A 55,583-nucleotide genomic window follows, 5' to 3' on the forward strand; every position below is an offset into this window, starting at 1 on the left:
GAGACCATCGGTCTCAATGGCTGTGGTGGTTATGCCCAGGCGCGTGCTTTCGTGAGCGTCGAGGTCGAAACCGACAATGTCATCACCTGGGTGACGCTGTGGGGAGCACCCTTCAGCCTCGGCTGAGCGCCGGATATCCACTCGCACAACGGAACGGGCCTGTCGCCGTGGACGGGCCCGTTTCCGCGTGGATGCCGCACGAGCCGCCGCCGAAGATTTCGCGAAACATGGTCGGCGGATCAGTGGAAGACGACGGTGAGCGCGGTGCGCAGCGACGCCCCCGCCACGGCGGTGGCGTGCTCGGCGTCCATCGCGACCAAGACCACGCGGTCCGTGGTTCCCCGTCCCGCACCCGCGCCGGAGACCAGGATGACGGCGGCATCGGTGGCGAGGGTGCGGGCAGGGCGGGTACCGGGCCCGTTCGCCTCTTCCGCGCCGATGACGTCGACGCGATCGCCCGCGCGCAGGATGTCGGCGACCGCCGTGTCGGCGAGGCGGATGGGCACGATGCGCGCTTCGCGCCCGCCGGTCGCCGCCGCGGCCAAGCGCGGACCGACGACCCGCAAGTCGGTGAACACCTCGCCCTGCCGCATGGCGCCGGTCAGCGTCGCGCCGACGAGCGCGGCGGGATCGGCGACGGCCCCCGCGGGCAACGTGCCCGCCTCGCGGGGTGCGGAGCGCAGGTCGCTCGCCTCGAGGAGTCGGCCCGGGGCCAAATCACGGCCCGCGACCACGACCGTCGTGGTCTCGGCGTCCGGGTCGCCACGCAGGAAGAGGAACGCCGCGAGCGCGGCGAGAGCGGCGGCGAGCAGCCGTCTGGCCAGCACGGCGTCGGCCCAGGGCGGTCGCTGCCACCCGGAAGGATTCCAGCCGCCGCGGCCGAGGTCGGCGAGTGCACGAGTCATGGCCGGATCCTATGGCCGGACTTACCCTCGCCCGGCCGGGATCGCGGTGCCCTGTGGATAGTTGACCGGCTGTGGAAAACCGATCGAATCAGCTGGCCACGGCCGTGCTGGTGGACGCGGTGGACCCGCTCGACGACCCGGAGTCCGAAGACGAACTCGAACTGCTATCGGACTTGGCGGGCTCGGTCGCGGTGGAGGAGCCACCGCGGCTGTCGGTGCGGTAGAAGCCGCTGCCCTTGAAGACGATGCCGACCGAGTTGAACAGCTTGCGCAGCTTTCCGGAGCACTCCGAGCACACGCTCAGCGCCTCGTCGGTAAAGGACTGAACGATGTCGAAGCGGTTGTCACACTGGGTGCACGCATACGAGTAAGTAGGCACAGGATCCTCCGCGGTGTTCGTCGATCTAGCACTCTACAGCCGACAGTGCCAACACCGCCAATCGCTGCTTCATTCCCCAGCGTAATGGTCGCCCAGCCGGCGCAGCCCGCCCCGTGGCGTGAGCGCCCAGCCCATCCGCAGGTCGTGCGGTTCCTCGGGGAGCCGGTCGAGGAGTTCGTCGTCCCGGACTACGGCGACCAGCCTGGCGTCCGGCCGTGCGGCGGGCAGCGTGCGGTCGTAATAGCCCGCGCCGCGGCCGAGTCGCACGCCGCGCAGGTCCACCGCCAGCGCGGGGACCAGAATCAGCTCCGCCCTGGTCACGGCGTCCGGAGGCAGCACGGCGCCGATGGGTTCCAGCAACCCGTAGCGGGCGCGGCGCAGCGCATCCGCGCCGGTGTACTCGGCCCAGCTCAGCGGCCCCGGCGGGCCGGTGACCGGCAGCAGCACGCGCGCGCCGCCGGCCAGCAGCGCGTCCAGCATCGCCGTCGATCCCGGTTCGCCCGCGATCGGCACATACGCGCAGACCCACCCGCGCGCTCCCACCGCGCCGACCGTCGTGGCCAGGGCGAACGCTTCGTTTTCCCGCTCCGTGGCGCTCATCACAGCCCGTTGGGCGAGGAGTTCGATGCGCCATGCATGTTTATCGCGCTCGCCGGGCATCTTCACAGTGATCACCATAGGCTCACCCCGGAACCGGGTCGGCGCGACGCCGATCCGGCGGCGTGATGGATGGATAGGGTATGCGTATGACAGCAAAGGCCGGACAGCCCGGTGACGCCGCGGTGGTGTCGTGCTTCCGTACGGCCGTGGTGCCCGCGGCCGGGCTCGGAACACGGTTTCTGCCCGCGACCAAGACGGTGCCCAAGGAACTTCTCCCGGTGGTGGACACCCCCGGCATCGAGCTGGTCGCCGCCGAGGCGGCCGGATCCGGCGCCGAACGGCTGGTGATCGTCACGTCCCCCGGCAAGGACGGCGTGGTCGCCCATTTCGTCGAGGACCTCGTGCTGGAGAGCACGCTGGCCGAGCGCGGCAAGTTCAAGCTGCTCGAGAAGGTGCGCAAGGCGCCGGGACTGCTCGACGTCACCTCGGTGGTGCAGGAGGAGCCGCTCGGGCTCGGGCACGCCGTGGCCCAGGCCGAACAGGCCCTCGACGACGACGAGGACGCCATCGCGGTCCTGCTGCCCGACGACCTCGTGCTGCCTCGCGGCGTGCTCGACGTGATGAGCCGGGTGCGCCGTAAGCGCGGCGGCACGGTGCTGTGCGCCATCGACGTGCCCAAGGACGAGGTCAGCGCGTACGGCGTGTTCGACGTGGCGCCGGTGCCGGACGCGGTCAATCCGAACGTCCTGCGTGTCAAGGGGATGGTGGAGAAACCCGCCCTCGCCGACGCGCCGTCGACCTTCGCTGCCGCGGGCCGATACCTGCTGGACCGCGCGATCTTCGACGCGTTGCGCCGCATCGAGCCCGGCGCGGGTGGCGAACTGCAACTCACCGACGCCATCGCCCTGCTGATCGCCGAGGGACACCCGGTTCATGTCGTGGTGCACCGTGGGTCGCGCCACGATTTGGGCAACCCGGGCGGTTATCTTCGTGCTGCGGTCGATTTCGCACTGGAACGAGAGGAATACGGCCCCGCCCTGCGGGAGTGGCTGCAGTACCGCCTCGGTCCGGACTGGGATCCGCAGCTGACGACCGACGACTGACGGACCCGGCCGGGGGTTTCGCCGAGCGTGAAGCGTCGGGTACGAATGATGGTTCACCGCGGTGCGCGCGAATGCGCTTGCGCCGCGGCTGGATCGCGCGCGCCCGCGCAGCGAAGTCGGTTGAAGTGCGGATCGGTTGAAGTGCGGAGAGGATCAGGAAGGGCTGGATGCGCTCGGTTGAGGATCAGCAGATCAAGGTGACCGCCGCGGCGGTCGCGCCCCGGCCGGTCCGGGTCGCGATTTCCGAGGCACAGGGCCTGCTGTGCGCCGAGGACGTCGTCACCGAGCGGCCGTTGCCCGGCTTCGACCAGGCCGCCATCGATGGCTACGCCGTGCGCAGCGTCGATGTCGCCTCGGCCGGTGCGGACATCCGCGACGAAGACGGCGAACTCGTCGACCTCACCCTCCCGGTGGTCGGCGAGGTGGTCGCCGGTTCCCGTCAGCCGATCCGCTTGCAGCCGCGCCAGACCGTCCGGGTGGATACCGGCGCACCGATGCCGACCCTCGCCGACGCGGTCCTCCCGTTGGATTTCACCGACGGGGGGCGGGCCAGGATAAAGGTGTACGAGCCGGTGCGCTCCGGCGATTACGTCCGGCGCGTCGGTGACGACGTCCAGCCGGGCGACGTCGCGGTACGTGCGGGAACCATCATCGGCGCCGCGCAAGTCGGTCTGCTCGCCGCGGTCGGTCACGACAAGGTGCTGGTGCACCCGCGCCCGCGACTATCGGTGATCTCGGTGGGCGAAGAGCTGATCGATATCGACCGCACGCCCGGCCCCGGCCAGGTGTACGACGTGAACTCCTACGCGCTGGCCGCGGCCGCACGCGATGCCGGCGCGGATGTGAACCGCGTCGGCATCGTCGGTTCCGATCCGCGCCGGTTGCGCGACGTGGTCGAGGGGCAACTGGTGCGCGCCGAGGTGGTCGTCATCGCGGGCGCGGTCGGCGGCTGGGCCTCCGAGCAGATCCGGGAGGCGCTCGAAGGGCTCGGTGAACTCGAGATCACCCGTGTGGCCATGCATCCGGGCTCGGTGCAGGGCTTCGGCCGCCTCGGCCGCGACGAGGTACCGACCTTCCTGCTGCCGTCCAATCCGGTGGGCGCGCTGGTGGTGTTCGAGGTGATGGTGCGCCCCTTGATCCGAATCGCGTTGGGGCGCAGGCATCCCATGCGCCGGATCATCAGCGCGCGGACCATCACGCCGATCAGTTCCATGGCAGGACGCAAGGGATACCTGCGCGCTCAGCTCATGCGGGACGAGGCGACCGGTGAATACCTGGTGCAACCGCTCGGCGGCGCGAACTCGTCCTCACACCTGCTCGCCACGCTCGCCGAGGCGAACAGCCTGATCGTGATCGACCCGGACGACACCGAGATCCGTACCGGTGACGAGGTCCAAGTCGCCTTCCTGGCGCAGCGTGGCTGAGACGTGGAAGCCATGAACGTCTTCCGGGCCACACAGCACCCGGGGTGGCCCGCGCGGTTGGGCCCGGTCCGCGTGGCCGCGGGACAGGTGACCTTGCGTCCGGTGCGGCTGCGTGACGCGGCGGCTTGGAGCCGGATCCGACTGCGGGACAGGGCGCATCTCGAGCCATGGGAGCCGACCGGTCGCGGGTCGTGGGAGGCGCGCAACCACGCCTCCAACTGGCCCTCGCTGTGGTCGAGCCTGAAGGCGGAGGCAAGGCGCGGGGCGATGATCCCCTTGGTCATCGAAGTCGACGGCGTGTTCAGCGGGCAGTTGACCGTCGGCAATATCGTGCGCGGCGCACTGCGCTCGGCCTGGATCGGCTACTGGGTGGCCAAGGATCTCAGCGGGCAAGGCGTCGCGACGGCCGCGCTGGCGCTCGGCTTGGATCACTGCTTCGGGCCGGTCGGCCTGCATCGGGTGGAGGCGACCGTGCGACCGGAGAATCTGGCCAGCCAGGCGGTGCTGCGCAATGTCGGTTTCCGGGAAGAGGGCCTGTTGCGGCGCTACCTCGACGTGGACGGCGACTGGCGGGATCACCTGCTGGTCGGCATGACCGTCGAGGAAGTGGTCGGAACGGTTCTGGACCGGCTGGTGCGAGAGGGGCGCGTCACCCTGCTGTAGAACCGGCCACCGGCCGCGGTGGCATGGTGGAAGTGTGACAGGTGTGGCGGATGTGCACGGCGCGCCTGCCGGAACTTGGTGCTACCCGGAATTAGCCTACGGACGTCGATGGTGCGTCTTGCGTCATCGGCAGGGAGCCTGCGAGGGGACCGGCGTCCGCGCCGCTGCGTCGGACGGGGGCCGGCCGAGCGCGGGGCGTCTGACGCACCGTTGGCGGGCCGAGCCGGACAAAACCCAGGCGGGACGGAGGTGCTGACGCGATGCCGAATTCGATCCTGTGGATCGGACTCGTCGTGCTCTGGGTCTTCGTCCTTTTCCCGATCCTCGCCGACCGCCACCCGAGAATCCGCCGGACCACCGACGCCGCGCTGGCGACCCGGGTCCTGCACCGCGGCGGAGGCAAACGACGTCTCAGGAAAGGCCCGGCCGCCGGGCACGAAACCGATCCGAACTGGCGGCCCCGCCGCGAACCGAGAAAGTACGCCCACAGCGATGATGCGGAGGACCGGATGACGACACCGGCCGACGAGCCCGTCACCGAGACCGACGAGGAGAACACGCCCGCGGCCGACGACGCCGCGGCGTCGGACATCGCTGCCGCGGCGTCGGACATCGCTGCCGCGGCATCCGGCATCGCTGCCGCCGAAACGGACGACACCGAGGTCGAGGACCTCGCGACCGCCGCACCGGACGAAGACGAGTCGGAAGACGACGACGAAGCCGCCGAAGTCGCTGCGAAGATCGACGCGGAAACCGATGATGACGGCGTGCGCGCACACCACCCCGAGCCGGTCGCGGCCAGAATCCCACCCGCGCGCTCCACCGTGCCCGCCCGCGTGGACTTCGACTACGAGGACTACGACGACGAGGACTACGACGACTACGACGGCTCGGGGGAACCGGAGTTCGTCCCCTCCCGCCGTGGCCGCGGCGGCTTCGACCCCGAGGCCGACGCCATCGCCCGCGCGGCCCGCTACACCTTCCGGCAGCGTGCCGTGCTCGGCCTGCTGCTGACTGCGGTCCTGTCCGGCGCGCTCGCGCTCGTGTTCACCCCCTTGCTGTGGTGGGTCTGCGGGCTCGCCGCCACCGTGCTGGTGACCTACCTGGCCTACCTGCGCAAGCAGGTGCGGATGGAGGAGGAGATCCGCCGCAGGCGCGCGGCGCGCCTCAACCGTGGCCAGGCGGACGAAGGCGATCCACGCGCGCGCCGAGCCCGCTCCCCGCACGGCGCCATGGACCGCGACACCGCCCGCACCCTCCGCCGCCGCTCCACACTGATCGAACTCGACGACGAAGACCCCATGTTCGCCCACCTCGATCCCTTCGACCCCGCCACCGCCCGCGCCCTGCGCACCCGCACCAGCGGCGACGTCCGCCGCGCCGCCGGCGCGTGATTCCGACCATTCGACCAGGTCAGGGCACCGATTCGGAGTCTGGCGGCCCGGCCTGATACAGTGTCACAGCGCGGTTCCCCGGAACCGCACGGGGCTATAGCGCAGTTGGTAGCGCGTCTCGTTCGCATCGAGAAGGTCAGGGGTTCGATTCCCCTTAGCTCCACTCCGTTCGTCGCAGGCCCACGCTCCTGGAGAGTGTGGGCCTTCTGCATTTCGCCTGGGTGTCTGCGGGCCACCCGGTGTTCGCGCAGGTGGGGGTTCGTAGCGGATGCCGTGTGTGCGTCGAGGCCGAGGATCCAGCTCTGGCAGCGGCTTCGAGCGTGACGTTGCTCAGGCGATGGCGGTGCGCAGGGCGAACCAGCCGGTGGTGGGGTCGGCGAAGCCGTGGTACATGAGGCGGGCGCGTTGGTCTACTTCGAAGAGGCGGTAGATCGCGAGCATGGCTCGGGCGGTCGCCTCCTGTTGGAAGTCGTCGATGCGGCGGTAGCCGATGGGGTGTTCGGGGAGTAGCGCCAGGCGTGTCAGTTCGGCGGGGTCGCTGACGTCCAAGCCCATCGGTGCGGCGTCGGTGATGTGGTGGTCGTACAGGATGTCGTGCACCTGGTGGGGGTTGGGGCGGGCGGATCGGAACTCCTGGAGTTCGGTGCGCAGGGGTGCGGAGGAAGCCGACTCGCTCTGCACCAGGTCGATCACGTCGGCGTCGGGGATCGGTGTGCCGGTGTCGTCGGAAAGCGGGGCCTGTTCGAGTAGGTGCAGCATGGTGCCGCCGGGGATCAAGGGCTCCGGGGCGAGGAACAGGGTGACCGTCGGGCAGACACAACCCTGGCCGAGTAGACAGACGCGCATATGGAACGGGTCGGGCATGCGGCCCTCCTCCATGGAAACCGGGCCGGAGATACCGAGCCCGTGCCGGATCGGGACTTCGAATTGTGCCGATCGTGGAGGTGCCGTAGCGCTTCGACGGTCGACCGTGCCGCGATTACCCAGTCTAGGACCCGGCCACTGCCCGCGCATCGCTATCGGCGGCCGCCCTCCGGGTCCGCCGAGCGTTTCGCAGGTCCCTTTCGTCCGGCCCGGGTGCGCCGTGCTGTGTGAAGCACCAGGGATCGGATCAGCTTCGCTCCGAAGCTGCTTTCTCGACTCCTGCCAGGGTCGCGAAGCTCAGCGGATCCGGATTTCGACGGTCGGCGCGGACACGTGGAGGTAGTCGGTGGTGACGTCGACCCGCACGCGGCCGGGGCCGGTGGGTAAGGCGGCGAAGATGGTTGCGGGTGTCTGGTTCCACGCGGTGTTGTCGGTGACCGGGACGGCGACGGTGCCCGCGGCCCCGCTGTCGAGGTTGCGCCAGTGGGCGAACGCCGTGAAGGAGCACGGCATGCCCATGGGGGTGTAGCTGACGAAGCTGATGCCGAAACGGGCGACGCCGGGGGTTCCGGTCGGTGAGGACACGCCTGCTCGGCCTTGGCCGTAGCAGGTGTCGCCGAAGGTGTGTATTACTCCGATGCTCACGAACGCGGGGTCATCCGCGGTGGCAGGGCCCGCGGATGCCGCGAACGCTCCTGTGCACAGCGCCGCGACCAGGGCGCTTCGTCCGGTCAGCTGCCTGCCTCGCACTGGGGATCACGCTCCTTCTCTCGAAATGAGCACGCTCGGACGGCCATTGTGCCTGTCCGGAACCGTTCTCCACCCGATTTCCGCCGAAGCCACGGATCGTGGGCGGCGGTGTTCGAAGGACACGCGCCCGGAGGGGCGAATGCATAGCATCGGGATGTGGAGCGAGGATCGTTGCTGAAGGCGCGGGCGGGCGGAAAACTGCACGGCGGCAACCACGGCATCGCGCCGGAAGAGGTGGTGGCCGCCCAGCGCGCCCGCATGCTCGTTGCGATGATCGAAGTCGCCGCGGACAAGGGTTACGCGGCGGCGACGGTGGCGGACGTCCTGAAACGAGCCGGGGTTTCGCGAATGACCTTCTATCAGCATTTCGCGAACAAGGAGGCGTGCTTCCTCGCCGCCTACGACATGGCCGTGGAGATCGTGATGACCCGGATCGGGGACGCGCTCGCGGCCGACGGCACCTCGCTCGAGCGGATGGATCGCGCCCTCGACGCGTACTTGTCCACTCTGGCGCAGGAGCCGCAGGTGGCGAAGGTGTTCCTGGTGGAGGTGTATGCGGCGGGACGGCCGGTGCTCCAGCGGCGGCTGGCGGCTCAGGCCGCTTTGGTGGACGGATTCGCGGCGGCGTTCGGCACGACCCGGCCGCATCAGCGGCTGATGGGCGAGGCGGTGATCGGCGCGGTGGTCTCCTTGGCCACCAACCGAGTCGTCGCGGGCGATTTCTCGGCGCTACCGGGACTGCGCGAGCCGCTGATGTCCGCGCTGATCAAGAACCTGGTGTGAGGCCCGACAGCCGTCCGGCGACCGCGGGCAGCCGATCGATCATCGCGACGGTGAAATCGGCGAGCAGGGCGATCAGTCCGTCACGGTCGACGTCGAGCCCGCCGTCCAGCCAGACCAGGACCAGTTCGGCCGCGCCGCCGGTGATCAGCTGGGATGTGGCGGCGATCGCGGTGTCCTGCCCTTCGGGCAGCTCGAGTACCAGGCGGGTCTGCTCGATGATGACGTCGGCCACCTGCCGCATGCCCGCGAAACGGCTGCGCATCAGCGCCTCGTCGCCGTAGGTCTGGGCGAACGCCACTCTCGCCCGCCGCGGATCGTCGGTGAGTTCGACGATGAGGGCGGCGACCCCGGCGCGGATCCGGTCGCCCGGGGTGCCCGTGGTCTCGGCGATCGCGGCCTTGGCCCGGTCGAGCGCCGCCTGCTGGATCTCGGCCAGCACGCCGGAGGCGAGCGCGTCGAGGTCGGGGAAGGCTTCGTAGAAGAAGCGCGGGCCGACCTTGGCCTGTTCACACACTCCACGCACGGTCAATGCCGACAGGCCTTGGGTGCCCATGATGTCCAGGGCGGCGTCGAGCAGCCTCCTGCGCCGGTCCTCCCGGCGCTCGGCCGTGGAGGTTCCGCGGTAGGTGCCGCTGACGGTACGGGTCACCACGCCAGCTTGACACAGTCAAAATTGGGAAACAAACGTTTACGGAAACGTGTGTTTCCTATATCGTCGGATCATCGCAGTGTCGCGAAGGGAAGACGGTCATGAGTCTGCTTGTGCCCCAGTCGATGGACGAGGTCAACGACACGGTCCGCCAGGCGCGGGCCACTTGGGCGTGGCGCGCGCAGCGTGGTGCCGCGCGGTTGGTCGCGCGGTATCCGGTGCGGGTGCGTCCGCTGGCCGATCCGCCGCCGGGCAGCGGACTGAAACCGGTGCTCGGCGACTTCGGGCTCCCCGGCATCGGCTACACCCTGCACGCGCTGGCCGATCCGATCCAGTTCGCGCGCGCGAGATTCGATCGCCTCGGCCCGGTGCAGTGGTTCGGCATGCTCGGTCGGCGGATGGTCACGATCGGCAGCCCGGAGGGCTACGAGGCGGTGATGCTGGACCGGAACAAGGTGCTGTCGGCGCAGCGGGCCTGGGAGTGGCTGATCGGCCCGTTCTTCCACGGCGGACTGTTGCTGCGCGACTTCGACGACCACCTCTACCATCGGCGCATCATGCAGCAGGCGTTCACGCGTCCGCGATTGATCGGCTACCTGGACATGACAACGCCGCGGATCACCCGCGGCATGGCGCGGTGGGAGCCCGCCGACGACTTCCGCGTCTACCGCGCGATCAAGAAACTGCTGCTCCAGCAGGCCACCGAAGTCTTCGCGGGCGCCGAACTCAGCGAGGACGCCGCACGGTTGGAGCGTGCCTTCGAGGACGCGGTGCGCGGTGGCGCCGCGCTGATCCGGGCGAACGTGCCCGGCGGGGTGTGGGCCCGCGGCGTGCGCGGGCGCCGGGTGCTCGAGAAGCACTTCCGCCGTGAGTTGCCCGCCAAGCGCGCGGGCGGCGGCAACGACCTGTTCAGCGTGCTCTGCCGGGCGAGCACCGCCGAAGGCGAGACCTTCACCGACAGCGAGGTGGTCGAGCACATGATCTTCGTGATGATGGCCGCCCACGACACCAGCACCATCGCCGCGTCCATGCTCGTCTACGAGCTCGGCAGGCATCCCGAATGGCAGGAGCGGCTGCGCGCCGAATCGCTCGCGCTGGGCAAGCCCACGCTGGACTACGACGATCTCGACCGCCTGCCCTCGCTCGACCTCGCGTTCAAGGAGGCGCTGCGGGTCTACTCGCCGGTGGCCCAGCAGGTCCGCCAGACCATCGCCGACACCGACATCCTCGGCTACTACTTGCCGAAGGGGACGTTCATCCTCTGCGGCACGTACGGCCTCATGCGCACCGAGCAGTACTGGCACGACGCCGACACCTTCGACCCGGAGCGTTTCGCCGACCACCGCCGTGAGGACAAATCGCACCGCTTCGCGTGGGCGCCCTTCGGCGGCGGCGCGCACAAGTGCATCGGCCTCTACTTCGGCGGCATGACGGTCAAAGCCGTTGTGCACCAGATGCTGTTGCGGTATCGCTGGAGCGTGCCGGACGGCTACCGGATGCCGCTGGTCGCCGGGACGGGTCCGGTGCCTGCCGATGGACTGCCCATCCGGCTGGAGCGGATCGACCGATGAGAATCGTCGCCGACCGCATCGTGTGCGCGGGGCACGGCATGTGTGAAGCACTGGCGCCCGACCTGTTCCGGGTCGGTGACGACGGAATCGTCGCGCCGCCGGAGACCGTCGAGCCGTCGGAGCGGGAACTTCTGGAGCTGGTCGTCGACAGTTGCCCGGTCGGTGCGCTGCGCCTGGCCTGAGGCCCCCGGGTCCGTTTTGCGTCCTCAGGCGTGGGTACCGCGAACTGCGACGCTCTTCCCATCGACGCGAGAGGACCGTGAACCTCATGGCCACCTGCGACACCTGCGGAAACGAGTACGACAAGACGTTCACCATCACCCGGGACGGCGAGTCCGCCACGTTCGACAGCTTCGAATGCGCGATCAACGCCATGGCTCCGACGTGCACGCACTGTTCCTGCCGCATCCTCGGCCATGGCGTCGAGGCGCGCGGCGACTACTTCTGCTGCGCGCACTGCGCCCACGAAGCGGGTCATCCCGCACTCGTCGACCACGTCTGACTCGCTGGATCGGCGCCGGTTGCGAGACCGATCACCCGCGCGGTGCGTGACTTCGCCGCACGTCGAGCCCGGCGGCCACCGCCGCTTCGGCGAGTACCTGCTCGAGCATGGCCGGTGTGAGGCGGCCGGTGAAGGTGTTCTGCTGACTCACGTGGTAGCAGCCGAACAGGTGCAGCGGGCTACGGTCGGCGTCGGTCGCGGCCAGTTCCACGTGCGCGCCGTGGCCGAACTTCGGTCGCGGGCGCGGGACGACCCATCCGGCGCGCGCCAGCACCGGGAGCAGGGCTTGCCAACCGAACGCGCCGAGCACCACCACCGAGCGCGCGGTGGGGGTCAGCAGGCCCAGTTCGGTCTCCAGCCAGTGGCTGCAACGATCGCGTTCCTCCGGCGTCGGTTTGTTGTCCGGCGGCGCGCAGTGCACGGGGGCGGTGATCCGCACGCCGTCGAGTCGCAGGCCGTCGTCGACACCGACCGCGGTCGGCTGGTTGGCCAGACCGACCGCGTGCAGCGCCGCGTAGAGCACGTCGCCGCTGCGGTCGCCGGTGAACATACGGCCGGTCCGGTTGCCGCCATGCGCGGCGGGCGCGAGTCCGACGATCAGCATCCGCGCGTCCCCCGGACCGAATCCGGGGACCGGGCGGCCCCAATAGGTCTGGTCGCGGAAGGCGGCCCGCTTCTGTTTCGCGACGAGTTCGCGCCAGGCGACCAAGCGTGGGCAGGCGAAGCAGTCGGCGACCGCCGCGTCGAGTTCTGCGATGGTCCGGCACACGTCAGTGCGGGGTGCTCGGGTCGGCGTCGTCACGCCCCATATGGCGCTCGCACCGGTGCCACGGCCCGGCTGCCGCGGCGGTACGGCGATGTCGGTCGAAGATCGGGGTCTCATTCATCAGCGCTCCGTTCGGCGGTGCCACGGGATCGGCGAACCGGACGATCATGCCCACTATGCATCAGCCGTGCGGGCCGATGCCGCCCCGTGACGATCCGCCTCGCGCGTGCCGGACCGCTTCGGACATCTGTCCAGTTCAGCGATGTGATCGGGCGTCCTTCGGGCCGGACATGTGATCGGTACCACCGGGTCCGGGTTGGTAGCATGGCGATTCCGACCGACCGGATGCGGTGGTTCACCTCCGGCTTCCATCGAAAGAGTCTTTTCATGCAGTTTGAAATCGTCGAGCGGGACGAGACGTGGGTTGCCGGGCTGCCGGTGCGCAGCCCCAAACGCGCGCTCGGGGAACTGCGTGACCGCGATCTGGAGGCCGCCTGGGCTGCGGTGTTGCACCAGGAACTCGGCGGGCCGCTGGCCAGCGCCTACACCGATTACACCGGGGAGCTGGGCACCTACAACACGCAGATCGTCGGCTACCAGTGCTCCTCCTTCGACGACGTCACCCGCGGTCACTTGGTCGCCCGGTTGCCGCGCGGCGCCTACGCCCGGTTCTCCTCGGTCGGTAACTTCCCGCAGGTGATGACCGACCTGTGGACGCAGATCGCCTACGCCGAGGAGCACAACCAGATCAAGCGCACCTATACCGGCGATTTCGAGTGTTATCCGCACGCCTACAAGATCGATCTGTACTTGGCGGTAGACGCGCGATGAGCTATGCGATCGTGGTGCGTGCCGAGGCGATCTACGGCGGGCTGGTGGTTCCGCGCGTGCGCCCGAGCTTCAAGGTCAGCAACAGCGACCTGATCGACTTCCTCAAGGACCGGCTGCGTGACCGGGCGGGCGAGGATCGTCCGATGTACACGGTGTACGTGCCGGACCCGGCCGGGAACTACAACGCGGTGGTCTGCTTCGAGTACCCCTCCCCGGACGTCGTGCCGGTGGGCGATGTCCTGGTGCGGGTGCCGAAAGGCGTTTATGCCCGCTTCGCGCCCAACGGCGACTATCACGATCCGGTGGAGGACGTCTGGGCCCAGGTCGATGACGCGACGGCGTCCGCCGAGATCACTCGCGCCTATCGGGAAGAAATCGAGATCTGGCACGGGCCGGAGTCGGTCGAGTTGTTCATTTCGATCCTCGTTTAGCTTGCTGAATAGTAACTATCTCCGAACCAACTGGTCTCCACGTTATTTTCGATACTGATTGCTTACCGGTTGACCTGGGGAAATAGTCGGTGTACCGGAGAGTTTTCGGAAGATTAGCCGGACGGCTGGTCAATTCCTGCCCGATGACGGATACTGCCCTGGGCAACTTCATCTCGGCTCAGGCCGTGGGGGCTGCATCGGGCTGGATCGGGCTGGACTATCGCGCAGGGCGGCGCGGCGATGGAGTAGGAACAACATGACTGTGGATCTGATTGCAGTCGTGCCGAGGAACTCCCGTGGGCGGGGAGTGCGGCGGTATTACGACGCGCAATCCGAGTGTGCGTTCTTTGTCTCCGAACCGGGTGTGTCACCGGAGCTCTGGCACCGGTATCTCGGCGGGGCACTGGATGTTTACCGGCGCTTCGGCGTCGAACACGCACTCGAATACGACACGGTCGCCGACGGCGAATCGACGTCGCTGTTCTTCGCCGCGCTCGACGCCGACGGCGACATGGTCGCCGGGGTGCGGATGCAGGGGCCCTACACCGACGCGGAGCAGGCGCACGCGCTGGTCGAGTGGGCCGGTCATCCGGGCGCCGAGGAGGTGCGCCGGATGATCGCCGATCGGATACCGCACGGGGTGGTCGAAGCCAAGGGGGCGTGGGTCGCGCGCGACGCGGCCAAGCGAGCCGAGTTGGGCGCCGCGATCTCGCGCACCGTGCTGCACGGCGCGCGCCTGCTCGGCGCGCGCTACGGCTTCGCGACGGTGGCATCGTTCACCGTGGCCCGTCATTCGGCCTGCGGGGCGGTGCCCGCCGAGCACATCCCTTCGGTGCCGTATCCGGACGAGCGCTACCAGACCGTTCCGCTGTGGTGGGACACCCGCGGTTACGCCGTGTTCGCCGAGGAAGCGCAGCGGTCGCTGACGCACGCCGAACAGGACGCGCTCGGCCTGCCTGCCGCACGTCCGCTCGACACGCGGTGCGCGATCGGCTGTGGGACGGAGGGCCGGCGCGGATATGGGCGATGACCCCAACCGAGTAGCGGACCACCGGCCGCTGATCCTCGACTCCACCGATCCGGAAGATGCCCGGATACTCGCCGGGTTGCGCGCGGACCCGCACATCGAATTCCTCGATCTACGTGCGTCGTTGCACGTGGAGTACGAAAGAATGGTCGCCGCGCCGGATATCGCGGAAGGCCCGGAGGCGGATCGCTGGATCTACTATCCGTGGCGCGCGACGGTGGTCGGATTGCCGGGGCCGCGTACTTTCCGGATGATTCGGCTGGACCGCAATCGGAACAAACTGACCAGAGCCGAGCAGGATCGCTTGGCCGGACAAACGATCGGGATCATCGGACAAAGCGCGGGGCACGCTATCGCGCATCTGCTCGCACTCGAGGGCGTTTGCGGTGAATTACGCTTGGCCGACTTGGACGAAATCGAGTTGTCCAATTTGAACCGGGTTGCGGGAACGCTGTTCGACGTCGGCGTCAACAAAGCGGTGGTAACCGCGCGCCGTATTGCCGAGTTGGATCCCTATCTGCCGGTACAGGTCTTCGAATCCGGCGTCGACGAGAATTCGGTGGACGAGTTCTTGGCGGGGCTCGCGATCGTGGTCGAGGAATGTGATTCGCTCGATATGAAACTGGTGGTTCGCGAGGCGGCGGCCCGGCACCGCGTTCCCGTCCTGATGGAGACCAGCGATCGGGGTTTGCTGGATGTCGAGCGTTTCGATCTGGAACCTCAGCGCCCGGCGTTTCACGGATTACTCGGCGACGTCCGCGCACAGGACTTGCGCGGGCTGACTTCGAGGGAGAAGGCCCCGTTCGTGGTGAAGCTGCTCGGCGCTGCCGGATTGTCACCGCGGCTGGGCGCGAGCCTGGTCGAGGTCGGCGAGACGGTGACCAGCTGGCCGCAGCTGGCCGAGGACGTCACGCTCGGCGCCGCGAGCGTGGTCGCCGCCGTCCGGCGCATCGGACTGGGGTGGAAGCTGGATTCCGGTCGCGTGCGGGTCGACGTGGAACAGCATCTCGACGAGTTGGCCGATCCGCCGCCGAACGACGAGCCGGTGTGGGCCGAAGCGACGCCGGAGGCCGTTGCGGGGCCCGTCGGCAGTGTCCTGGCCTGCGCGCAGCGGGCGCCGTCCGGCGGAAACATGCAGCCCTGGTCGCTGCGAGCCGCAGCGAGCGACATCTTCATCGAGCTGGCGCCGGAGCACAGCACCGCGATGGATATCGGCTATCGCGGCAGCGCCGTCGCGCTCGGCGCGGCCGTGTACAACGCGCGGGTCGCCGCGGCCGCGCACGGGATTCTCGGCCCGCACGAGTTCATCGAGGGTGCGCCGGGGTCCGGCCTGCTCGTCGCGCGCCTGCGGCTGGGAAATGACCGGAGCGCCGAAATGGCCACCGACTATCCCGCCGTATTGCGGCGCGAGACCAACCGCAGGGTCGGCACCGGGGCCAGACTGGCCGACGGGGTACTCGATGCCCTCGCCGAAACCGCCGAATCGGCCGGCGCGCATGTGCGTGCGGTAGTGGACCGGCGGGGCATCGAAGAAGCTGCGCATTTGCTGAGCGATTCCGATCGAATCCGCTATCTCACGCCCCGGTTATACGAGGAAATGCTCGCCGAAGTTCGTTGGCCGGACGACGACCCGGAGACCGGGATCGATGCCCGCAGCCTGGAACTGACCGACGACGAGTGGGCGGCATTCGAGATCACCACCCGCGCCGACGTCATGGCGCAGTTGCGATCCTGGTCGGGTGGTTCGGCGCTGGGGAAATACACCGGTGACCGGGTGCGGTCCAGCTCGGCCATTCTGGCGGTGACGTTCGAGGCGACCGACCCGCGATTGACCGACTACGCGGAGGGGGGCGCGGCGGTCGCGCGGGTTTGGGTGCAGGCCGAGCGCCTCGGATTGTGTGTGCAACCGATTTCGCCGGTATACCTCTACGCCCGACGCCCGGCGGAACTTGCTGCGATTTCCCCCGACTTCACGGATACACTAGCGTCACTTCAGGGCCGTTTCCTGGACCTGCTGGAAGTGCCTGAGCATGAGACCATGGCGTTGGTGCTTCGCCTGAGCTACGCCTCCGCCGCCACCGTACGCAGCAGGCGGCGTCCGGTGCTCGGTGTGGACACCAGTAGTTAGCGCGATCGGAGACAATGTGCCACGGCGGACACTCGACTCGTTGGTGACCCAGGTCGCCTCTGAGCTGATGGGTGTGGACGCCACGACGATGGTCGCCGCCACCGAACGCGTGCTCGCGCACTTGGTCGAGTACTTCGACGTGGACTTCAGCTACGTGCGCCACACCGACCGTGAACGTCGAGCAACCGTGCTCATCGCGGAGTGGCCGCACCGGCAGCACGTGCCGGATCCGGACCCGCTCGGCGTGATCTACTTCGACGGCGCCGACCCGGTGTTCCGTGCGCTGGAGAACGCGACCGAGCCGATGGTCGCCCGTCCGACCCCGGAGTTCGCCGATTACCAGGAGACCGTCCGCCGGGGGTCCGGCATCGCCGGAGTGACCTCGGCGGCCGTGCCACTGCTGTCGCGGGGCGAGCCGACCGGCGTGCTCGGGTTCGTCAAGTCGGGTGACCGGGAGTGGAGCACCCGCGAACTCAACGTGCTCAAAGCCATCGCGGCGCTCTTCGCGCAATTACAGGCGCGGGTGGTCGCGGAGGAACGTCTCCGATATATCGCGCTGCACGACGACCTGACCGGCCTGGCGAACCGGCGAGCGCTGCTCGAGCACATGGAAGAGCGATTACGTTCCGGTAGCCCCGGCCCGGTGGCGGCCTTCTTCCTCGACCTGGACCGCTTGAAAGCTCTCAACGACTTCCTCGGTCACACCGCCGGGGACAACTTCATCCGCACGTTGTCGACGCGATTGCGGGAGAACCTCGACCCGAACGACATGATCGCCCGACTAGGCGGCGACGAGTTCGTCATCGTGCCCGCCAAACCGATGGACGCGGTGGCCGCCGAATACGAGGCCAACCGGATCCAGCAGTTGATCGCCCGGCGCGTCACCGTCGGCGGCGAGTCCGTCAGCCGGGGAGCCAGCGTCGGAGTGGCGCTGGGCATCCCCGGTGAGACCACTGTCGCCGACGTGCTGCGACGCGCCGATCATGCGCTGTTGTCGGCGAAGTCGGGCGGCGGCAACGGCGTCGCGGTGTTCACCGACACCATGCGCGCCCAGTTCGAACTCCAGGACGACGTGGAGCTCAACCTCCGCGGCGCGGTGTCGGACGGCTCGCTGCTGCTGCACTATCAGCCCGAGGTGGACCTGCGCACGGGTCGCATCGTCGCGCTGGAGGCGCTGGTCCGCTGGCTGCACCCGACCAGGGGGCTGCTGCCGCCCGCCGCGTTCGTCACCGTCGCCGAAGCCACCAACCTGGCCGGTGAGCTCGGACGCTGGGTCATCCGGTCGGCGTGCGCGCAGTTCGCCGAATGGCGCAGGCGGGGTATGGCCGGCAACGTGGTGATGCGGATCAACGTGTCGCCGGTGCAGTTGGTCAGCCTCGATTTCGTCGAGCGCATCGAGGACATCCTTCGCCTGTTCGGCATCGACGGCAGCTCTGTGTGCCTGGAGATCACCGAGCACGTCGTGGTCCAGGATCTGGCCCGCACGCAGGTCACCCTGCGCGGATTGAAGCGGATGGGCGTGCAGATCGCCATCGACGACTTCGGTACCGGCTACAGCTCGCTGTCGCATCTGAAGGCGCTGCCGGTGGACGCGGTGAAGATCGATCGGGGGTTCGTGCAGCGGCTCGGCGCCAGCACCGACGATCTGGCCATCGTGAAGTCCATCATCGGCTTGGCCGGCTCGTTCGGGCTGGGCGTCGTCGGAGAGGGCGTCGAGACGGCGGTCGCCGCGCGGACGCTGGTCGGCCTCGGCTGCTACCGCGCGCAGGGCTTCCTGATCGCGCGGCCGATGCCCGCCGAGCAGGTCGAGGAGCATCTCGTGGCAGGCCGGATCCCGCTCGATCTGGATCTGCCCCGCGCCGGGCGCGGCTTGCCCGCGCACTGAGATCACGGCCGCATCCGCCGGTGGGCGGCTGGTTGTCCTTTTCTTTCACGGCCGTTCACCTACCGTTGGTCGCCGGTAACCCGATCCGCTGCAACATCGGCCACGTGCGCATAGTTCAGCTTGCGAACTTCTACGGTCCGCGTTCGGGTGGGCTGCGCACGGCGCTGCACCACCTCGGCGAGGGCTATGTCTCCGCAGGCCACGACGTGGTGCTGATCGTGCCGGGTCCGCGCCGATCGGAGGAGATCCTGCCCACGGGGGTCGTGCGGATCACGCTGCCCGCGCTGGCCATTCCGTGGACCGGGGGCTACCGTGCCGCGGATCCCCGCCGGGTGGCCGACGTCCTGGACGGATTGCGGCCCGACGTGCTCGAGGTGTCCGACCGGCTGACACTGCGCGGCTTCGGTCGCTGGGCGCGGCGTCGCGACGTGACCGGCGTGATGATCTCGCACGAGCGGCTCGACCGGCTGCTGGGGCAGGTGCTGCCCGGCCCGGTGGCGCGCCGGTGCGCCGACGTAGCCAACCGGCGCACCGCCACCGACTACGACATGGTGGTGTGCACCACCCGGTTCGCGCGCGAGGAGTTCCAGCGCATCGGCGCGGCGAACGTCGAATTGGTCCCGCTCGGTGTCGACCTCGAGCTGTTCCGCCCGGACCGGCGTGATCGCGGGCTGCGGGCCGATCTCGGCGTGCCCGGTCATCCGCTGCTGGTGCACTGCGGCCGGTTGTCGGTCGAGAAGCGGGTGGATCGCAGCATCGAGGCGGTCGGCGCGTTGCGCGACGCCGGGATCGAGGCGCGGTTGGTCGTCGCGGGGGACGGGCCGCGCCGGGACGCGCTGCAACGGCGGGCTCGCGCGCTGGCTCCGCTGCCCGGCGGGGTGCCCGCCGTGCACTTCACCGGTTTCATCTCCGACCGCGAGATGGTCGCCAAACTGCTTGCCACCGCGGACGTCTCGCTGGCGCCGGGCCCGCACGAGACCTTCGGACTCGCCGCTCTGGAAGCGCTAGCGGCAGGCACACCCGTGGTGGCCAGCCGATCCTCGGCGCTGGCCGACATCGTGACCACCGACTGCGGCGCGGTGGCCGCCGATCATCCGTCCGCTTTCGCGCAGGCGGTCAGCGACGTGCTGGCCATGCCGCAGGCCGGTCGGCGCCGAGCCGCACGCAGCCGCGCCGAGCAGTTCACCTGGCCGCGCGCCGTCGCGGGCATGCTCGCGGTGCTCGGGCGGTAACGGCGTTGCGGTCGGAGACCGTCGCCTGGACTACCCTGCGGGAAACCGATTCGGCGATTCGAGATGGGATGCGCAGTGCTGGGTAGAAGTCGCGGGCGAGCGGGTCGAACGACGGTGCGCGAGGGGAAGGTTCTGGTCACCGGTGCCGCCAGCGGCATAGGCCGGGCCACCGCCATGGCCGCCGCGGCGGACGGCGCCGAACTGGTGCTCACCGACATCGATGCCGAAGGCCTGGACGCCACGGTGACCGACATCCGCGCCGCGGGCGGCCGCGTCGCCCTGGCGGAAGCGCTGGATATCACCGACTACGACGCGGTGCGCGCCTTCGCCGATCGGGTGCACGCCGAACTCGGCAGCCTGGACGTCGTCATGAACATCGCGGGCACGTCGGTCTGGGGGACGGTGGAGAACCTGGAGCACAAGCACTGGCGGCGCATGGTGGAGGTCAATCTCATGGGCCCGATCCACGTCATCGAGACCTTCGTGCCGCCGATGGTGCGCGCGGGCAAGGGTGGCGCGCTGGTGAACGTGTCCTCCGCGGCGGGTCTGCTCGCCTTGCCGTGGCACGCGGCATACAGCGCGGGCAAATACGGCATTCGTGGCGTGTCGGAGGTCCTGCGCTTCGATCTGGCGCAACACGGCATCACGGTGCACCTGGTGGCGCCGGGCGCGGTGAACACGCCGCTGGTACGCAGCGTCGAGCTGGTCGGGGTGGACAAGGAGGACCCGAAGATCAAGCGGCTCACCGCGGCCTTCGCCGAGCACGCGGTGCCGCCGGAGAAGGTGGCGACGGCGATCCTGCGCGGGATCGAACGCAACCGGTTCCTGGTCTACAGCTCGTTCGACATCCGATTCGGTTACTGGTGGGCGCGCAAATTCGCCTTCCCCTACGAGTTCGTGATGCGCCGCACCAGCGCGCGGTTCAGCAGGCTGCTGGCTTCGACGGGCAGTTGAGATGCACGTCGAGCACGCGCGCGCCGGGTCCCTCGGCGCCGAGCCGGTCGTGCTCGTTGACCAGGCGGCAGGTGCCCAGCGACAGGCAGCCGCAGCCGATGCAACCGGTGAGGCTGTCGCGCAGGCGGATCAGCTGGGTGATCCGGTCATCGAGGTCGGCGCGCCACGCGGTCGACAGCGTCTCCCAGTCGCGCCGGGTCGGAGTGCGCCCCTCGGGTAGCTGATCGAGGGCTGCCCGGATCTCGCTCAGCGGTATGCCGACGCGCTGGGAGATGCGGATGAACGCCACGCGGCGCAGGGTCTCGCGGGCGTATCTGCGCTGGTTCCCGCTGGTGCGTCTACTCGTGATCAGTCCTTCCCGTTCGTAGAAGTGCAACGCGGAGACCGCCACTCCACTACGCTCGGAAAGCTGCCCCGGGGTCAGCTCTTTCGCCCGCCAATCGGCTGCTGTCGACATGCACGCTCCTCCCTACTCACCTCAACAATACTTCAGGTTAGGGTGTCGGGGACCGGATTCGGGGGATCGCGGACCGGTCGGCATTCGAAGCCGAGGAATTCCGTGCTCTCCGGGCCGCGGCGCACTACGGTCTGATCATGGGAGCAGATGCTGTGTCCGCGCGGGAGGGTGCGCGTTTTGCCGTGACGTCCGAAGTCGGCGCGCTGCGTACGGTGCTGCTGCACCGTCCCGGCAGCGAGCTGCGCAGGCTCACCCCGCGCAACAACGATCAGCTGCTGTTCGACGGCATCCCGTGGGTGGAGCGCGCCCAGCAGGAGCACGACACCTTCGCCGAGGTGCTGCGCGGGCGCGGCACCGAGGTGCTGTTGTTGTCCGACCTGCTCGCCGAAACGCTCGCGGTCAGCGGCGCGGCCCGCGTCCAGGGCATTTCCGCCGCGGTCGACGCGCGCAGGCTCGGGCACGCCCTGGCCGACGAGCTGGCCGCATTCCTGCGCGGCGTGCCCGCCGCGGAACTGGCCGAGATCCTCATGGCGGGCATGACATTCGACGAATTGCCGTTCGGGCCCGACGCCACCTCGCTGGTCCGCCGCATGCACCACGGCGGCGACTTCGTCATCGACCCGCTGCCCAATCTGCTGTTCACCAGGGACTCGTCGTTCTGGGTCGGTCCGCGTGTCGCGATCACCTCGCTCGCGCTGCCCGCCCGCAGCAGGGAGACCTCGCTGACCGACCTCATCTACGCCTTCCATCCCCGTTTCCTCGGGGTGCGCCGCGCCTACGAATCGCATACCGCGCCGATCGAGGGCGGTGACGTGCTGCTGCTGTCGGAGGGCGTGGTGGCGGTGGGCGTCGGCGAGCGCACCTCGCCCGCGGGCGCGGAAGCGTTGGCGCGCAGCCTGTTCGACGACGACCTGGCCCACACCGTACTGGTGCTGCCGATCGCGCAGACGCGCGCGACCATGCACCTGGACACGGTGTGCACCATGGTCGACGCCGACGCCGTCGTGATGTACCCCGCGGTGCGTGAGTCGCTGTGCGCTTTCACGATTCGCAAGGAGGACGACTACGGCGGCCGGCTCGGCAGCGGCCGGGTCAGCATGCGCGGGCCCGACCCGTTCCTGCCCGCGGCCGCCGAGGCGATGGGCATCGACAAGCTGCGGGTGATCGACACCGGCCTGGACGGGGTCACCGCCGAACGCGAGCAGTGGGACGACGGCAACAACACCCTTGCGCTGGCTCCCGGCGTGGTGGTCGCCTACGAGCGCAACGAGATGACCAACGCCAGACTCGAGGACGCCGGGATCGAGGTGCTGCGCATTCCCGGGTCCGAATTGGGCTCCGGCCGCGGCGGACCTCGTTGCCTGTCCTGCCCGCTGTCCCGAGACGACGTGTGAGCCCGCCATGTTCACCATCACGGTCTCCCACGAATCGCCGGTGCCGCCCTACGAGCAGTTGCGCCTCGGCGTCATCGCCCAGGTGCGTTCCGGCGAGCTGACCGCCGGAACCAAGATCCCGACCGTCCGCGCCCTTGCCGCCCAACTCGGCTTGGCCCCGAACACGGTCGCGCGGGCCTACCGTGAGCTGGAGGCCGACGGAGTGGTCGAAACGCGGGGCAGGCAGGGGTCCTTCATCGCGTCGTCCGGTGACCCGACCAGGGACGTAGCGGGCCGCGCGGCCACCGCATACGTCGCGACGGTGCGCAGGCTGGGATTGGACGACGCCGCCGCGCTGCGATACGTGCGAGCGGCCCTCGAAGGCTGACCACGCCTCACCTCCAGCTGGGCAGCCAGAGGTGGTCGTGCCAGTTGCCCGGGGTGATCGGCAGGGCGGTGAGAATCGGCCAGAGCCAGATGAAGTTGGCGATCACCAGACCCAGGTAGAGACAGACCGCGAGCAGTCCGAGACTGCGTCGTTCGTTCGGTGGGGCGGGCAGGTAGGTCCCGGCGGGGCTGCGCGGAATGGTGGAGGGGCGCGCCGGGCCCAGCACGTCGCCGAGCGCGAGCGCCACGCCCATCACCAGGAACGGGGCCATCGGGACGGCGTAGAAGTAATACATCTGCCGGTCGAGGGTGGCGAACCAGGGCAGCAGCGCGGCGCCGTAGCCGACCAGCACCGCGCCGTAGCGCCAGTCGCGGCGGACCACGGTGCGCCACAGCATCCAGGCCAGTACCGGACCCGCGACCCACCAGATGGCCGGCGTCCCGATCAGCATCACGGCCTTCACGCACTGGGTCTGCCCGCAACCGGTGACCCCGCTGTCGGCGTAGTAGTACAACATCGGGCGCAGGCCCATGGGCCAGGTCCAGGGTTTGGATTCCCAGGGGTGATGGTTGCCCGCCGAATTGGTGAGCTCGGTGTGGAATTCCAGCGACCTGGCGTTGAAGTACCAGAGCGAGCGCAGCGCGTCCGGCGCCACATGTGACCAGAATCCGCCGGTACCGATCGGGTCGGTCGGCGCCGACGGATTGCCCGGCATGTGCCGGTACACGCCGGTCTCGCTCGCGAACCAGGCCCAATAGCTCGCCAGGTAGACGCCGAGCGGCACGAGCACCAGTGCGTAGAGCGCGGGCCCGATATCGCGCAGCGCCACGCCGAGCCAGGGGCGGCGCACCCCGTACGTCCGCCGCGCCGAGAGGTCGAAGTAGACGCTCATCAGGCCGAAGGCCGCGATGAAATAGATGCCGGACCATTTGGTTCCGCAGGCCAGGCCGAGCAGCACGCCCGCGCCGAAACGCCACCAGCGCACCCCGAGGCGGGGTCCGGAGTCCGTCACGCCGATCCGGCCCTTGATGTCCGCGCGCGCGAGCCGGGCGCGCATCTCGTCGCGGTCGACGATCAGGCAGCCGAAGGCGGCGGTGACGAACAGCGCCATGAAGATGTCGAGCATGCCGATACGCGAGGAGACGAAGGTGAGCCCGTCGGCGATCAGCAGGATGCCCGCGATCGCGCCGATCAGGGTGGAGCGCGCCATCCGGCGCACGATCCGGATCACCAGCAGCACCAGCACGGTTCCGGCGAGAGCGGCGGTGAAGCGCCAGCCCCAGCCGTTGTAGCCGAACATCGCCTCGCCGACCGCGATGAGTTGCTTGCCGACCGGGGGATGCACCACCAGCCCGTAGCCGGGGTTGTCCTCCACCCAGCCGCCGGTGAGCATCTGCCAGGCCTGCGGGGCGTAGTGCTTCTCGTCGAACACCGGTGTGCCCGCGTCGGTCGGGTAGTTGAGCATCGTGAAGCGCGTGACCGCGGCGATCGCGGTGAGGAACGCCGTCACCAGCCAGCCGCGCAGGCGATCGGCCGGGCCGAAGTCGGGCGGCGGCCGCAGCGGTCCCGGACTCGACCAGGAGGGCACGGTTCCGAACCGTGCGGTCGCGCGCTGGTCGGTCACCTGGGTCACGCCCCGATCGTATGCTGTCGCGCCACGGTGGTAATTCAGGCCGTACCAGTTGGGTGCGTCCGGCTCACCGTCGAATCCGCCTGAGTTGTGGAGTTCCCCGGTGTGCCGGTCGGTTCCCGTGGCCGGGCCGATACGCTGCTCGATGGATGTGCTCGACGTGGACAGGAGTGTGGTGACGCAGGTGGCAGGGGGCAGGCTCGTGCTGGCGGCGACACCGATGGGCGACGTCGGGGATGCCTCGCAGCGCCTGCGCGATGCCCTGTCCACAGCGGACGTGGTGGCCGCCGAGGACACGCGGCGGACCAGGTCGCTGGCCAAGGCGCTCGGCGTGGAGCTGTCGGGCCGGGTGGTCAGCTTCTACGATCACGTCGAGACCGCGCGGATCCCGATGCTGCTCGACGAGATCGCGGGCGGGCGCACGGTGCTGCTGGTGACCGACGCGGGCATGCCGTCGGTGAGCGACCCGGGCTACCGCATGGTGGCGGCGTGCGTCGAGCGCGACTTGGCGGTGACCTGCCTGCCCGGCCCTTCGGCGGTGACCACGGCCCTGGCGCTGTCGGCGTTGCCGGTGGAACGGTTCTGCTTCGACGGATTCCCGCCGCGCAAATCCGGCCAGCGCCGGGAGTGGTTGCGGACCTTGATCGCCGAACCGCGCGCCTGCGTCTTCTTCGAGGCGCCACATCGGCTCGCCGACTGCCTGGCCGACGCGGTGGAGGTCCTCGGCCCGGACCGCCGCGCCGCCGTGTGCCGGGAACTGACCAAGACCTACGAGGAAGTGGTTCGCGGCACCCTGGCCGAACTGGCCGCTTGGGCCGTCGAGGGCGCGCGTGGCGAGATCACGGTGGTCCTCGCCGGCGGTGAGCCCGCCTCCGCCGACCCCTCGGACCTGGTCGGGGACGTCGAAACCCTCACCGCGACCGGCCTGCGCCTCAAGGATGCCTGCGCCGAGGTCGCCGCCGCACACGCCGTCTCCCGCCGCGAACTCTACGATGCGGTTCTCACCGCGCGCCGCACGTCCTAGCCGGTACGCGCCGCGCGTCGACCGGGTGTGAAATTTCGCTCCGCCGTGGGTGGTCGACCAAGGGTGCGGCGGCGGGCAAGATCGTCGGTATGACATCTCTGGAGAGCAAGGCCACGACGTTTCTCGGGTTGCACGTGCCCGGGGATCCGGGAGTCTTCCCGACGGTGTGGGATGCCTGGTCCGCGAAAGTGGCTGTGGAGGCGGGTTTTCCGGCCTTGACGGTCGGTAGTCATCCGCTCGCCGAATCGATCGGCCGCGGGGACGGGGAAGGGATGACGTTCGAAGAGTCCCTGGCCCGGGTAGGCCAGATCACGGCGGCGGTGGACGTACCGGTGTCGGTCGACATCGAGTCGGGATACGGACTGGAACCCGCGCGGCTGATCGAGGGCTTGCTCGAGGCGGGGGCGATCGGACTGAACATCGAGGACACCGTGCACAGCGAGGGCAGGCGCCTGCGCGCGGCGCAGGAACACGCCGACCTCGTGCGCGGATTGCGCGAGTCCGCCGACAAAGCGGGCGTGCACGTGGTGGTCAACGCGCGCACCGATCTGTTCCTGCGCAAGGACGGCGACGACGCCGATCGGGTCGACCGCGCGATCGAGCGCTTGCGGCTGGCCGCCGAGGCTGGCGCGGACGTGTTGTTTCCGGTGGGCCGCCACGCCGAGGCCGACCTGCGCCGCCTGACCGCCGAACTGCCGCTGCCGGTCAGCGCCACGGTCCAGCCGGATCAAGCCGACAAGGCGGCCCTCGCCGACCAGGGCGTCGCGCGGATCACTTTCGGCCCTTACTTGCAGGCCGCGCTGACCAGGGAGGTCAATACCCTCCTCGATCGCTGGAAGTGAGACCGGGGACGGGCTCGTCCTTGTGGCAGGTCCGCGACCGGAGGCCGAGCCCACCGGTACGGCGGTGAGCTCGGCCTCGCACGGTGGACCGAGTCGTTCGTGTGCGGGCGGTGAACCGGCCGGCGGTGTTCAGGAGGGAACGGGCAGCCCTAGCGCGCTCATGACGAACTGAACGAACAGCGGCGCCAGATCCGGCACCCGAGCCGGCCCTTCGGCGACGATCACGCGGCGCGTCCGCTCGCCGATCGCGTCCGGGATCAGGGCGATCAGTCCGTCGGACAGTTCCGGAAGCGTCGGGTCCGCCGCGCGGGCCTGGTCGTAGAACACCCGATACAGCTGCGCGAAGCGGTCGACGGCCAGGTCGCGGTAGCCGACGGCGGCCTGGTTCACCTTGAACGACTCCACCAGCACCAGCCGGGCGAAATCCGGCTCGGTGGCGACGGTCTGGCAGAAGGTGACCACGATGGACTCGATCTTGGCGTAGGCGTCGGCGTCCGGCGGCAGTTGGGCCAGTTCGTCCGCGATCCGAGTCGCCATGATGTCGACCCCGGTGTGCACCGCTTCGGCGAAGCACTCCTCTTTGTTGGCGAAATGGTCGTAGAAGGTGGTGCGCGAGACGCGGGCTCGGGCCACGATGTCGGTGAGTGTGGTCGCCGGGTAGCCCTTGTTGTCCACGGACTCCACCATGGCCTCGACCAGCCTGCCGCGTTGCGACGTGAGCACGGCTTCGCGTGCCACCCGATGCCGCTCGGCGAATCCGGACCGCTGAACGGATGTCGCCGCGTGGTGCTGGCCCATGTGTGCCCTCTCTGTGCCGGAACCGATCCCGAACGGAACGTCGTCGTACCGATCGCACACGGTTCTGGGCCGTCGCAGGGGGCCGCGAACCGGTGTTTCATTATCCGACAACGCATTACACGGCGGGAAGGCAGGTGGACCCACCCGTGGGCAGGCCTTCGGGTGACACCGCGAAACCGTTGTGCGCCTTATGGTTCCGGCCCACCGGCGGGCGGGCCGGAACAGTCAGTCCTTCGGTTCGATGTACTTCGGGAACACCGGTTCGGGTGCGGGCAACGCCACACCGGGCTCGATCGGCGTCGCGATATCGGCGAACGTCCGGCTCTGTTGACCCAGCTGGTCGAGGATGCGCTCCGCCGACCCCGGTATCACCGGCTGCACCAGGATCGCGACCACGCGCAGCACCTCCAGCGTTACGTACAGCACGGTGGCCTCGCGCGCGAGATCATCCGGCGTGCCGGACTTCGCCAGCGCCCAGGGCGCCTGCGCGGAGAAGTACCTGTTCGTCTCGCCCAGCGTCAGCCAGATCGCCTCCAGCGCCAGATGCATCTGCTGCGCGTCGAATTCGGCGCGGCAGCGCTCCAGCAGACCACCCGCCAGATCGAGCAGGGCGCGGTCGTCCTCGGTGAACTCGCCGGGAGTGGGCACCACGCCGCCGCAGTCGCGCGCGACCAGCTTGGTGCTGCGCTGCACGAGGTTGCCGAACTCGTTGGCCAGATCGCTGTTGATCCGGCTCACGATGGCCTCGTGGCTGTAGCTGCCGTCCTGGCCGTAGGAGATCTCGCGCAGCAAGAAGAAGCGCACCGCGTCCAAGCCGTAGTTCTCGACCAGTTCCAGCGGGTCGACCACGTTGCCGACCGACTTGGACATCTTCTCGCCCTTGTTGTACAGGAACCCGTGCACGAACACGCGTTTCGGCAGCTCCACACCCGCCGACAGCAGGAACGCGGGCCAGTACACCGTGTGGAACCGCGTGATGTCCTTGCCGATGATGTGCACGTCGGCGGGCCAGAACTTGCCGAACGCGGCGGAATCGGTATCCGGGAAGCCGACGCCGGTGATGTAGTTGGTCAGCGCGTCCACCCACACGTACATGACGTGATCCGGGTGGCCAGGCACCGGCACGCCCCAATCGAAGGTGGTACGCGAGATGGACAGGTCCTTCAGACCCGCCTTGACGTAGCTGACGATCTCGTTGCGCCGGGTCGCGGGCCCGATGAATTCCGGGTGCTCCTCGTAGAGCGCCAGCAGCTTGTCCTGGTAGGCCGACAGCCGGAAGAAGTAGTTCGACTCCTCGGTCCAGGTGACCGGCGTCTTGGATTCGGTGGAGATGCGGGTGCCGTCCTCGAGCACCGTGGTCTCCTCGTCGGTGTAGAACGCCTCGTCCCGCACCGAGTACCACCCCGAGTAGTTGCCCAGGTAGATGTCGCCACTGGCCAGCATCCGCTCCCAGATGGCGGCGCAGGCCTCCCGGTGATCGGCATCGGTGGTGCGGATGAACCGATCGAAGGAGATGTCGAGCGTCTTGTCCAGCGCCTCGAACACATCGGAGTTGCGGGCCGCGAGCTCTTCCACCGGGATGCCCTCGGCGGCCGCGGCCTGCTGCATCTTCTGGCCGTGCTCGTCGGTGCCGGTCATGAAGAACACGTCGTAGCCGTCGAGGCGCTTGAAACGGGCGATGGCGTCGGCGGAGATGTACTCGTACGCATGCCCGATATGCGGCGCGCCGTTGGGATAGGCGATGGCCGTGGTGATGTAGAAGGCGGGGCGGTCAGCTTCGCTCATGGTGTGTCTACTGTAATGCGCGTGCATTCTTCCGCTCGCGTGAATATGCCCGTCGCCGATTCGCGGGTCCTCGTGTCCGCGCCGCGCGGGGACCGCTGATGAGCGCCGGACGTCCCGCGCCGGAGTTGCCCGAGCCGCTGTCGCCGATCGTGGACGCGCACACCCACCTGGACGCCTGCGGCGCGACCGACGCGGCCTCCACCGCGGCGATCGTGGACCGCGCCGCTTCGGTCGGGGTCGGCCGGGTGGTCACCGTTGCCGACGACTTGGCCGCCGCGCGGTGGGCGGTGCGGGCCGCGCACTGGGACGAGCGCGTGTTCGCCGCCGTCGCGCTGCACCCGACCAGGGCGAACGCGCTCGACGACGACGCGAAGGCCGAACTCGAGCGCTTGGCCGAGGATCCGAGGGTGGTCGCCGTCGGCGAGACCGGCCTCGATTACTACTGGCCGGGCAAGCTGGACGGCTGTGCCGACATCGAGACGCAGATCGAGGGTTTCCGCTGGCACATCGACCTGGCCAAGCGGGTCCGCAAGCCGCTCATGATCCACAATCGCGAGGCCGACCACGACCTGCTGACCGTACTGCTGGACGAGGGCGCGCCCGACAGCGTGATCTTCCACTGTTTCTCCTCGGACACGAACATGGCGCTGTCGTGCGTGGCCGAGGGGTACATCCTCAGTTTCTCCGGGACGGTGAGTTTCAAGAACGCGCACGAGTTGCGGGAAGCGGCCAAGGTCGTGCCCGACGATCAGATCCTGGTCGAGACGGATGCGCCGTATCTGACCCCGCACCCGTTCCGTGGAGCGCCGAACGAGCCGTACTGCCTGCCGTACACCGTGCGAGCGCTGGCCGAGTTGCGCGAGCAGGATCCACTGGAACTGGCGAAGATCACCACCGCCAACGCCCGTCGCGTCTACCGCATCTGAGCGAGGCGCCGGAGGCGCGCGTATCCGCAAGGGCACTGTCGAATGCCCGCACGGGGGCTAGGTATGCGAAATGTGTCCTAAGTCACTTTTGGTATGTCGTTTCGTGATTTACCTGCGCTGTCGATATTTGATCGTGATATTGAAAAGGCGCTGTTCCTGAGCTTGCTGTTGTCGGCGCCCGACCCTCTCGTTATCGTGCTGTGACCATGTCCCCCTTCACGCGGATCAACCAGTCGCGTTCGCCGCTGCTGCACATCGCGGTCGGCGCGTTGCTGCTGACGTTGATCGTCGGCGCCGGTCTCGCGATCATGAATCGCAAGACGGTCACCGTCGTGGTGGACGGCGAGAAGCTGTTCCAGACCACGATGTCGCCGGACGTGCGTGGCGTACTGAAGGCCGCGGGTTTCGCCGTGACGGAGCGGGACAAGGTGGCCCCCGCCCTGGCCGCGCGCATCGCCGACGGCGCCACCATCACGCTCAACCGCGCGCGCGAAGTCGCTCTGTCCGTGGACGGGATGACGCAGAAGGTGTGGACCACCGGGGTGACCGCGGGTGAAGCGCTCGAGCAGTTGAAGATCCCGAAAGAGGTGTACGTCTCACCCGCGCGCGACGAGCGGCTCCCGCTGCAGGGCGCCGCGCTGTTGATCGCGACTCCGCGCATGGTCTCGCTGCTCGACGGCCTCGGCAATCCCGTGGACGTGCGCGCCGCGGCGCCGACCGTCGGCGAATTCCTGAAGGTGACGGGCATCCCGCTGATCGAGCAGGACTCCGTCGAACCGGACGCGTCCACCCCGTTGACGAACAATCTGCGCATCACCGTGACGCGCAAGCGGGTCGAACAGCACACCGAGACGCTGCCGCTGGATCCGCCGGAGAACGTCATCGAGGACCCGACCCTGAACATGAGCCGCACGGTGGTGGAATCACCCGGCTCGCCCGGCGTCCAGAACGTCACGTTCGCGGTCACCATGGTCAACGGTCAGGAAGTGGACCGTAAACCGGTCGCCACGACGGTGACCGTCGCGGCGGAGCCGAAGACCGTCCGGAAGGGCGCCAAGCCGGGCACCGAGGTGCCGCCGGTGCGCGACGGCGCGATCTGGGACGCGCTCGCGCGTTGTGAATCGACCGGCAACTGGTCGATCAACACCGGCAACGGTTACTACGGCGGCGTGCAGTTCGATCAGGGCACCTGGGAGCGGCAGGGCGGCCTGCGCTATGCCCCCCGCGCCGACCTGGCCACCAGGGAAGAGCAGATCGCCATCGCCGAGATCACCAGGCAGCGGCAGGGCTGGGGCGCTTGGCCCGCGTGCACCGGCCGGCTCGGCATCAACTGACGCGGGACCTGGGGCCCCCGGGCATCGCGTGCGGAGCAGACCGGCGAGCGTGAATCGGCGCGCTGACCGGGTGCGGTACACGACCGGCTCGTCGTCGAAGTCGCCGACTCCGTCGCGCCGAACGTATCGATGAAACGGCTCCCGGCCTCCGGCGGCTGTGGTCGGTACCCATCGATTCTCGCCGGGCGCGGCGCTGCTCGGAGGTCGGCATGAGTCCGGTGTCCACCTGGCGGGGGAGACATCGCGGCCCGGCCGATCCCGCGGTTGATAGATTCTCGAGGTGTCCGAACCTGAAATCTCCGCTCGTGGGAGCGCTGCGCTGCTCGGGCCCGCCGAGGTGCGGGTGCTGGCCGAACGGTTCGGGGTGCGGCCGACCAAGCAACTCGGACAGAATTTCGTGCACGACGCGAACACGGTGCGACGGATCGTCGCGGCCGCCGGAGTGGGGCGCGGGGATGTCGTGCTGGAGGTCGGGCCCGGTCTCGGGTCACTGACCCTCGCGCTGCTGGACGTGGTGGACTCGGTGGTCGCGGTCGAGATCGATCCGGTACTAGCGCGGCACCTTCCGGTGACCGTCGCCGACCGCGCCCCCGAGTTGGCGCAGCGCCTGTCGGTGGTCGAGGCGGACGCGTTGCGCGTCGCCGCCGCGGATCTGCCCGCCGCCCCGACCGCGCTGGTGGCCAATCTCCCGTACAACGTGGCGGTGCCGGTGCTGCTGCATCTGCTCGGCGAGTTGCCCGGTATCGCGGTCGCTCTGGTGATGGTGCAGGCCGAAGTGGCCGATCGCCTGGCCGCCGAACCCGGCAGCCGCACCTACGGTGTGCCCAGTGTGAAAGCGGGCTTCTATGGGACTGTCCGGCGCGCGGGTGCGGTCGGCACTCAGGTGTTCTGGCCGGTTCCGCGCGTCGAGTCGGGGCTGGTCCGGGTCGATCGCTTCGCGGAGTCGCCGTGGCCGATGGACGCCGAGCACCGCCGACGTGTCTTCGCGGTCGTCGACGCGGCGTTCGCGCAGCGCCGCAAGACCCTGCGCGCGGCCCTCGCCACGTGGGCGGGCTCACCCGCCGAAGCCGAGCGCCGCCTGCTCGCGGCGGGCATCGCTCCCACCGCCCGCGGCGAGACCCTCGATACGGCCGCCTTCGTCCGCTTGGCCGCTCAGGCATAGCCCTTCGCTTACGGCAGTGGCTCCCCGCATGTTCATGTGCGGGGAGCCACGCGGGTGTGCGAAGACCGGGTCAGACGGCGACTTCGTAGCCGGCCTCGTCGACGGCGGCGACGATGTCGGCGGTGGCGATCGGCGCGGTGCTGTCGACGCGGACCGCGCCGCTGGCGAGGTCGACGTCGACGCTGGTCACGCCGTCGATCTTGCCGATCTCGGTCTTGACGGAGCTGACGCAGTGCCCGCAGGTCATCCCCGTGACGGTGTAAGTGGTGATGGGCATGTCCGACTCCTTCACATCCTGTTCAATACGGGCGGGGGGTATCTCCAATACGAAAGATACCCCCTAAGGGTATACGGCGCAAGGCGGCTCACACGCCGTCGGCCAGCTCCAGCCAGCGCTCCTCGGCCGTTTCCTTCTCCGCGAGCACCTGCTTCAACTCCGCGCCCAGCGTAACCAGCTTGTCCGGATCGGTGGCCGCGTCGGCGAGCGCGGCGTGCAAACGCTGCTCGCGATCGGACAACTTGTCGATGGCGCGCTCCAGGCGGGTCAGCTCCTTACGGGCCGCGCGGTAGGTCGCGGAATCGGTGGCCGAAGCATCGGCGGGTTTGGCCTCCGGCGCGCCGGCGCGGGTCCGGTTTTCGGTGAGGGACGCGCGCCTGGTGAGATATTCCTCGATGCCGCCGGGCAGGTTCGTGAGTTTGCCGTCGCCGAACAGAGCCCACGTCGAGTCGCAGATCCGCTCGATGAGGTACCGGTCGTGACTGATCACGACCAGTGTCCCCGCCCAGTTGTCGAGCAGGTCCTCCAGTTGCTGGAGGGTGTCGATGTCCAGGTCGTTGGTCGGCTCGTCGAGCAGCAGCACGTTCGGCTGGGACATGAGGATGCGGGTGAGCTGCAGGCGCCTGCGCTCGCCACCGGACAGGTCGCCGACCGGCGTGCGCTGGCGGGCGGGCGTGAAGCCGAGCCGCTCGGCCAGCTGCCCCGCCGAGATCTCCTTGTCGCCCAGCATGATCCGCTGCGCCACCTGCTGCACCGCCTCCAGTACGCGCAGGTCGGTCGGCAGATCGTCGAGCTCCTGGCGTAGCCAGCCGATCTGGACGGTCTGGCCTTGGACGCGCTTGCCCGAGGCCAGTATCGAGCCGTTCGCGCCGGTGTCTCCGGCCAGGGCGCGCAGCAGCGTCGTCTTGCCCGAACCATTGACGCCCACCAAGCCGACACGCTCGCCCGGCGCCAGCCGCCAGGTCAGGTCCCGCACGAGTTCGCGGCCGTCCGGCGTGGTGAGCGTGGCGTCCTCGAGTTCGACGACGACGCGGCCGAGGCGCTTGCGGGCGAAGGCGGCCAGCGAGACGCTGTCGCGCGGCGGCGGCACGTCGGCGATCAAGGCTTCCGCGGCTTCGACCCGGTAGCGCGGCTTGGAGGTGCGCGCCTGAGGGCCACGCCGCAGCCAGGCCAGCTCCTTGCGGGCAAGATTGCGCCGCCGGGCCTCCGACGCGTCCGCCTGGCGGGCGCGCTCGGCGCGCGCGAAGATCCAGTCGCCGTAGCCGCCCTCGTAGCTTTCGACCTTGCCGCCGACCACTTCCCAGGTGTTGGTGGCGACGGTGTCGAGGAACCAGCGGTCGTGGGTCACCACGACCAGCGCGCTGCGGCGGCTCAGCAGATGCGCGGCCAGCCACTGCACGCCCTCCACGTCGAGGTGGTTGGTGGGCTCGTCCAGCACCAGCAGGTCGAGTTCACGCACCAGCGCGGCGGCGAGCGCGACCCGGCGGCGTTCACCGCCGGAGAGATTGTCCACCGACGAGTCCAAGCCGAGATCGGCGATGCCGATGCCCTCCATCACCGAGCGGATGCGCGAGTCGGCGGCCCATTCGTGTTCGGCGACCTCGTCGGTCATGGCGTCGTCGGCCAAGCCTGCCAGCACCACCGAACCGACCGTCGCGCCCGCGGGCAGCACGCCACGCTGGGTCACCACGGCCATGCGCAGGCCGCCGAGCCTACTGACCCGGCCGCTGTCCGGTTCCTCGATGCCGGTGAGCACCTCGAGCAGGGTGGTCTTGCCGCCGCCGTTGAGGCCGACGACACCGATCCGCTCGCCCGCGTGCACGCCGAGCGAAACGTTGTCCAGCAGCGGCTTGATCCCGAAGCTCTTGTGGACCTGTTCGAGATTGATCAGGTTGGACATGGATCCTTCCGTGTCTTGCGGGGGCAACCCGATGATCGCCCCGGGCCAGCGTACCGACCGCGTCCGACCGCTCGTACTCCCGCCGAGCAGCGGGGACGCTTGCATGACGAACGGTGTTCGTTTAAGTTGATCTCCCGAACGAACATTGTTCGTTCAGGACACCGATCCGGCGCTCCCCAGAAGTACAGCCGCAGAGTGGGACGCCCGCCTCGCAGCGAGGTGTCGGCGGGCGGCACCGTTCCCATTCCGTTTGTTTTCTGGAGGATCCCATGCACGTCGGTCTCGGCCTGCCCATCTCCGACCCCGCCGCCCTGCTCGACTGGGCCCGGCGCGCGGACGCGGGGCCGTTCCGCACGCTCGGCCTACTGGACCGGCTGGTCTACGACAATCCCGAACCGCTGATCGCGCTGGCCTCGATCGCCGGTGCGACCACCCGAGTCAAGATCCAGACCGAAGTGCTGCTCGCGCCGCTGCGCGACCCGGTGCTGCTGGCGAAACAGGTCGCCACGCTGGACCGCATGTCCGGCGGACGTCTGGTGCTCGGCCTCGGCGTCGGCGGCCGCGCCGACGACCACATCGCCTCGGGTACCGACCTGCGTACCCGCGGCCGCCGCCTCGATGAGCAACTCGCGCTTATGCGGCGCCTGTGGTCCGGGCAGCCTTTCAGCGCCGAGTGCGGGCCGATCGGCCCCGCGCCGCTGCGGCTGGAAGGACCCGAGATCCTGTTCGGTGGTTTCCAGCCCGCCGCACTCGAACGCGTCGGCCGGTGCGGCGGAGGCTTCCTCGCCGCCGCACCGCCTTCCTGGGCCGGCAAGCTTTTCGACACCGTGCGCCGCTCCTGGACGAACAACGGCCGGCCGGGTGCGCCGAGAATCGTCGCCCAGGTCAATGTGGCCCTCGGCCCCGACGAGGTGATCGAAGACGCCCGCGCGTCGATGGGCGCCTACTACGAGTTCAGCGACTACACCGAAGGCATGCTCGCCGGCATGCTCACCACGCCCGCGCAGATCCGCACGACCGTCGCCGAATTCGGCGATCTCGGCGCGGACGAGGTGATGTTCTATTGCTACGGACGCGATGCCGATCAGATCGACCGGCTCGCCGACGTGCTTTCCTGACCATCCGCTGTCCACGCCGCGCGCGTCCTCCCTGGGTCCGAGCGTTGCGCGGAAGGACGCCGCGGGCGCCGACGAACCGCGCGCGGGTTCTCCCAGCGAGCCGTCGCGCCCGTCCGGACGTGCGACGGTCAGTGCTTCCCGGACGGCTCGCCGCTGAGAATGCGCGCACCCGGCACGGGGCCGCTGGCCGTCCGCACGCTGCGGCAGACGCCCGCGCCCGCGAGTTCGGCGGCCACCGAGATCGCCGATTCCTCGCTCTCGCAGAGGAAGGCGCAGGTGGGCCCGGAGCCGGAGACCAGTCCGGCCAGCGCGCCGGCGGTGACCCCCGCGCGCAAGGTGCGGCGCAGTTCCGGCCGCAGCGACAGCGCCGCCGCCTGCAGATCGTTGCCGAGCAGGGGTGCGAGCTGGTGCGCGTCGCCGGAGGCCAAGGCCTGCATCAGCTGCTGCGGCTCGCCGAGCCGAGGCGGTCGCCCGTGCTCGCGCAGCCGGTCGAGTTCGGCGAAGACGGCCGGTGTGGACAGGCCGCCCTTGGCGAAGGCGAGCACCCAGTGAAAGGTGTTGCGCGACAGCACCGGCAGCAGGCGTTCGCCGCGGCCGGTGCCCAGCGCGGTGCCGCCGTGCAGGGCGAACGGGACGTCGCTGCCGAGTTCGGCCGCCACCGCGCCGAGTTCCTCCCTGGACAGTCCCAGGTCCCACAGCTCGTTCAGCCCGACCAGCGCGGCGGCGGCGTCGGCGCTGCCGCCCGCCATGCCTCCGGCTACCGGGATGCCTTTGGCGATGGCGATTTCGACCAGGGGAGCGCGGCCGCCGAGATGTGCGAGGCGGACGGCCGCCTTCCACACCAGATTCGTCCGGTCGGTCGGCACGTCCGCGGCGCCCTCTCCGGTGACCCGCACGGCCAGTGAAGCCGACGGAGCGATCTCCAGATCGTCGCTCAGCGACAGCGCTTGGAACACCGTGGTCAGGTCGTGGTAGCCGTCGGCCCGCAGGTCGCCCACTCCGAGATGGAGGTTCACCTTCGACGGCGCCCGCACGGTGACGGGACTCGGCACTACTGACAGCACGGTGCTCAAGCCTAATGGGAGTAGCCGGGCGATGCCGTCGGTGTGGCTCACGTCGGGGGAGCCGGCGAAGGCTGAGCGAACTCCGCGCGTTACAGCAGTCCGCCGCCGGTGGCATCGATCCACTGCCCGGTCACCCACCGCGCGTCGTCGGAGGCGAGGAACCCCACGACGTCGGCCACGTCCGCGGGCTGCCCCACGCGCTGGAGCGGGGACATCGCCGCCACCTCCGCCTGGGTTTCGGCATTGCGGAGCCAGTTCGCGTTCATGTCGGTGTCGATGATGCCCGGCGCCACCGCGTTCACGGTGATGCCGCGGGCGCCCGCGGGCGCCGACCTCTTTGGCGAGCACGGTGGTGAAACTATCGATCGCGGCTTTGGTCATGGTGTAGGCGATCAATTGCGGCATGTACGCCCCGTGGGTCAGGCCGGTGGAGATGTTGACGATCCGGCCGCCGGCACGCAGCCGGTCCAGGCCCAGGCGAGTGATGAAGAAGGGCGCTTTGGCGTTGACCGCGAAGACGCGGTCGAAGGCCGCCTCGTCGGTTCCGGCGATCGGCTCCCGGATGCCGTCGATGCCCGCGTTGTTCACCAGGATGTCCAGCCCGTCGGCGTGCGCGTCGAAGGCTGCCCACAGAGCCCGCGCGTCACCGGGCACGCCCAGTTCGGCCCGAATGGCGAAGGCCGCGCCGCCCGCCGCCTCGATCGCGGACACCGTCTCCTTCGCGGCCTGCTCATCGTTGTTGTAGTGGACCGCCACCCGCGCGCCGTCGCTGCCCAGCCGTTCGGCTATCGCCCGGCCGATGCCCCGGCTGCTTCCGGTCACCAAGGCGGTCTTTCCAGTCAGTGCGCCCATCGCGCACCCCTTTCTCTAGCGGTCGCTACAGAAAAACACGGTAGCACATTGTCTAGTGATCGCTATAGAATGTCGATATGGGTACGACGACCCGGGGACGGCCGCGATCCTTCGATCGGGACGCGGCGCTGGAGAAAGCCATGCGGCTGTTCTGGGCGCGCGGGTACGAGGCCACCTCGATCGGCGACCTGACCGCGGCCATGGGCATCGGCGCACCGAGCCTGTATGCCGCGTTCGGCGACAAGAAGACGCTGTTCGAGGAGGTGGTCGCGAATTTCGGGGGGCGTTACGGCGGATTCGTCACGCGGGCGCTCGCCGAGGAGGGCAGCGCCCGGGCAGCGGTCGGGCGCATCCTGCGGGAGGCGGCGACGGAGTACACCCGGACGGACTGCCCGCACGGCTGTCTGGTGATCAGCGCGGGCGTCAACACCACCAGCGCCGAGATCGCCGATCTCCTGCGCGACATGCGCAATCGGAACATCGACACCTTCGCCGCGCGGATCCAGGCCGACATCGACGCCGGCGTCCTGCCCGACCACCTGGACGCGCGGACTCTGGCCCGCTACGTCGGCACGGTGATGCAGGGCATGTCCCAGGCGGCGCGGGACGGCGCGAGCCGCGACGAGTTACGAGGGGTGGCCGAGCTGGCGCTGCGCGGCTGGGGAGCCTAGTGCCCCGAGGCGCGGCCGTCCTGCACCACCACGGGCAGGCAGGTACGCACGAAGTCAGCGCCGAAGTCGGTGAGCACCACGCTGCGATAGATCACCTTGGTGCCGAAACCGGACCGCTTCAGGATCTCTCGCACCGGCGACTGCGCCTCCAGCAGCTGGTACCGGTTCGGATTGCCGACCGGCTCGCGCGCGTGCTCGACCAGGCCGAGCCTGCGCAAGTTGGTCAGGTACTGCTGGATCCGATTGGGGAAGCGCAAACCGGCGTGCTCGCCGATCAGCGTGAGCATCGAGCCCAGGCGTTCGGAGCCGAGCGCGCGGGGACGGCCGGTGCGGATGTCGATCGAGGGCTGCGGACCGTCCAGACGCAGGAAGCGCAGAATGCGCGCCTCGTCCGGGGTCAGCTCGGCGAGCATGCCCGCGAAGGCCGGGTGGTTGTCGTCCTCGCCGTGCGGGCTGGCCGACAACCGCAACAGCGCGGCGCCCTGCTCGCGCAGCGTGGGCACGGCTTCCTGCCCGGGCGGTTCCGCGGCGGATGGGAGGCCGAGCGCTTTGCGCATCGCGTCGCGGACCTCGGCCTCGGCCTCGGCCAACACTTCTCGCGGCGGCGCTCCCTCGATGCTGCGCCGCACCACGGTCGAGGTGACGCCGACCGCGGTGCCGACGCTCCAGGAGGTCACCTCGGTGACGGCGCTCCAGGCGACCCGGGCGACGCCAGTCGCGGCACGCACGGTGGCCACGGGAACCGTTGCACGCCTCGGGGATCGGTCGGTGCGAGCGATGTCGGAAGCGGGCCGCCGAGCGATGTCGTGCGACGGCTCGGCGTTCGCTTCCGTCGCATCGCTGTGCTCGACGGCCTCGAGATCGCCGTCGTCCGGATCCGCTACAGCCATGATGTCGCCACTCCCGTTCCGAAGATCAGGATATGAGCGTATCCGGCGAACAGCCCCAGCACGCCGCCATGGACGAAAAGAAGCCACTCGTCTTGCTTGATGGCCGCGCGGAGCATGTCGACGAAATCCGGTGGCGACAGCATCGCCATCTGCCTGGCGATGTATTCGTTGATCTGCCTGCCCTGGCGGACGTTGAACTCCGGGTCGGCGAACGCGATCGGCGCGATGGCCATGGCTTCGCTGGTGAAGGTCGACTGCAAGGAGTCGTATTCGCGGCTGCCCAGCATGAACTTGACCGCGGGTCGCGCGGGGCCGAGCGCGCGGTCGGCGGCCGGTCGCAGCGTGTCCTCGAGCATCTGCATGGTGCGGTCCGAGCGCGGGCCGTTGAGCAACTCGTCGCCGATATTCGCCACGGTGATCACCTGGCTGGAAACCAATTCCGCGTATCCGTCGGTGATTTCGGACTTGCGTTTGATCAGCAGGCCCTGCCGCCACGGCGCCCACCACTTCGGATAAGCGGGCGCGAAGATCATATTGATGCCGATCCAGTTGACCACCCATCCGATGATCACGCCGCCGATCGGCAGTACCACCAGGCTGGACCAGCCGGTCAGATGCAGGGCGGCGACCAGCAGCGCGCCCATCGGCGCGCCGAAGTAGAAACCGAAGTTCTGCATGAATCGCAGTTCTTTTGCCCCGAGCACCTGGAACAGGGTGTTGAGCAGATGCGGCCGAGCCTGGAAGTAGCGGATCACCATCTGCTTCACATCGAGCAGCTGATCGATATTCGCGCCCAATTCCTCGGTCAGCTCGCGCAGGATCTCCGGCAACTGCTGGCGCACCCTGGCGTGCACCATGTCGCGCACCTGGGCGGGCAGGTTGTACCAGAGCTGGGGATGCTCCCGGCGCAGGATGTCCTCGACGATGTCCTTGATCTGCGCGTCGGCGATGCTGGCCAGATGCTCGGCCAGTTTGTCCGGCTCGAGTTCCCGGTAGAAGTCCGAGACGCTGCCGAGTTTGGCCAGACCCTTGTCGACCGCGATGCTGGCCATCTTGTCCGCGCGCGACGGGACGATGCCCTGCCAGCCGAATCGGCCGTCGTAGCTGAGCAGTGGGAGAACTTGAATTCGTTTGGGAAGGAACGGATACAGTGCGCGCAGGCCGGGAACTCGGACACCGTGGAAGGCGACCGGCTTGAACAGCATGAGCACGCCGGTCCAGTTGGTGATGTAGCCGATGACCCCGGTGAAAAGGGGTATGGTCACGAGCTCGAGGAGGATCGTCGGGTGGATTCCGAATACGCTCTCTAACACGACACCCTCCTGCCGATACACCGGTGATCGCCGCCTCACCGGCACCCAAAACTAGCACCCCCTCGACGAAGAAACGCTATTGCGCGCCGCGTGCCGGTCGCACTGTCCGAGTCAGGTGGTGCGAATGACCGGCGACACAAGGGGAAGTAATCTGTGGGACGGATTCGTTCACCCGGCGACATCGGAGAAAACGTGGCAGACGACAGAACCGGACAGGACGTGGCCCGTGCCGCTTCCCGCGCCGTCGAGCGCAGTTCGGATGTCGAACAGCGGCAGATCAGCAATGAGGCACGGCTGATCCGCGGCGTGTTCCGCGCGGCCGGACTGGCCGCGGGCACCGTGGCGCGTGGAAGCCAGTGGGCGGTCGGCACGACCTACGAGGTCACCAAGGAGATCACCCAGGCGGCGCTGGACGGGGAATCCTCGGCCGAGATCGCCGAGCGGACCGGAAAGGCGTTGCGTTCCATCGCCCGCAGCGCGCTGGGCGTCACCGAGGGCTCGGTCCGGGAAATCGTCAGCTACGTCCCGACCTCCAACGGTCCCGCCTCGCAGCAGGCGCTGGCCGTCGGCTCCTACTTCCGGTCGGCGAGCACCGAGGAACTGCGCCGCCGCGGTGACGCGCTGCTGGCCAGGTCGGCCGACGTCTACTTCACCGAGGACGTGCACCCGGCCTACGACCGCATCCTCGACCAGCTCGCTCCCGACGAGGCGCGCATCCTGCGCTTCATGGCGCTCAACGGCCCGCAGCCGTCGGTCGACGTGCGCACCAACCGTCCGCTCGGGATCGGCTCGGAACTGGTGCAAGGGGATCTCACCTCGGTCCCGGAGCAGGCGGGCGTGCGCTACCCGGACCGCGCGCGGTCCTACCTGATCAACCTCAACCGCCTCGGCCTGACGCTGACCTCGGACGATCCGGTGGTGCTGAGCCGGTACATGGTGCTCGAGGTGCAGCCGGTGGTGGAGGCGGCGCTGAAGAAGGCGGGCCGGGCGCCGAAGATCGTCCGCAAGAGTCTCCGGCTCACCGAGTTCGGCGAGGACTTCTGCCGCACCTGCTTCACCATCGGAAGCTGACATCCCGAGTTGATCTTCGCCGGAATGTTTCCCCTTACCGTGATAGCAATCTGATACAAGTCTCCCAATCCGGCACTCGGGATGGGATTGTTGAGGGTATGGATCAGCGAATCGGCGGGCAGGGGCGCGGCGACCCGGGTTTGGGCATCGCTGGGCAAGTGCGGAACGACCGGGGCACTGGCTCCGGTGGACAGCAGCGCGACGACCCGGGTTTGCACCCGGGCCGGCAGGAGCGCGGCGGGGTGGGAATCGATCCCGGTGGACCGGAGCCGGGCGAACAGGACATCGACCCGGGCGGGACGGGTCAGGGGCGCGGTCGGCGGGCGACGAGCACCGGTGAGCGCGATCCCGGCGACAGCGCCGATGGGCGGCTGCGCTTCGACGCGGGCCCGATCGACTTCGGACAGGTGCGCGACGATCCGCGGTCGGGTCGCGGCCGTGGCAACGAGGAGCGGGAGGTGGACGACGTATCGGCGATCTCCCGGCTGAAGTACCGGTACCTACGCACACTCGACACCAAGTCGTGGGACGATTTCGCGGACACCATGATTCCGGAGGCGACCGCGACCTACAGCGAATATCTCCAGTTCGAATCCCGTGAGGCGTTCATCGCGTTCATGCGCAACACGCTCGGGCCGCACGTGATCACCGAGCATCGCTGCGACCACCCCGAGATCGACGTCGAGGGCGACACCGCCAACGGTACGTGGTACCTCGCCGACACGGTCCTCATACCGGGCCACAACATGCTGCTGCGCGGCGCGGCCTTCTACACCGACCGTTACGTCCGCTGCGACGACGGACGCTGGCGGATCTCGCACACCGGTTACGAACGCACCTATGAAGTGGTGCTGTCCCTCAGCGACCTGCCCAGCCTGCGCCTGACCTCCAGCCGCTGGGGCCTGATCGCGAAAGAGGACGGCATCTCCTCGGTCGAACGCGACCCCGGCGTGCCGCCGCTGCGGCCGGAGTCCGAGGCAGGCTGACTCAGTCGGCGGTGGCGACCAGGGGCTCCAAGGTGAGCGCCGGGTGCTCCTTCTCGATGTATTGCAGCCGCCACTTGTCGCTGAACAGCGCGAGCAGCGCGCCGTCTGAGCGGGTGAACACCTCCACCCCGCGCTGCCGCCCGAGTGCGTCCGCCGACGCGGCGTCGGTGCGCCGGGCCAGCGTGTAACCGAGGTGCTCCATCGTGGTCTCCACGTTGAACTCCGTGAGCATGCGCGCGGTCACCACTTCGAACTGCATCGGGCCGACGGCCGCCAGGACGGGGGAGGCGTCGCCGCGGATGTCGTTGCGCAGCACCTGCACGACGCCCTCGGAGTCGAGCTGGTCGACGGCCTTGCGGAACTGTTTGTACTTGCCCGCGGAACGCGCCCGCAGCACGGCGAAGTGCTCCGGCGCGAACGACGGGATCGGCGGGAACTCCACCTTCTTGTCCACGAACAGCGTGTGGCCCGGAGCCAGCGCCGTCGCGTTGACCAAGCCGACGACATCACCCGGGTAGGCGGTGTCGACGGTGGCGCGCTCGCGGCCGAATACGGTCAGCGCGTACTTCGTGGCGAACGGCCGCCCGGTCTGCGCGTGGGTGACCACCATGCCGCGTTCGAACTCGCCGGACACGATCCGCATGAAGGCGAGCCGGTCCCGGTGGGCGGCGTCCATTCCCGCCTGCACCTTGAACACCACCGCGCTGAACGGGTCACCGGGCTGCCGCGGATTGCCGTCGACGTCTGGCCGCGCGCCCGGGGCCGGTGCGAGCGCGACCAAGGTTTCCAGCAGCTGCCGCACGCCGAAGTTCAGCATCGCGGAGGCGTAGATGACCGGCGAGGTCTGCCCGGCGAGGAACAATTCCTGGTCGTGATCCTGTCCGGTGGCCGAGAGCAGCTCGCTCTCTTCCACGGCGGTCGTCCACGGCTCGCCTTCGCGCGCTTCGGCGGCCTCGGGCGTGAGCGACTCCTCCGGCGCGATGGTCGCGCCGCCCGCGGTCCGGGTGAAGTGGATGTATTCGAGCGGGACGCCGTCCGGGCCGCGGCGCAGGAGGCCGCGGAAATCTCCCGCGATGCCGACCGGGAGGAACAGCGGGGTGGGGGTGAGGCCGATCCGCTCATCGATCTCGTCGAGCAGTTCCAGCGGAGCCCGGCCCGGCCGGTCCCACTTGTTGATCACGGTGATCACCGGGATGCCACGGTGGCGGCACACCTGGAACAGCTTCAGCGTCTGCGGCTCCAAGCCCTTGGCCGCGTCGATCAGCATCACCGCGGCGTCGACGGCGGTGAGCACCCGATAGGTGTCCTCGGAGAAGTCGGAGTGGCCGGGGGTGTCGACCAGGTTGATCACGTTGTCGACGTCGGAGCCCTCGACGCGGTAGTTGAACTGCAGCGCGGTCGAGCTGACCGAGATGCCGCGCGCCTTCTCCATCTCCATCCAGTCCGAGACGGTGGACTTGCGCCCGGCCTTGCCGTGGATCGCGCCCGCCTCGGAGATCATCCTGGCGTGCAGGGCGAGCGCCTCGGTGAGCGTGGACTTGCCGGCGTCGGGGTGGGAGATCACCGCGAACGTCCGCCGACGGGCGACCTCGGCGGGTAACCCGCGCGGTGCGGGCGCGACAACACCCTCGGGGGAGGCGCTCAACGCAGACAACCTTTCGCAGACGACCGATCGGCAACCACGCCAGCGTACGCGACGCGCCCGAGCGCGAGCCGAACCGCGGGTGACCACCCGATTCAAAGAGCGCCCCTGCGCTGGGGTATGGTGTTCGGGTTGTCTCGGCGAGGGTGACCGCAGACCAGATTTGCGACACCGTGATCGACGCGGCTCGGCTTCCGGCCGTCCTCGTTCGGTCTTCGCCCCGACGAATAGACCACCCCGTCAGGTGTGCGGAACACCTCACGTGTAATTGACCAGCCCGGAAGAGCCGTAGGAGTAGATCCAGTCATGTCCGACGTCAACCTTCTCGAAGCATCCGTACGTACCGAGTTCGGCAAGGGCGCCGCCCGCCGCACCCGTCGTGCGGGCAACGTCCCGGCCGTGCTGTACGGCCACCAGTCCGACCCGCAGCACCTGTCGGTCAACGCCCAGGCCTTCGCCGCCATCCTGCGTGAGCACGGCACCAACGCGGTGCTGAACCTCGTCATCGACGGCCAGAAGCAGCTCGCGCTGACCAAGTCCGTCGTGGTGCACCCGATCCGTCGCTACATCGAGCACGCCGACCTGCTGATCATCAAGCGCGGCGAGAAGGTCACCGCCGACGTGAACATCGCCATCACCGGCGAAGCCGCTCCCGGCACCCTGGTCACCCAGGAAGCCACCACCGTCTCCATCGAGGCCGACGCGATGAAGCTGCCCGAGTCCATCGAGGTCTCCGTCGAGGGCGTCGAGGCCGGCACCCAGATCACCGCGGGCGCGCTGGAGCTGCCCGCCGGTGTCAGCCTGGCCACCGACGCGGAGATCCTGATCGTCAACGTCATCGCCGCCCCGGCCGCCGAGTCCACCGAGGGCGAGGCAGGGGCCGAGGGCGAGAGCGCTGAGTAACACCGAATCGTCCGCCGGGCCCGCGCTCGTCGTCGGACTGGGTAATCCCGGTCCCGAGTACGAGCGCACCCGGCACAATGTCGGTTTCCTGGTCGCCGACGTGCTCGCCGAGCGCGTCGGCGGCCGTTTCGGTGTGCACAAGAAATCCGGCGCCGACCTGCTGCAAGCCCGGCTGGACGGGCGCCAGGTGCTGATCGCCAAGCCGCGATCGTTCATGAACCTGTCCGGCAGGGCGGTGGCCGCGCTGGCGAGGTTCTTCTCCGTGCCGCCGACCGAGGTGATCGTCGTGCACGACGAACTCGACCTCCCCTTCGGGGCGATCCGGCTCAAGCGCGGCGGCGGCGAAGGCGGGCACAATGGTCTTCGCTCCGTCTCCAGCGCCCTGACCACCAAGGACTACCTGCGTACCCGCATCGGCATCGGCCGCCCGCCGGGCAGGCAGGATCCGGCCGATTATGTGCTCAAGCCGTTCGCGGCGCCGGAGCGCAAAGAGGTGCCGGTGATCATCGAGCAGGCCGCCGACGCGGTGGAACTGCTGCTGCGCGTCGGGTTGGAGACCGCGCAGAATCAATTGCACTGAACGCGACAGCGTTCGCGGCGACCGCGCCGATCATCCGCGCGGCAGATGGATCGCGGTCGCCGCCCTGCGCAGTTTGCCGGAGGAAGTCTTCGGCAGCGCGCCGGGTCCGAGCACGGTGACGGTACGCGGCCGCGCGCCGACCTCCGCGAAGACGGAGTGCACGATCTCGCGCTCGATGCGCCTGACCTCTTCGTGGTTCTGGTGGCTGTTGCTCTCCACCACCACGGCGAAACTCTCCCGGTGCTGGCCCGCGTCCAAGCGCACCGCCACCGCGTTCCCGGGGCGCACGCCCGCCACCCTGGTGGCCGCGCGCTCGATATCGGTCGGATAGATGTTGCGCCCGCCCATGATGATCACGTCTTTCATCCGGCCGCACACCACGATCAGTCCCTCGTCGGTGAAGTAGCCGATGTCGCCGGTGTCCAGCCAGCCCTCGCTGTCCTGGGCCGACTGGAAACCATCCACCGTCACGTACCCGGAAGTGACGGCGGGACCGCGCAATTCGATCACGCCCACCGACCGGGTGGGCAGCGGCTGGCGCTCGCTGTCGACGACCCGCCCCTCCAGTTGGTCGACCAGATAGCCGAGGGTGGGCAATCGGCGGATGTTGGCGGGATGCCCGTGCTCCTCCGGCACGGGCACCGCCTTGCCGAGCGCCTCGAGCAGGTCGGCGTCGACCACGTCGAGCACCTGCCCGTGACCGGGATCGGGGATCGACACGGCCAGCGTGGTCTCGGCCATGCCGTAGACGGGGGTGAGCGCCATCGGGTTGAGCCCGAAGCGTTTGCCTGCCTCGGCCAAGGCGTCCATGGTGTCCGGATCGACCGGTTCGGCGCCGTTCCACATGTAGCGCACACTGCTGAGGTCGAACGCGCCGTCGTCGGCCTGCCGCAGCCGCCTGGCGAGCAGGGAATAGGCGAAATTCGGTGCGGCGGTGACGGTTCCGCGGTACTTGCTGATCAGATCGGCCCACAGCAGCGGCCTGGTGAGGAAGTCCATCGGCGTCACGCAGACCACTTCGGCGCCGAACTGCATCGGCACACTGAGGAATCCGACCATGCCCATGTCGTGGAACAGCGGCAGCCAGCTGACCATCACGTCGTCGCCGAGCTGGAATTTCACCCGGTCGAACATGGCGTGGGCGTTGACGAAGAAGTTCTCGTGCGTGATCCGCACCGCCTTGGGCGAGCCGGTCGACCCGGAGGTCAGCTGCTGCAAGGCGATATCGCCCTCGGCGGTGGGCACCGGATCGATGTCGGGACTGTCGGGCAGTTGGTCGATGCGGACCACGGTGATGCCGCGCTCGCGCAGCAGCGGCTCGGCCGCCTCGAACGGCGCGCCGAGCACGACCGCGCGCGCCTCGATCATGGTCAGCACCGTCTCGGTGTCGCGCGCCCAGACCACCAGGTCGGTACGCGGGGTCGGCTGGTGCAGCATGGTGATCGACGCACCGCGCATCCAGACGGCCTGGCAGGCCGGGGCGATGTCGACCGGCATGCCTGCCAGCACGCCGACCGCGTCGCCGTGCCCGATGCCCGCTGCCGCCAGCCCGCCCGCCATACGCCGGGCGATCCGGTGGATTTCGGACCAGGTGCGCCGCAGCGGGGCACCCGGCTCGCCGGTGACCAGTCCGCGCTCGGAGGTTTGCGCCGTGGCATACATCTCGTCGGTGAACCTGCTCAACGTCAACTCCTCCATCACCACCGTCGCCGGGAATCGGCCTCCCCCAACTATCCCGCCATCGCGGCGCGGCGTTAACCCCCTTTCTGGGGGCGCAGGTCGGACCGGGGTCGGGCGGTGCGGCGCGGTCTACAGCGAGGCCACCGCGGCGACGAAGCGATCGAGTTCGTCGAAGCCGACGAAGCAGTGCGGCGAGGCGCGCACGACGGAGGCGAGGCCCCGGCCGTTCATGTCCAGCAGGGTCGAGCCGGCGTGGCTGACCGTGACCGTGATGTCCTGCGCCAGCAGCCGGTCGCGCACCTCGACGGGGTCGACGCCGTCGACGGTGAAGGACACGATGCCGCTGTGCCGGATGCCGAGGTCGCGCACCGTCACGCCGGGAATCTCCGGCAGCGCCTTGCGCAGGTGCTCGGCGCGGGCCGCGATCGCGGCGTAGACGTCTTCCGGGCCCAGCTCGAGCAGGTATCGCACCGCGGCGCCCAGGCCGAGGCGGCCGGCGACGTCGCATTCCCAGAACTCGAAGCGGCTGGCATCCGGTGCGAGCCGGTAGTCGCTCGGACCGGTCCATTCCGCGCCGTGCAGGTCGAGCCGTCCGGGCTCCATCGACCGCGCCAATTCCGGCCGCAGATACAGAAACCCGGTGCCGCGCGGGCCGCGCAGCCACTTGCGACCGGTGGCCGACAACGCGTCGACACCGAGCTCGGCCACGTCCAAGGGCAGCTGCCCGGCGGACTGACAGGCATCCAGCAGCACCAGCGCGCCGACGGAGTGCGCGATCCGGGTCGCCTCGGCGGCGGGGTTCACCAGCCCGCCGTTGGTCGGCGCGTGCAGCACCGAGACCAGCTTGACCCGTTCGTCGACCAACGCCTCCAGCGCGTCGAGGTCGATCTGCCCACTGCCGTCGCTGGGGATCTTCTCCACCGTGGCGCCGGTGGCTCGGGCGCGTTGCAGGGCGGCGATGGCATTGCTGGCGTAGTCGGCCTCGGAGACCAGGACGCGGTCGCCCGCGGCGAGTGGTACCGAGTAGAAGAAGTCCGCCCAGGAGCGGGTGGCGCTGTCGCTGAGCGCGATGCTTTCCGGTTCGGCGTTGATCAGCGCGCCGATCGCGGTCTTGACCTCGGCGAGATCATCGAGCCGTTCGTTCGCGGCGCGATAGCCGCCGATCTCCGCCTCCCGCCGCAGGTGCGCGACAACGGTCTCGGTGACGACCCGGGGCGGCAGCGACGACCCGGCGCTGTCGAGGAAAACCGGGCCTGGTCCGGGCCCGGACGCGCATCCGGGAGTGTCGGCTCGTACGCGATCGTCATCCAGCATGGAGCCGACCTTATCGGGTCGAATGTTCGGCTTCATGTCAGTTTCTTGTCGGTCCGCGTGGCTACGCTGGATGGATCGCCACACGCGAATTTCGGCCCGCGAGAGGAATACGACGGCGCCGAATGGCGATAATCGAAGAGCAGCGGACTACGTCCCGGAGCCCACTGGAGGTCGGCATGGCGGTGACGCTCGAGCGTTCTGAGTCGGCTGGTTGTGCCACCGAGCAGGGAGAACTTTCCTCCCGGGCCGCGGCGGAGGCCTACATCGGGGGGGTGTGCTTCAAGCTCGGGCCACCGGCCCTCATCGGCGCCGAACTCGAGTGGCTCACGGTGCACGGTGAGTGTTCGGCGTCCGGCCCTTCGGCCGCTCCGCGCCCCCAGCTGTCGATGTTGGCGGACGCGCTCGGACCGTACGCACCACGGTCCATCGCCCCTGATTCGCCGGCGCTCGCGCTGCCGGGGGGCAGCCGGGTCACACTCGAACCCGGAGGTCAGATCGAACTCTCCAGCGCCCCTTACGGCGCTGCCGCGCAGCTGTGCGAGCGGCTGCGTGACGATGCCCGCCTGTTGCGGGAACTTCTCGCTTCCCGGTCCATTCGCACCGTTTCCGTCGCCGCCGACGCGGACCGCCGCCCCAAACGCTTGCTTCAGTTGCCGCGCTATCGCGCGATGGAGCGCTCCTTCGGCGGCATCGGTCCTTTCGGCAAGCTGATGATGTGCAACACCGCGGCGACCCAGGTCAGTGTCGACGCGGGTGCCGACCGTGCGGACGTCACCGCACGCTGGACCGCCCTGAACGCCGTCGGCCCGGCCCTGCTGGCCGCCTTCGCCTGCTCACCCTCCCTGCGCGGCGCACCGCCCGGCGCGTGGGCGTCCCAGCGCATGCGGGCATGGCTGCGGCTGGACAACATGCGCACCCGCCCGCCGGTGCTGGACTGGACCGATCCGGTGGCCGCGTACGGCAGATGGGCGCTGGACGTGCCGCTGCTGTGCGTGCGCGGGCCCGGCGGGACCACCGAACGCGGTGACGGTGACGAGGGATGGTCCGCACCGCCCGGAGCGACATTCGCCGACTGGCTGTCCGGCGCGCTGGACGACGAGGTCGGCCGCCGCCCGGACACCGGCGACCTCGACTATCACCTGACCACGCTGTTCCCTCCGGTGCGTGCCTCGGGCCACTTGGAAGTCCGCTACATCGACGCCCAGCCCGGTGACATGTGGACCGTTCCGGTACACGTGTTCGAGGGGCTCATGTCCAGCCCCGCGGTGGTCGCCGAGGCGAGCTCGATCGCCGCGCCGCTGGCCGGTCGCTGGGTCGACGCCGCTCGCTACGGATTGGCCGATCCGGACATCCGTGCCGGTGCGGTCGCCCTGCTGCGGCTCGCGGCCGAGCACACCGCGACCGACGAGGCGGCCCGCGCCGTCCGAGTCGCCGCCGAACGATGTCACCGTGGTCGGACCCCGACCGACGACGACACCGGCAACGGCTCCGAGCCTCCGGGAGCGGCCCCGTGACGACGATGCACCCGCTCTTTTCCGACGGCGTCCCGGCCGACCAGGCCGGCGTGAGCCGAAGCGCCCGCCGCGGCACCGACACCCGCGGCCGCGCGGCCGCCGATCAGCACGAACTCCGGAGACGTTTCCCGTGACCACTTCGCATTCCGCCCCGACCGACAACTCCGGCACCGAACAGCTCCGCGACCGGATCGCCGACGTCCTCACCCGCGCGCGACAGCGCACCCTCACCCTCACCGACTGTGTCGACGAAGCCGAACTGGTGGCCCAGCATTCGCGGCTGATGAGCCCGCTGGTCTGGGACCTCGCACACATCGGCAACCAGGAAGAACTCTGGCTCGTGCGCGATGTCGGCGGCCGCGACCCGGTGCGCGCCGACATCGACGAACTCTACGACGCCTTCAAGCACGCCCGCGCGAACCGGCCCACGCTGCCGCTGCTGGACCCCACGCAAGCCCGCGGCTACGTCGGCGCCGTGCGCGACAAAGTGTTCGATGTGCTGGAGCGCAGCGACTTACGAGGTCGTCCACTGATCGACGGCGGTTTCGCGTTCGGAATGATCGCTCAGCACGAGCAGCAGCACGACGAGACCATGCTGGCCACCCATCAGCTGCGCACGGGAGCCGCCGTGCTCTCCGCGCCCGCGGCGCCGACTTCGGCGGCGCCGGTCACGGGGGAAGTCGTCATCCCGGCGGGTGAATTCACCATGGGCACTTCGACCGACGCGTGGGCGCTGGACAACGAGCGCCCCGCCCATCAGGCCCTGGTGCCCGGTTTCGCGATCGACGCCGCGCCGGTCACCAACGAGCAGTACCTGGCCTTCGTCGACGACGGCGGCTACGAGCGGCGCGAACTGTGGTCCGAGCGTGGCTGGGCGCACCGCGTCGAGGCGGGCCTGGTCGCGCCGCAGTTCTGGGAGCGCGATCCGTCCGGGCGCTGGTGGCGGCGGGTCTTCGGGGTGATGACCCCGCTGCGGCCTCGGCAGCCGGTAGTGCACGTGTGCTGGTTCGAGGCCGAGGCCTACGCGAACTGGGCAGGCAAGCGCCTGCCCACCGAAGCGGAGTGGGAGAAGGCGGCCAGGTTCGACCCGGCCACCGGCGTGTCGCGCCGTTTCCCCTGGGGCGAGGCCGATCCCGATGCCGCCACCGCCAACCTCGGGCAGCGTCACCTGGAGCCCGCCGAGGTCGGCGCGTATCCGGCAGGCGCGTCCCCCGCGGGTGTGCACCAGCTGATCGGTGACGTGTGGGAATGGACCGCCTCCGGCTTCGAGGCGTACCCGGGATTCCGCGCGTTCCCGTACCGGGAGTACTCCGAGGTGTTTTTCGGCGGCGACTACCGGGTGCTGCGCGGCGGTTGTTTCGGCACCGATCCGGTGGCCTGCCGCGCCACCTTCCGCAACTGGGACCACCCCGTCCGCCGCCAGATCTTCGCCGGGTTCCGCTTGGCGCGAGACCTGCGGCCGGGAGAAGGCGAGTGAGCGACCGCGGACACGCCGCGTGCCGGCCGGAAGGCCGCAGCGACGCGGCAGGCGGCCCCTGCCCGGCCACGGTCGTCGCGGTGGATGCCGATGTGTAGACACCTCGGCTACGTCGGTCCGCCGGTGCGGGTGGGCGAGATGTTGACCCTCGGTTCCCATTCACTGCGCACCCAGGCCTGGGCCCCGCGCGACATGCGCCACGGCGGCACCATCAACGCCGACGGCTTCGGCGTCGCCTGGTGGCGCGTCGCGGCGGACGAAACGGTCACCGCCAGCCGTTACCGCAACGCCGCGCCGATCTGGACCGACCCGGCGGTGGACGAGGTGCTGCCGCAGCTGGAGTCCGCCGCCGTGCTCGCGGCGGTGCGGTCGGCGACGGTCGGCATGCCGGTCGAGCGGTCCGCGTGCGCGCCGTTCACCCGCGACCGCTGGGCGTTCAGTCACAACGGCGTGGTTCCGGACTGGCGTCGCACCCTCACCGGCGTGGCCGGCGAGTTCGCGCTCATCGCGGCCGAACTGGGCGCCGAGGATCTGTTCACCCCGGCGCGGCTGCTGGAGGCGGAATCGGCCACCGACGCCGCCACACTGTGGGTGCTGCTGTGCGATCTGCTGTCGACCAGTTCCCCGGACGGTGAGTGGTCGGCGGCTCCGGCGGCGCTGCGGCTGCTCGTGTCCGCGATCCTCGGCCGGGCGCCGGAGGCACGCCTGAATCTGCTGCTCTCCGATGGCGCGCAGCTGTGGGCGACCACCTGCTCCCACTCCCTGTCGGTGCTGGTGACCGACGATTTCGCACTCGTGTCCTCCGAACCGTTCGACGACGACCCACGCTGGCGATCGATCCCGGACCGCAGCCTGGTCAGCGCCAAGCCCGGCACGCTGTCCGTCGACGCCCTCCTCTGACCCGAAAGGCCCAGCCATGACCGCAGCCACGCTGGACATCCACCTCACCGAAGACGATCTGAACGCGGCGCTCCGCTCGGACGCCCGGCTCGGCCTGGAAGCTACCCCGAAATGGTTGCCGCCCAAATGGTTCTACGACGGCAGGGGTAGCGAGCTGTTCGAGCGGATCACCGAGCTGCCCGAGTACTATCCGACCCGCACCGAGCGCGCGCTGCTGGATCGGGTGGTCGACGAGATCGCCGACGCCGCCCAGGCCGAGGTGCTCGTCGAGCTCGGCGCGGGATCGGCGGCGAAGACTCGCCTGCTGCTCACCGCGTCGATCGCCCGTGGGCCGTTGAAGACATATGTGCCGCAAGACGTTTCATCGACGGCGCTGCGCGCCGCGGTGGACGAGGTCGCGACCGAGTTTCCCGGGTTGGCCGTGCACGGTGTGGTCAGCGATTTCACCGGCACCTTGGACACCCTGCCGCGCGGCGGACGCCGAATGATCGCCTTCCTGGGCGGCACCATCGGCAACCTGGTCCCCGAGGAGCGGTCCGCATTCCTCGCCAGGATCCACGACGTGCTCGAACCGGGTGAGCAACTGCTGCTCGGAGCCGGGCTGGTCACCGACCCGGCGGTGCTCGTCCCCGCCTACGACGACGCGGCGGGTGTGACCGCCGAGTTCAACCGGAACGTGCTGCACGTGTTGAATGCCCGGTTGCGCGCCGACTTCGCGCCGGAGAAGTTCCGGCACGTCGCGGTCTGGGACGCGGAGCGGGAGTGGATAGAGATGCGGCTGGAGGCGAGCGAGGACATGACCGTCACGGTCGGCGACCTCGATCTGACCGCGCGCTTCGGCCGCGGCGAACAGATACGCACCGAGATCTCGGCGAAATTCCGGGTCGAGGGCCTCGACGCCGAACTCGCCGCCGCGGGCTTCGACACCGGACACGTGTGGACCGATCCGGACGATCGCTTCGCGCTGGTCCTCGCCGGGCGGCGCTGACGGCGCTCCCGTCGGCGGCGGTCACTACGACGGCACGCCGCCGACCACCGCCGCGAGCCACTCGACCAGCGGCCGCATAGTCTCCCACGCGGAGCGGATTTCCTTCGCCGCGCGCGGGGTTTCCAGCCAGGCGGGCGCGCCGAATTCCTTGCCACAGGTGATGGACTTGTGGCGCAGCAGGTCGATGCGCGGATGGTCGGCGTCGTAGCCCTTGGGGCGGGTCTTCAGTTTCTCGCCGTCGATGGTGTAGCCCGCGTGGGCGAGTTCCGCGAGGATCGCCGCCAGTTCCGGTCCGCGCACCTCGTCATCGATGGTGGCGCGCAGCTGCGCGAGCTGGTCGGGCGAGCCCTGGTAGAAACCCCCGCCGACGAACAAGCCCGCGGCGTTGATCTGGACGTACCAGCCCACGCCCGGCGCGGCGCGCACCACAGCGCCCTGCGCGGTCTTGTACGGCGACTTGTCCTTGGCGAATCGCACGTCCCGGTAGGGCCGGAAGATCTTTGCCGGTCCGAAGTCCGGTTCGAGATCGGTTACGAGCGCTTTCATCGGCGCGAGCACCGACTCGTCGTAGATCTTCTTGTGCGCGGTCCAGAACGCCTTGGAGTTGTCGGCTTCCAAGTCCTCGTAGAAGTCCAGCCCCGCCAGCGGAAAGCCTGTGAATCCGGTCATGCTCGCGCACCCGCCGAGCTGGTGTCACCGAAGAGACGCATACCGAGAATCTACGTGGTGAGGTCTCCGCCGAACACGGCGAACCCTACGACCAAGCCGATCACCATGCCGACGCCCGACGCGATCGCTGCCCATTTGCCGAGCGATTCACCCTTGTTGTGTCCGATGACGCCCAGGATTATCCCGGCCGGGCCGAAGAGGATCGGGCAGAACAGCACCGCGGTGACCGCGCAGACGAACCCGATGATCGAGTACACCTGACTTCCCGGCTGCCTCGGTGGTGTGCCATAGGGTTCGTAGCCCTGCTGCGGGTAGGACGGGTAACCGTACTGCGGCTGCTGCCCGGACGCCGGATAGTTGTACACCCCGCCCGCCGGGTACTGGGGTTGTCCGGTCGGCGGATACGGCTCCTGGGCGTCGGCGGGCTGCCCGGTGGGCGGATAAGGCGATTGCCCACCTGACCCGTATCGCGTGTGGTCGTCCGGCGTGAACCGCTGCGTCGACTCGTCGGGCGGGGGCTGCGGCGCGGAGCCGGACAAGGGGTCCTCCGGCGCGGCGGGTTCGGCGCCCCAGGACTGTTGACCACTCGGGCCGTCGGCGCCCCATGGCTGGGGTTCGGCGGGCTGGCCGCTGGGTTCGGCTCCCCACTGGCCACCCAGCCGGCCCGCGTGCTGCGTGCCGCCCGGCTGCCACCATTGGTCCGCGGCCCCCGGCTCGGTCTCCGGCGGCCGCGCGGCAGCGGGGTCGTGCTCGGTGGGTTGTCCGCCAGGTGTCTGGGCCGGAGCGGCGCCGGTCAGCGGCTGGGCAGGCTCGTCACCGGAGGAGTCCCCGGTCTGCTTCGGCGACGACGGCGACTCCGACGGCCGCGGCTCGTCGTTCGTGTGCTCCGGATCCTTCGGCGTGCTCATCGCACCCTCCTCGTATCGTCCCGGTCACGCAACCTATGCCTACCACGGTGAACGCGGCGTCGTCCTCGATTGCGCCGGTGTGGCGCGTCGAGGCGGGCGGGGTCTCAGAGGTCCTCGTCGTCGACGATCTCGATAGCGGCCACCTCGGCGGACCGGTCGTCGGCCTCGTCGTCCTCGGCCCGGCCGTCGCCCGGTGTCCACTCCTGATCCAGCTCGTCGCCGATGCCGAGCCTGCCGTCGTCCTCGTCCTCGTGGTAGCGGATGCGCAGGTCGTCGGGCGGATCCTCGATGTTGCGCTGATACTCG

Annotated in this window: 55 protein-coding genes, 1 tRNA gene and 1 pseudogene (1 of these 57 running past the window's edge); 34 read left to right on the forward strand and 23 right to left on the reverse strand. The window is 69.3% G+C overall.

All coding sequences use genetic code 11. The features are described from left to right. On the forward strand, positions 1 to 126 hold a 126-nt coding region (locus M8859_RS18320), incomplete at its 5' end, for an MspA family porin (protein WP_201295359.1). Between the two features lie 113 nt (positions 127 to 239). Here M8859_RS18320 and M8859_RS18325 read toward each other — a convergent pair. From M8859_RS18325 to M8859_RS18335, 3 genes are all read right to left on the reverse strand, one after another. Then, the gene (locus M8859_RS18325; protein ID WP_195070936.1) at positions 240 to 905 is read right to left on the reverse strand and encodes an SAF domain-containing protein; all 666 of its coding nucleotides are present in this window, start codon (positions 903 to 905) and stop codon (positions 240 to 242) included. An 88-nt stretch (positions 906 to 993) separates the two neighbouring features. After that, positions 994 to 1,284, reverse strand: a complete 291-nt coding sequence (locus M8859_RS18330) for an FmdB family zinc ribbon protein (RefSeq protein ID WP_195070937.1) — start codon at positions 1,282 to 1,284, stop codon at positions 994 to 996. A gap of 69 nt (positions 1,285 to 1,353) precedes the next feature. Continuing rightward, the gene (locus M8859_RS18335) at positions 1,354 to 1,962 is read right to left on the reverse strand and encodes a 5-formyltetrahydrofolate cyclo-ligase (RefSeq protein ID WP_159929288.1); all 609 of its coding nucleotides are present in this window, start codon (positions 1,960 to 1,962) and stop codon (positions 1,354 to 1,356) included. Between the two features lie 68 nt (positions 1,963 to 2,030). On the opposite strand from M8859_RS18335, the gene M8859_RS18340 reads away from it, so the two are divergent. From M8859_RS18340 to M8859_RS18360, 5 genes are all read left to right on the forward strand, one after another. Then, complete coding sequence (locus tag M8859_RS18340) at positions 2,031 to 2,987, forward strand: UTP--glucose-1-phosphate uridylyltransferase (protein WP_159929316.1); 957 nt, start codon at positions 2,031 to 2,033, stop codon at positions 2,985 to 2,987. 167 nt (positions 2,988 to 3,154) lie between these two features. Next, the gene (gene glp / locus M8859_RS18345) at positions 3,155 to 4,411 is read left to right on the forward strand and encodes a molybdotransferase-like divisome protein Glp (RefSeq protein ID WP_159929286.1); all 1,257 of its coding nucleotides are present in this window, start codon (positions 3,155 to 3,157) and stop codon (positions 4,409 to 4,411) included. Positions 4,412 to 4,423: 12 nt separating this feature from the next. Then, positions 4,424 to 5,074 (forward strand): GNAT family N-acetyltransferase, encoded by a 651-nt coding sequence (locus tag M8859_RS18350; protein ID WP_159929284.1) that lies wholly within the window; start codon positions 4,424 to 4,426, stop codon positions 5,072 to 5,074. Positions 5,075 to 5,334: 260 nt separating this feature from the next. Next, positions 5,335 to 6,468 (forward strand): divisome protein SepX/GlpR, encoded by a 1,134-nt coding sequence (sepX, locus tag M8859_RS18355; RefSeq protein WP_195139775.1) that lies wholly within the window; start codon positions 5,335 to 5,337, stop codon positions 6,466 to 6,468. 90 nt (positions 6,469 to 6,558) lie between these two features. Beyond that, positions 6,559 to 6,631, forward strand: a tRNA-Ala gene (locus M8859_RS18360). 167 nt (positions 6,632 to 6,798) lie between these two features. Here the strand turns inward: M8859_RS18360 and M8859_RS18365 are convergent. Both M8859_RS18365 and M8859_RS18370 read right to left on the reverse strand, forming a co-directional pair. Continuing rightward, positions 6,799 to 7,332 carry a hypothetical protein gene (locus M8859_RS18365; RefSeq protein WP_159929280.1) on the reverse strand — a complete coding sequence of 178 codons (534 nt, stop codon included), beginning with the start codon at positions 7,330 to 7,332 and terminating at the stop codon, positions 6,799 to 6,801. A 297-nt stretch (positions 7,333 to 7,629) separates the two neighbouring features. After that, complete coding sequence (locus M8859_RS18370) at positions 7,630 to 8,082, reverse strand: hypothetical protein (protein WP_159929278.1); 453 nt, start codon at positions 8,080 to 8,082, stop codon at positions 7,630 to 7,632. Between the two features lie 156 nt (positions 8,083 to 8,238). Here M8859_RS18370 and M8859_RS18375 point away from each other — a divergent pair, with 156 nt between their 5' ends. Then, positions 8,239 to 8,865: a TetR/AcrR family transcriptional regulator gene (locus tag M8859_RS18375; protein WP_159929276.1), complete on the forward strand. Its 627-nt coding sequence runs from the start codon at positions 8,239 to 8,241 to the stop codon at positions 8,863 to 8,865. Here the strand turns inward: M8859_RS18375 and M8859_RS18380 are convergent. Continuing rightward, on the reverse strand, positions 8,849 to 9,514 hold the full coding sequence (locus M8859_RS18380) for a TetR/AcrR family transcriptional regulator (protein WP_159929274.1): 666 nt from the start codon (positions 9,512 to 9,514) through the stop codon (positions 8,849 to 8,851). The two genes, M8859_RS18375 and M8859_RS18380, sit on opposite strands and share 17 nt — an antisense overlap. 101 nt (positions 9,515 to 9,615) lie before the next feature. On the opposite strand from M8859_RS18380, the gene M8859_RS18385 reads away from it, so the two are divergent. From M8859_RS18385 to M8859_RS18395, 3 genes are all read left to right on the forward strand, one after another. Beyond that, positions 9,616 to 11,085, forward strand: a complete 1,470-nt coding sequence (locus M8859_RS18385; RefSeq protein WP_223520660.1) for a cytochrome P450 — start codon at positions 9,616 to 9,618, stop codon at positions 11,083 to 11,085. Then, a complete protein-coding gene (locus M8859_RS18390; protein WP_159929272.1) occupies positions 11,082 to 11,267 on the forward strand; it encodes a ferredoxin in 186 nt (61 codons plus the stop codon). The genes M8859_RS18385 and M8859_RS18390 overlap by 4 nt, the downstream gene beginning before the upstream one ends. An 86-nt stretch (positions 11,268 to 11,353) precedes the next feature. Further along, on the forward strand, positions 11,354 to 11,587 hold the full coding sequence (locus tag M8859_RS18395) for a metallothionein (RefSeq protein WP_043697915.1): 234 nt from the start codon (positions 11,354 to 11,356) through the stop codon (positions 11,585 to 11,587). Positions 11,588 to 11,618: 31 nt separating this feature from the next. Here the strand turns inward: M8859_RS18395 and M8859_RS18400 are convergent, their stop codons facing one another. Next, the gene (locus M8859_RS18400; RefSeq protein WP_159929270.1) at positions 11,619 to 12,470 is read right to left on the reverse strand and encodes a uracil-DNA glycosylase; all 852 of its coding nucleotides are present in this window, start codon (positions 12,468 to 12,470) and stop codon (positions 11,619 to 11,621) included. Between the two features lie 270 nt (positions 12,471 to 12,740). On the opposite strand from M8859_RS18400, the gene M8859_RS18405 reads away from it, so the two are divergent. From M8859_RS18405 to M8859_RS18435, 7 genes are all read left to right on the forward strand, one after another. Next, a complete protein-coding gene (locus tag M8859_RS18405) occupies positions 12,741 to 13,184 on the forward strand; it encodes a GyrI-like domain-containing protein (RefSeq protein ID WP_159929268.1) in 444 nt (147 codons plus the stop codon). Next, positions 13,181 to 13,615 (forward strand): effector binding domain-containing protein, encoded by a 435-nt coding sequence (locus tag M8859_RS18410; protein ID WP_159929266.1) that lies wholly within the window; start codon positions 13,181 to 13,183, stop codon positions 13,613 to 13,615. Before M8859_RS18405 ends, M8859_RS18410 begins: the two co-directional genes overlap by 4 nt. A gap of 256 nt (positions 13,616 to 13,871) precedes the next feature. After that, complete coding sequence (locus M8859_RS18415; protein WP_195070939.1) at positions 13,872 to 14,645, forward strand: hypothetical protein; 774 nt, start codon at positions 13,872 to 13,874, stop codon at positions 14,643 to 14,645. Beyond that, entirely contained in the window at positions 14,635 to 16,770 is a 2,136-nt protein-coding gene (locus M8859_RS18420) for an Rv1355c family protein (RefSeq protein ID WP_249644601.1), read from the forward strand. The genes M8859_RS18415 and M8859_RS18420 overlap by 11 nt, the downstream gene beginning before the upstream one ends. A 67-nt stretch (positions 16,771 to 16,837) precedes the next feature. Next, positions 16,838 to 18,655 (forward strand): putative bifunctional diguanylate cyclase/phosphodiesterase, encoded by a 1,818-nt coding sequence (locus tag M8859_RS18425; RefSeq protein ID WP_159929312.1) that lies wholly within the window; start codon positions 16,838 to 16,840, stop codon positions 18,653 to 18,655. Positions 18,656 to 18,759: 104 nt separating this feature from the next. Continuing rightward, positions 18,760 to 19,887: a glycosyltransferase gene (locus tag M8859_RS18430; RefSeq protein WP_195070941.1), complete on the forward strand. Its 1,128-nt coding sequence runs from the start codon at positions 18,760 to 18,762 to the stop codon at positions 19,885 to 19,887. A gap of 63 nt (positions 19,888 to 19,950) precedes the next feature. Further along, positions 19,951 to 20,841, forward strand: coding sequence for an SDR family oxidoreductase (locus tag M8859_RS18435; RefSeq protein WP_159929260.1), 891 nt, complete (start codon positions 19,951 to 19,953; stop codon positions 20,839 to 20,841). On the opposite strand, the gene soxR is transcribed toward M8859_RS18435, so the two are convergent. After that, positions 20,810 to 21,298 (reverse strand): redox-sensitive transcriptional activator SoxR, encoded by a 489-nt coding sequence (soxR, locus tag M8859_RS18440; protein ID WP_159929258.1) that lies wholly within the window; start codon positions 21,296 to 21,298, stop codon positions 20,810 to 20,812. The genes M8859_RS18435 and soxR overlap by 32 nt on opposite strands. Before the next feature lie 137 nt (positions 21,299 to 21,435). On the opposite strand from soxR, the gene arcA reads away from it, so the two are divergent. Beyond that, positions 21,436 to 22,692, forward strand: coding sequence for an arginine deiminase (gene arcA, locus M8859_RS18445; protein WP_249644602.1), 1,257 nt, complete (start codon positions 21,436 to 21,438; stop codon positions 22,690 to 22,692). A 7-nt stretch (positions 22,693 to 22,699) separates the two neighbouring features. Continuing rightward, positions 22,700 to 23,059 (forward strand): GntR family transcriptional regulator, encoded by a 360-nt coding sequence (locus M8859_RS18450; RefSeq protein WP_159929254.1) that lies wholly within the window; start codon positions 22,700 to 22,702, stop codon positions 23,057 to 23,059. Positions 23,060 to 23,066: 7 nt separating this feature from the next. On the opposite strand, the gene M8859_RS18455 is transcribed toward M8859_RS18450, so the two are convergent. Then, on the reverse strand, positions 23,067 to 24,692 hold the full coding sequence (locus M8859_RS18455) for a dolichyl-phosphate-mannose--protein mannosyltransferase (RefSeq protein ID WP_195139772.1): 1,626 nt from the start codon (positions 24,690 to 24,692) through the stop codon (positions 23,067 to 23,069). 142 nt (positions 24,693 to 24,834) lie between these two features. Here M8859_RS18455 and rsmI point away from each other — a divergent pair, with 142 nt between their 5' ends. Both rsmI and M8859_RS18465 read left to right on the forward strand, forming a co-directional pair. Further along, positions 24,835 to 25,713 (forward strand): 16S rRNA (cytidine(1402)-2'-O)-methyltransferase, encoded by an 879-nt coding sequence (rsmI, locus tag M8859_RS18460; protein ID WP_159929242.1) that lies wholly within the window; start codon positions 24,835 to 24,837, stop codon positions 25,711 to 25,713. Between the two features lie 89 nt (positions 25,714 to 25,802). Further along, on the forward strand, positions 25,803 to 26,555 hold the full coding sequence (locus tag M8859_RS18465; protein ID WP_159929240.1) for an isocitrate lyase/PEP mutase family protein: 753 nt from the start codon (positions 25,803 to 25,805) through the stop codon (positions 26,553 to 26,555). A gap of 129 nt (positions 26,556 to 26,684) precedes the next feature. On the opposite strand, the gene M8859_RS18470 is transcribed toward M8859_RS18465, so the two are convergent. Both M8859_RS18470 and metG read right to left on the reverse strand, forming a co-directional pair. After that, positions 26,685 to 27,353: a TetR/AcrR family transcriptional regulator gene (locus M8859_RS18470; RefSeq protein ID WP_159929238.1), complete on the reverse strand. Its 669-nt coding sequence runs from the start codon at positions 27,351 to 27,353 to the stop codon at positions 26,685 to 26,687. A 225-nt stretch (positions 27,354 to 27,578) separates the two neighbouring features. Further along, the gene (metG, locus tag M8859_RS18475) at positions 27,579 to 29,165 is read right to left on the reverse strand and encodes a methionine--tRNA ligase (RefSeq protein ID WP_255466280.1); all 1,587 of its coding nucleotides are present in this window, start codon (positions 29,163 to 29,165) and stop codon (positions 27,579 to 27,581) included. Positions 29,166 to 29,236: 71 nt separating this feature from the next. Here metG and M8859_RS18480 point away from each other — a divergent pair, with 71 nt between their 5' ends. From M8859_RS18480 to rsmA, 3 genes are all read left to right on the forward strand, one after another. Then, positions 29,237 to 30,064 carry a TatD family hydrolase gene (locus M8859_RS18480; protein ID WP_159929234.1) on the forward strand — a complete coding sequence of 276 codons (828 nt, stop codon included), beginning with the start codon at positions 29,237 to 29,239 and terminating at the stop codon, positions 30,062 to 30,064. A gap of 206 nt (positions 30,065 to 30,270) precedes the next feature. Then, positions 30,271 to 31,398, forward strand: coding sequence for a resuscitation-promoting factor (locus tag M8859_RS18485; protein ID WP_159929232.1), 1,128 nt, complete (start codon positions 30,271 to 30,273; stop codon positions 31,396 to 31,398). Between the two features lie 280 nt (positions 31,399 to 31,678). Next, the gene (gene rsmA, locus M8859_RS18490) at positions 31,679 to 32,560 is read left to right on the forward strand and encodes a 16S rRNA (adenine(1518)-N(6)/adenine(1519)-N(6))-dimethyltransferase RsmA (RefSeq protein ID WP_159929230.1); all 882 of its coding nucleotides are present in this window, start codon (positions 31,679 to 31,681) and stop codon (positions 32,558 to 32,560) included. 70 nt (positions 32,561 to 32,630) lie between these two features. Here the strand turns inward: rsmA and M8859_RS18495 are convergent, their stop codons facing one another. Together M8859_RS18495 and M8859_RS18500 are read right to left on the reverse strand one after the other, a co-directional pair. After that, positions 32,631 to 32,837, reverse strand: coding sequence for a heavy-metal-associated domain-containing protein (locus tag M8859_RS18495; RefSeq protein WP_249644603.1), 207 nt, complete (start codon positions 32,835 to 32,837; stop codon positions 32,631 to 32,633). Between the two features lie 88 nt (positions 32,838 to 32,925). Continuing rightward, the gene (locus M8859_RS18500) at positions 32,926 to 34,737 is read right to left on the reverse strand and encodes an ABC-F family ATP-binding cassette domain-containing protein (RefSeq protein WP_159929226.1); all 1,812 of its coding nucleotides are present in this window, start codon (positions 34,735 to 34,737) and stop codon (positions 32,926 to 32,928) included. A gap of 269 nt (positions 34,738 to 35,006) precedes the next feature. On the opposite strand from M8859_RS18500, the gene M8859_RS18505 reads away from it, so the two are divergent. Continuing rightward, complete coding sequence (locus M8859_RS18505; RefSeq protein WP_195070944.1) at positions 35,007 to 35,855, forward strand: LLM class flavin-dependent oxidoreductase; 849 nt, start codon at positions 35,007 to 35,009, stop codon at positions 35,853 to 35,855. A gap of 128 nt (positions 35,856 to 35,983) precedes the next feature. Here the strand turns inward: M8859_RS18505 and M8859_RS18510 are convergent, their stop codons facing one another. Both M8859_RS18510 and M8859_RS37295 read right to left on the reverse strand, forming a co-directional pair. Further along, on the reverse strand, positions 35,984 to 36,919 hold the full coding sequence (locus tag M8859_RS18510) for a 4-(cytidine 5'-diphospho)-2-C-methyl-D-erythritol kinase (RefSeq protein WP_159929222.1): 936 nt from the start codon (positions 36,917 to 36,919) through the stop codon (positions 35,984 to 35,986). 378 nt (positions 36,920 to 37,297) lie between these two features. Beyond that, positions 37,298 to 37,771 (reverse strand): annotated as a pseudogene (locus M8859_RS37295) (SDR family NAD(P)-dependent oxidoreductase); the annotation flags it as partial. Between the two features lie 77 nt (positions 37,772 to 37,848). On the opposite strand from M8859_RS37295, the gene M8859_RS18520 reads away from it, so the two are divergent. Beyond that, positions 37,849 to 38,442, forward strand: a complete 594-nt coding sequence (locus tag M8859_RS18520) for a TetR/AcrR family transcriptional regulator (RefSeq protein WP_159929218.1) — start codon at positions 37,849 to 37,851, stop codon at positions 38,440 to 38,442. On the opposite strand, the gene M8859_RS18525 is transcribed toward M8859_RS18520, so the two are convergent. Both M8859_RS18525 and M8859_RS18530 read right to left on the reverse strand, forming a co-directional pair. Next, a complete protein-coding gene (locus tag M8859_RS18525; protein WP_159929216.1) occupies positions 38,439 to 39,332 on the reverse strand; it encodes an Abi-alpha family protein in 894 nt (297 codons plus the stop codon). The genes M8859_RS18520 and M8859_RS18525 overlap by 4 nt on opposite strands. Beyond that, entirely contained in the window at positions 39,323 to 40,597 is a 1,275-nt protein-coding gene (locus M8859_RS18530) for a DUF445 domain-containing protein (RefSeq protein WP_223520691.1), read from the reverse strand. The genes M8859_RS18525 and M8859_RS18530 overlap by 10 nt, the downstream gene beginning before the upstream one ends. Positions 40,598 to 40,837: 240 nt before the next feature. Between M8859_RS18530 and M8859_RS18535 the strand changes: the two genes are divergently transcribed. After that, positions 40,838 to 41,716: an Abi-alpha family protein gene (locus M8859_RS18535; protein ID WP_159929212.1), complete on the forward strand. Its 879-nt coding sequence runs from the start codon at positions 40,838 to 40,840 to the stop codon at positions 41,714 to 41,716. Positions 41,717 to 42,174: 458 nt separating this feature from the next. Further along, positions 42,175 to 42,702 carry a nuclear transport factor 2 family protein gene (locus tag M8859_RS18540; RefSeq protein ID WP_159929310.1) on the forward strand — a complete coding sequence of 176 codons (528 nt, stop codon included), beginning with the start codon at positions 42,175 to 42,177 and terminating at the stop codon, positions 42,700 to 42,702. 1 nt (position 42,703) lies between these two features. Here M8859_RS18540 and M8859_RS18545 read toward each other — a convergent pair whose 3' ends face one another. Next, complete coding sequence (locus tag M8859_RS18545; RefSeq protein ID WP_195070945.1) at positions 42,704 to 44,347, reverse strand: peptide chain release factor 3; 1,644 nt, start codon at positions 44,345 to 44,347, stop codon at positions 42,704 to 42,706. 303 nt (positions 44,348 to 44,650) lie between these two features. On the opposite strand from M8859_RS18545, the gene M8859_RS18550 reads away from it, so the two are divergent. Together M8859_RS18550 and pth are read left to right on the forward strand one after the other, a co-directional pair. Further along, entirely contained in the window at positions 44,651 to 45,247 is a 597-nt protein-coding gene (locus M8859_RS18550) for a 50S ribosomal protein L25/general stress protein Ctc (RefSeq protein WP_159929208.1), read from the forward strand. Continuing rightward, a complete protein-coding gene (gene pth, locus M8859_RS18555; protein ID WP_159929308.1) occupies positions 45,240 to 45,827 on the forward strand; it encodes an aminoacyl-tRNA hydrolase in 588 nt (195 codons plus the stop codon). The genes M8859_RS18550 and pth overlap by 8 nt, the downstream gene beginning before the upstream one ends. Positions 45,828 to 45,857: 30 nt before the next feature. On the opposite strand, the gene M8859_RS18560 is transcribed toward pth, so the two are convergent. Next, complete coding sequence (locus M8859_RS18560; protein ID WP_159929206.1) at positions 45,858 to 47,510, reverse strand: fatty acyl-AMP ligase; 1,653 nt, start codon at positions 47,508 to 47,510, stop codon at positions 45,858 to 45,860. 126 nt (positions 47,511 to 47,636) lie between these two features. Next, positions 47,637 to 48,821 carry an aminotransferase class V-fold PLP-dependent enzyme gene (locus tag M8859_RS18565; protein ID WP_159929204.1) on the reverse strand — a complete coding sequence of 395 codons (1,185 nt, stop codon included), beginning with the start codon at positions 48,819 to 48,821 and terminating at the stop codon, positions 47,637 to 47,639. A 176-nt stretch (positions 48,822 to 48,997) separates the two neighbouring features. On the opposite strand from M8859_RS18565, the gene egtA reads away from it, so the two are divergent. From egtA to egtD, 4 genes are all read left to right on the forward strand, one after another. After that, positions 48,998 to 50,335: an ergothioneine biosynthesis glutamate--cysteine ligase EgtA gene (gene egtA / locus M8859_RS18570; protein ID WP_159929202.1), complete on the forward strand. Its 1,338-nt coding sequence runs from the start codon at positions 48,998 to 49,000 to the stop codon at positions 50,333 to 50,335. Positions 50,336 to 50,465: 130 nt separating this feature from the next. Next, on the forward strand, positions 50,466 to 51,812 hold the full coding sequence (egtB, locus tag M8859_RS18575; protein ID WP_249644604.1) for an ergothioneine biosynthesis protein EgtB: 1,347 nt from the start codon (positions 50,466 to 50,468) through the stop codon (positions 51,810 to 51,812). 90 nt (positions 51,813 to 51,902) lie between these two features. After that, on the forward strand, positions 51,903 to 52,712 hold the full coding sequence (gene egtC / locus M8859_RS18580; protein WP_159929198.1) for an ergothioneine biosynthesis protein EgtC: 810 nt from the start codon (positions 51,903 to 51,905) through the stop codon (positions 52,710 to 52,712). A gap of 16 nt (positions 52,713 to 52,728) precedes the next feature. Further along, complete coding sequence (egtD, locus tag M8859_RS18585; protein WP_159929196.1) at positions 52,729 to 53,700, forward strand: L-histidine N(alpha)-methyltransferase; 972 nt, start codon at positions 52,729 to 52,731, stop codon at positions 53,698 to 53,700. Between the two features lie 24 nt (positions 53,701 to 53,724). On the opposite strand, the gene M8859_RS18590 is transcribed toward egtD, so the two are convergent. The 3 genes from M8859_RS18590 to M8859_RS18600 form a co-directional block, all read right to left on the reverse strand. Further along, positions 53,725 to 54,369 carry a DUF2461 domain-containing protein gene (locus M8859_RS18590; RefSeq protein WP_195139768.1) on the reverse strand — a complete coding sequence of 215 codons (645 nt, stop codon included), beginning with the start codon at positions 54,367 to 54,369 and terminating at the stop codon, positions 53,725 to 53,727. A 50-nt stretch (positions 54,370 to 54,419) separates the two neighbouring features. Next, positions 54,420 to 55,277 (reverse strand): hypothetical protein, encoded by an 858-nt coding sequence (locus tag M8859_RS18595; protein ID WP_249644605.1) that lies wholly within the window; start codon positions 55,275 to 55,277, stop codon positions 54,420 to 54,422. Between the two features lie 104 nt (positions 55,278 to 55,381). After that, on the reverse strand, positions 55,382 to 55,583 hold the 3' portion of the coding sequence (locus tag M8859_RS18600; RefSeq protein WP_159929192.1) for a hypothetical protein. The gene runs 59 nt beyond the window's last position; the window shows 202 of its 261 coding nt (coding positions 60-261); its start codon lies off the right edge, out of view; the stop codon is at positions 55,382 to 55,384.

This window comes from Nocardia sputi, assembly GCF_023501985.1.

Excerpts from the sequence above, each read along its gene's own strand:
- M8859_RS18325 (WP_195070936.1), bottom strand. The coding sequence starts at position 905 with ATGACTCGTGCACTCGCCGACCTCGGCCGCGGCGGCTGGAATCCTTCC.
- M8859_RS18335 (WP_159929288.1), bottom strand. The coding sequence starts at position 1,962 with ATGGTGATCACTGTGAAGATGCCCGGCGAGCGCGATAAACATGCATGG.
- M8859_RS18340 (WP_159929316.1), top strand. The coding sequence starts at position 2,031 with ATGACAGCAAAGGCCGGACAGCCCGGTGACGCCGCGGTGGTGTCGTGC.
- glp (WP_159929286.1), top strand. The coding sequence starts at position 3,155 with ATGCGCTCGGTTGAGGATCAGCAGATCAAGGTGACCGCCGCGGCGGTC.
- M8859_RS18350 (WP_159929284.1), top strand. The coding sequence starts at position 4,424 with ATGAACGTCTTCCGGGCCACACAGCACCCGGGGTGGCCCGCGCGGTTG.
- sepX (WP_195139775.1), top strand. The coding sequence starts at position 5,335 with ATGCCGAATTCGATCCTGTGGATCGGACTCGTCGTGCTCTGGGTCTTC.
- M8859_RS18365 (WP_159929280.1), bottom strand. The coding sequence starts at position 7,332 with ATGCCCGACCCGTTCCATATGCGCGTCTGTCTACTCGGCCAGGGTTGT.
- M8859_RS18385 (WP_223520660.1), top strand. The coding sequence starts at position 9,616 with ATGAGTCTGCTTGTGCCCCAGTCGATGGACGAGGTCAACGACACGGTC.
- M8859_RS18390 (WP_159929272.1), top strand. The coding sequence starts at position 11,082 with ATGAGAATCGTCGCCGACCGCATCGTGTGCGCGGGGCACGGCATGTGT.
- M8859_RS18395 (WP_043697915.1), top strand. The coding sequence starts at position 11,354 with ATGGCCACCTGCGACACCTGCGGAAACGAGTACGACAAGACGTTCACC.
- M8859_RS18400 (WP_159929270.1), bottom strand. The coding sequence starts at position 12,470 with ATGAGACCCCGATCTTCGACCGACATCGCCGTACCGCCGCGGCAGCCG.
- M8859_RS18405 (WP_159929268.1), top strand. The coding sequence starts at position 12,741 with ATGCAGTTTGAAATCGTCGAGCGGGACGAGACGTGGGTTGCCGGGCTG.
- M8859_RS18410 (WP_159929266.1), top strand. The coding sequence starts at position 13,181 with ATGAGCTATGCGATCGTGGTGCGTGCCGAGGCGATCTACGGCGGGCTG.
- M8859_RS18415 (WP_195070939.1), top strand. The coding sequence starts at position 13,872 with ATGACTGTGGATCTGATTGCAGTCGTGCCGAGGAACTCCCGTGGGCGG.
- M8859_RS18420 (WP_249644601.1), top strand. The coding sequence starts at position 14,635 with ATGGGCGATGACCCCAACCGAGTAGCGGACCACCGGCCGCTGATCCTC.
- M8859_RS18425 (WP_159929312.1), top strand. The coding sequence starts at position 16,838 with ATGGGTGTGGACGCCACGACGATGGTCGCCGCCACCGAACGCGTGCTC.
- M8859_RS18435 (WP_159929260.1), top strand. The coding sequence starts at position 19,951 with ATGGGATGCGCAGTGCTGGGTAGAAGTCGCGGGCGAGCGGGTCGAACG.
- soxR (WP_159929258.1), bottom strand. The coding sequence starts at position 21,298 with ATGTCGACAGCAGCCGATTGGCGGGCGAAAGAGCTGACCCCGGGGCAG.
- arcA (WP_249644602.1), top strand. The coding sequence starts at position 21,436 with ATGGGAGCAGATGCTGTGTCCGCGCGGGAGGGTGCGCGTTTTGCCGTG.
- M8859_RS18450 (WP_159929254.1), top strand. The coding sequence starts at position 22,700 with ATGTTCACCATCACGGTCTCCCACGAATCGCCGGTGCCGCCCTACGAG.
- rsmI (WP_159929242.1), top strand. The coding sequence starts at position 24,835 with ATGGATGTGCTCGACGTGGACAGGAGTGTGGTGACGCAGGTGGCAGGG.
- M8859_RS18465 (WP_159929240.1), top strand. The coding sequence starts at position 25,803 with ATGACATCTCTGGAGAGCAAGGCCACGACGTTTCTCGGGTTGCACGTG.
- M8859_RS18470 (WP_159929238.1), bottom strand. The coding sequence starts at position 27,353 with ATGGGCCAGCACCACGCGGCGACATCCGTTCAGCGGTCCGGATTCGCC.
- metG (WP_255466280.1), bottom strand. The coding sequence starts at position 29,165 with ATGCACGCGCATTACAGTAGACACACCATGAGCGAAGCTGACCGCCCC.
- M8859_RS18480 (WP_159929234.1), top strand. The coding sequence starts at position 29,237 with ATGAGCGCCGGACGTCCCGCGCCGGAGTTGCCCGAGCCGCTGTCGCCG.
- M8859_RS18485 (WP_159929232.1), top strand. The coding sequence starts at position 30,271 with ATGTCCCCCTTCACGCGGATCAACCAGTCGCGTTCGCCGCTGCTGCAC.
- M8859_RS18495 (WP_249644603.1), bottom strand. The coding sequence starts at position 32,837 with ATGCCCATCACCACTTACACCGTCACGGGGATGACCTGCGGGCACTGC.
- M8859_RS18500 (WP_159929226.1), bottom strand. The coding sequence starts at position 34,737 with ATGTCCAACCTGATCAATCTCGAACAGGTCCACAAGAGCTTCGGGATC.
- M8859_RS18505 (WP_195070944.1), top strand. The coding sequence starts at position 35,007 with ATGCACGTCGGTCTCGGCCTGCCCATCTCCGACCCCGCCGCCCTGCTC.
- M8859_RS18520 (WP_159929218.1), top strand. The coding sequence starts at position 37,849 with ATGGGTACGACGACCCGGGGACGGCCGCGATCCTTCGATCGGGACGCG.
- M8859_RS18525 (WP_159929216.1), bottom strand. The coding sequence starts at position 39,332 with ATGGCTGTAGCGGATCCGGACGACGGCGATCTCGAGGCCGTCGAGCAC.
- M8859_RS18550 (WP_159929208.1), top strand. The coding sequence starts at position 44,651 with ATGTCCGACGTCAACCTTCTCGAAGCATCCGTACGTACCGAGTTCGGC.
- M8859_RS18565 (WP_159929204.1), bottom strand. The coding sequence starts at position 48,821 with ATGCTGGATGACGATCGCGTACGAGCCGACACTCCCGGATGCGCGTCC.
- egtA (WP_159929202.1), top strand. The coding sequence starts at position 48,998 with ATGGCGGTGACGCTCGAGCGTTCTGAGTCGGCTGGTTGTGCCACCGAG.
- egtC (WP_159929198.1), top strand. The coding sequence starts at position 51,903 with ATGTGTAGACACCTCGGCTACGTCGGTCCGCCGGTGCGGGTGGGCGAG.
- egtD (WP_159929196.1), top strand. The coding sequence starts at position 52,729 with ATGACCGCAGCCACGCTGGACATCCACCTCACCGAAGACGATCTGAAC.
- M8859_RS18590 (WP_195139768.1), bottom strand. The coding sequence starts at position 54,369 with ATGACCGGATTCACAGGCTTTCCGCTGGCGGGGCTGGACTTCTACGAG.
- M8859_RS18595 (WP_249644605.1), bottom strand. The coding sequence starts at position 55,277 with ATGAGCACGCCGAAGGATCCGGAGCACACGAACGACGAGCCGCGGCCG.